Annotated in this window: 54 protein-coding genes, 1 tRNA gene and 1 pseudogene (2 of these 56 cut by a window edge); 32 read left to right on the top strand and 24 right to left on the bottom strand. The window is 64.7% G+C overall.

Translation table 11 applies throughout. The features are described from left to right. The 4 genes from secA to AC1ZQA_RS13860 all read left to right on the top strand — a co-directional run. Nucleotides 1-2,319, top strand: partial view of a preprotein translocase subunit SecA gene (secA, locus tag AC1ZQA_RS13875; protein ID WP_482677438.1) — the 3' portion only. Its footprint begins 471 nt before the window's first position; the window shows 2,319 of its 2,790 coding nt (coding positions 472-2,790); its start codon lies beyond the left edge, outside the window; it ends in the stop codon at nt 2,317-2,319. A 70-nt stretch (nt 2,320-2,389) separates the two neighbouring features. Beyond that, complete coding sequence (argJ, locus tag AC1ZQA_RS13870; protein ID WP_482677437.1) at nt 2,390-3,625, top strand: bifunctional glutamate N-acetyltransferase/amino-acid acetyltransferase ArgJ; 1,236 nt, start codon at nt 2,390-2,392, stop codon at nt 3,623-3,625. 85 nt (nt 3,626-3,710) lie between these two features. Next, nucleotides 3,711-4,580, top strand: coding sequence for an ATP-binding protein (locus AC1ZQA_RS13865; RefSeq protein ID WP_482679336.1), 870 nt, complete (start codon nt 3,711-3,713; stop codon nt 4,578-4,580). Beyond that, nucleotides 4,577-4,987, top strand: a complete 411-nt coding sequence (locus tag AC1ZQA_RS13860; protein WP_482677436.1) for an NUDIX domain-containing protein — start codon at nt 4,577-4,579, stop codon at nt 4,985-4,987. The genes AC1ZQA_RS13865 and AC1ZQA_RS13860 overlap by 4 nt, the downstream gene beginning before the upstream one ends. 23 nt (nt 4,988-5,010) lie before the next feature. On the opposite strand, the gene AC1ZQA_RS13855 is transcribed toward AC1ZQA_RS13860, so the two are convergent. The 7 genes from AC1ZQA_RS13855 to AC1ZQA_RS13825 all read right to left on the bottom strand — a co-directional run bounded on the left by AC1ZQA_RS13855 (nt 5,011) and on the right by AC1ZQA_RS13825 (nt 11,485). Further along, on the bottom strand, nt 5,011-5,250 hold the full coding sequence (locus AC1ZQA_RS13855) for a DNA gyrase inhibitor YacG (protein WP_482677435.1): 240 nt from the start codon (nt 5,248-5,250) through the stop codon (nt 5,011-5,013). A 10-nt stretch (nt 5,251-5,260) separates the two neighbouring features. Then, nucleotides 5,261-6,013, bottom strand: coding sequence for a cell division protein ZapD (gene zapD, locus AC1ZQA_RS13850; protein WP_482677434.1), 753 nt, complete (start codon nt 6,011-6,013; stop codon nt 5,261-5,263). A 120-nt stretch (nt 6,014-6,133) separates the two neighbouring features. After that, nucleotides 6,134-6,754, bottom strand: a complete 621-nt coding sequence (gene coaE / locus AC1ZQA_RS13845; RefSeq protein ID WP_482677433.1) for a dephospho-CoA kinase — start codon at nt 6,752-6,754, stop codon at nt 6,134-6,136. After that, nucleotides 6,751-7,620: a prepilin peptidase gene (locus AC1ZQA_RS13840; protein ID WP_482677432.1), complete on the bottom strand. Its 870-nt coding sequence runs from the start codon at nt 7,618-7,620 to the stop codon at nt 6,751-6,753. The genes coaE and AC1ZQA_RS13840 overlap by 4 nt, the downstream gene beginning before the upstream one ends. Further along, nucleotides 7,620-8,840 carry a type II secretion system F family protein gene (locus tag AC1ZQA_RS13835; RefSeq protein WP_482677431.1) on the bottom strand — a complete coding sequence of 407 codons (1,221 nt, stop codon included), beginning with the start codon at nt 8,838-8,840 and terminating at the stop codon, nt 7,620-7,622. Before AC1ZQA_RS13835 ends, AC1ZQA_RS13840 begins: the two co-directional genes overlap by 1 nt. A gap of 14 nt (nt 8,841-8,854) precedes the next feature. Next, nucleotides 8,855-10,594 carry a type IV-A pilus assembly ATPase PilB gene (pilB, locus tag AC1ZQA_RS13830; protein ID WP_482677430.1) on the bottom strand — a complete coding sequence of 580 codons (1,740 nt, stop codon included), beginning with the start codon at nt 10,592-10,594 and terminating at the stop codon, nt 8,855-8,857. Between the two features lie 540 nt (nt 10,595-11,134). After that, nucleotides 11,135-11,485 carry a hypothetical protein gene (locus AC1ZQA_RS13825; protein WP_482677429.1) on the bottom strand — a complete coding sequence of 117 codons (351 nt, stop codon included), beginning with the start codon at nt 11,483-11,485 and terminating at the stop codon, nt 11,135-11,137. 159 nt (nt 11,486-11,644) lie between these two features. Between AC1ZQA_RS13825 and AC1ZQA_RS13820 the strand changes: the two genes are divergently transcribed. Beyond that, entirely contained in the window at nt 11,645-12,538 is an 894-nt protein-coding gene (locus AC1ZQA_RS13820; RefSeq protein ID WP_482677428.1) for an NAD(P)-dependent oxidoreductase, read from the top strand. Between the two features lie 697 nt (nt 12,539-13,235). Here AC1ZQA_RS13820 and AC1ZQA_RS13815 read toward each other — a convergent pair. Further along, a tRNA-Pro gene (locus tag AC1ZQA_RS13815) sits at nt 13,236-13,312 on the bottom strand. A 68-nt stretch (nt 13,313-13,380) separates the two neighbouring features. Then, nucleotides 13,381-14,391, bottom strand: coding sequence for a polyprenyl synthetase family protein (locus AC1ZQA_RS13810; RefSeq protein ID WP_482677427.1), 1,011 nt, complete (start codon nt 14,389-14,391; stop codon nt 13,381-13,383). Between AC1ZQA_RS13810 and AC1ZQA_RS13805 the strand changes: the two genes are divergently transcribed. From AC1ZQA_RS13805 to proB, 5 genes are all read left to right on the top strand, one after another. After that, nucleotides 14,390-14,653 carry a hypothetical protein gene (locus AC1ZQA_RS13805; RefSeq protein ID WP_482677426.1) on the top strand — a complete coding sequence of 88 codons (264 nt, stop codon included), beginning with the start codon at nt 14,390-14,392 and terminating at the stop codon, nt 14,651-14,653. The genes AC1ZQA_RS13810 and AC1ZQA_RS13805 overlap by 2 nt on opposite strands. 9 nt (nt 14,654-14,662) lie before the next feature. After that, entirely contained in the window at nt 14,663-14,974 is a 312-nt protein-coding gene (rplU, locus tag AC1ZQA_RS13800) for a 50S ribosomal protein L21 (RefSeq protein ID WP_482677425.1), read from the top strand. 12 nt (nt 14,975-14,986) lie between these two features. Continuing rightward, nucleotides 14,987-15,244, top strand: coding sequence for a 50S ribosomal protein L27 (rpmA, locus tag AC1ZQA_RS13795; RefSeq protein ID WP_482677424.1), 258 nt, complete (start codon nt 14,987-14,989; stop codon nt 15,242-15,244). Between the two features lie 140 nt (nt 15,245-15,384). After that, a complete protein-coding gene (gene cgtA, locus AC1ZQA_RS13790) occupies nt 15,385-16,449 on the top strand; it encodes an Obg family GTPase CgtA (RefSeq protein WP_482677423.1) in 1,065 nt (354 codons plus the stop codon). Then, nucleotides 16,436-17,578, top strand: a complete 1,143-nt coding sequence (gene proB, locus AC1ZQA_RS13785) for a glutamate 5-kinase (RefSeq protein WP_482677422.1) — start codon at nt 16,436-16,438, stop codon at nt 17,576-17,578. The genes cgtA and proB overlap by 14 nt, the downstream gene beginning before the upstream one ends. 27 nt (nt 17,579-17,605) lie before the next feature. Here the strand turns inward: proB and AC1ZQA_RS13780 are convergent, their stop codons facing one another. Further along, entirely contained in the window at nt 17,606-18,076 is a 471-nt protein-coding gene (locus AC1ZQA_RS13780) for a CNP1-like family protein (protein WP_482677421.1), read from the bottom strand. A 71-nt stretch (nt 18,077-18,147) separates the two neighbouring features. Next, complete coding sequence (locus AC1ZQA_RS13775; RefSeq protein ID WP_482677420.1) at nt 18,148-18,738, bottom strand: RNA pyrophosphohydrolase; 591 nt, start codon at nt 18,736-18,738, stop codon at nt 18,148-18,150. 172 nt (nt 18,739-18,910) lie between these two features. Between AC1ZQA_RS13775 and AC1ZQA_RS13770 the strand changes: the two genes are divergently transcribed. Further along, nucleotides 18,911-20,641 carry a proline--tRNA ligase gene (locus AC1ZQA_RS13770; RefSeq protein ID WP_482677419.1) on the top strand — a complete coding sequence of 577 codons (1,731 nt, stop codon included), beginning with the start codon at nt 18,911-18,913 and terminating at the stop codon, nt 20,639-20,641. Between the two features lie 19 nt (nt 20,642-20,660). Next, on the top strand, nt 20,661-21,308 hold the full coding sequence (locus AC1ZQA_RS13765) for a lytic transglycosylase domain-containing protein (protein WP_482677418.1): 648 nt from the start codon (nt 20,661-20,663) through the stop codon (nt 21,306-21,308). Nucleotides 21,309-21,337: 29 nt separating this feature from the next. Here AC1ZQA_RS13765 and ffh read toward each other — a convergent pair whose 3' ends face one another. Then, a complete protein-coding gene (gene ffh, locus AC1ZQA_RS13760; protein WP_482677417.1) occupies nt 21,338-22,687 on the bottom strand; it encodes a signal recognition particle protein in 1,350 nt (449 codons plus the stop codon). Between the two features lie 118 nt (nt 22,688-22,805). Between ffh and AC1ZQA_RS13755 the strand changes: the two genes are divergently transcribed. From AC1ZQA_RS13755 to dcd, 10 genes and pseudogenes are all read left to right on the top strand, one after another. Next, entirely contained in the window at nt 22,806-23,645 is an 840-nt protein-coding gene (locus AC1ZQA_RS13755; protein WP_482677416.1) for a cytochrome C assembly family protein, read from the top strand. After that, the gene (locus tag AC1ZQA_RS13750) at nt 23,642-23,869 is read left to right on the top strand and encodes a PP0621 family protein (RefSeq protein WP_482677415.1); all 228 of its coding nucleotides are present in this window, start codon (nt 23,642-23,644) and stop codon (nt 23,867-23,869) included. Before AC1ZQA_RS13755 ends, AC1ZQA_RS13750 begins: the two co-directional genes overlap by 4 nt. A gap of 43 nt (nt 23,870-23,912) precedes the next feature. Further along, entirely contained in the window at nt 23,913-25,580 is a 1,668-nt protein-coding gene (locus AC1ZQA_RS13745) for a sensor histidine kinase (protein ID WP_482677414.1), read from the top strand. After that, entirely contained in the window at nt 25,577-27,103 is a 1,527-nt protein-coding gene (locus AC1ZQA_RS13740; protein WP_482677413.1) for a sigma-54-dependent transcriptional regulator, read from the top strand. The genes AC1ZQA_RS13745 and AC1ZQA_RS13740 overlap by 4 nt, the downstream gene beginning before the upstream one ends. After that, nucleotides 27,100-27,693, top strand: coding sequence for a 1,6-anhydro-N-acetylmuramyl-L-alanine amidase AmpD (gene ampD, locus AC1ZQA_RS13735; protein WP_482677412.1), 594 nt, complete (start codon nt 27,100-27,102; stop codon nt 27,691-27,693). The genes AC1ZQA_RS13740 and ampD overlap by 4 nt, the downstream gene beginning before the upstream one ends. Nucleotides 27,694-27,995: 302 nt before the next feature. Further along, a complete protein-coding gene (locus tag AC1ZQA_RS13730) occupies nt 27,996-30,947 on the top strand; it encodes a ribonucleoside-diphosphate reductase subunit alpha (RefSeq protein ID WP_482677411.1) in 2,952 nt (983 codons plus the stop codon). A 154-nt stretch (nt 30,948-31,101) separates the two neighbouring features. Beyond that, nucleotides 31,102-32,304 (top strand): ribonucleotide-diphosphate reductase subunit beta, encoded by a 1,203-nt coding sequence (locus AC1ZQA_RS13725; protein ID WP_482679335.1) that lies wholly within the window; start codon nt 31,102-31,104, stop codon nt 32,302-32,304. A gap of 443 nt (nt 32,305-32,747) precedes the next feature. Next, nucleotides 32,748-33,215 (top strand): annotated as a pseudogene (locus AC1ZQA_RS13720) (histone); the annotation flags it as partial. A gap of 112 nt (nt 33,216-33,327) precedes the next feature. Then, nucleotides 33,328-33,651 (top strand): DUF167 domain-containing protein, encoded by a 324-nt coding sequence (locus AC1ZQA_RS13715; protein WP_482677410.1) that lies wholly within the window; start codon nt 33,328-33,330, stop codon nt 33,649-33,651. A 19-nt stretch (nt 33,652-33,670) separates the two neighbouring features. After that, nucleotides 33,671-34,237 (top strand): dCTP deaminase, encoded by a 567-nt coding sequence (gene dcd / locus AC1ZQA_RS13710; RefSeq protein ID WP_482677409.1) that lies wholly within the window; start codon nt 33,671-33,673, stop codon nt 34,235-34,237. Between the two features lie 40 nt (nt 34,238-34,277). Here the strand turns inward: dcd and argH are convergent, their stop codons facing one another. Further along, nucleotides 34,278-35,678, bottom strand: a complete 1,401-nt coding sequence (argH, locus tag AC1ZQA_RS13705; protein ID WP_482677408.1) for an argininosuccinate lyase — start codon at nt 35,676-35,678, stop codon at nt 34,278-34,280. Nucleotides 35,679-35,803: 125 nt separating this feature from the next. Between argH and AC1ZQA_RS13700 the strand changes: the two genes are divergently transcribed. Both AC1ZQA_RS13700 and AC1ZQA_RS13695 read left to right on the top strand, forming a co-directional pair. After that, the gene (locus AC1ZQA_RS13700; protein WP_482677407.1) at nt 35,804-36,802 is read left to right on the top strand and encodes a sensor histidine kinase; all 999 of its coding nucleotides are present in this window, start codon (nt 35,804-35,806) and stop codon (nt 36,800-36,802) included. Further along, nucleotides 36,799-37,605, top strand: a complete 807-nt coding sequence (locus tag AC1ZQA_RS13695; protein ID WP_482677406.1) for a LytR/AlgR family response regulator transcription factor — start codon at nt 36,799-36,801, stop codon at nt 37,603-37,605. The genes AC1ZQA_RS13700 and AC1ZQA_RS13695 overlap by 4 nt, the downstream gene beginning before the upstream one ends. Here AC1ZQA_RS13695 and AC1ZQA_RS13690 read toward each other — a convergent pair. After that, entirely contained in the window at nt 37,591-38,412 is an 822-nt protein-coding gene (locus AC1ZQA_RS13690; RefSeq protein ID WP_482677405.1) for an undecaprenyl-diphosphate phosphatase, read from the bottom strand. The two genes, AC1ZQA_RS13695 and AC1ZQA_RS13690, sit on opposite strands and share 15 nt — an antisense overlap. 173 nt (nt 38,413-38,585) lie before the next feature. Between AC1ZQA_RS13690 and AC1ZQA_RS13685 the strand changes: the two genes are divergently transcribed. The 3 genes from AC1ZQA_RS13685 to AC1ZQA_RS13675 all read left to right on the top strand — a co-directional run bounded on the left by AC1ZQA_RS13685 (nt 38,586) and on the right by AC1ZQA_RS13675 (nt 40,030). After that, entirely contained in the window at nt 38,586-39,182 is a 597-nt protein-coding gene (locus tag AC1ZQA_RS13685; RefSeq protein WP_482677404.1) for a hypothetical protein, read from the top strand. A gap of 137 nt (nt 39,183-39,319) precedes the next feature. Next, nucleotides 39,320-39,655 (top strand): c-type cytochrome, encoded by a 336-nt coding sequence (locus AC1ZQA_RS13680; RefSeq protein ID WP_482677403.1) that lies wholly within the window; start codon nt 39,320-39,322, stop codon nt 39,653-39,655. 18 nt (nt 39,656-39,673) lie between these two features. Further along, complete coding sequence (locus AC1ZQA_RS13675) at nt 39,674-40,030, top strand: c-type cytochrome (protein WP_482677402.1); 357 nt, start codon at nt 39,674-39,676, stop codon at nt 40,028-40,030. A 74-nt stretch (nt 40,031-40,104) separates the two neighbouring features. On the opposite strand, the gene AC1ZQA_RS13670 is transcribed toward AC1ZQA_RS13675, so the two are convergent. The 4 genes from AC1ZQA_RS13670 to tsaB form a co-directional block, all read right to left on the bottom strand. Further along, entirely contained in the window at nt 40,105-40,404 is a 300-nt protein-coding gene (locus AC1ZQA_RS13670; protein ID WP_482677401.1) for a hypothetical protein, read from the bottom strand. Nucleotides 40,405-40,848: 444 nt separating this feature from the next. Next, nucleotides 40,849-41,715, bottom strand: coding sequence for a uracil-DNA glycosylase (locus tag AC1ZQA_RS13665; RefSeq protein ID WP_482677400.1), 867 nt, complete (start codon nt 41,713-41,715; stop codon nt 40,849-40,851). A gap of 4 nt (nt 41,716-41,719) precedes the next feature. Continuing rightward, entirely contained in the window at nt 41,720-42,274 is a 555-nt protein-coding gene (gene rimI, locus AC1ZQA_RS13660; RefSeq protein WP_482677399.1) for a ribosomal protein S18-alanine N-acetyltransferase, read from the bottom strand. Then, nucleotides 42,271-43,089 carry a tRNA (adenosine(37)-N6)-threonylcarbamoyltransferase complex dimerization subunit type 1 TsaB gene (tsaB, locus tag AC1ZQA_RS13655; RefSeq protein ID WP_482677398.1) on the bottom strand — a complete coding sequence of 273 codons (819 nt, stop codon included), beginning with the start codon at nt 43,087-43,089 and terminating at the stop codon, nt 42,271-42,273. Before tsaB ends, rimI begins: the two co-directional genes overlap by 4 nt. Before the next feature lie 54 nt (nt 43,090-43,143). Between tsaB and proC the strand changes: the two genes are divergently transcribed. Continuing rightward, nucleotides 43,144-44,001, top strand: a complete 858-nt coding sequence (proC, locus tag AC1ZQA_RS13650) for a pyrroline-5-carboxylate reductase (RefSeq protein ID WP_482677397.1) — start codon at nt 43,144-43,146, stop codon at nt 43,999-44,001. 3 nt (nt 44,002-44,004) lie between these two features. Here the strand turns inward: proC and AC1ZQA_RS13645 are convergent, their stop codons facing one another. The 3 genes from AC1ZQA_RS13645 to argB are packed head-to-tail and all read right to left on the bottom strand — an operon-like array spanning nt 44,005 to nt 46,298. Then, nucleotides 44,005-44,703: a pyrimidine 5'-nucleotidase gene (locus tag AC1ZQA_RS13645; RefSeq protein ID WP_482677396.1), complete on the bottom strand. Its 699-nt coding sequence runs from the start codon at nt 44,701-44,703 to the stop codon at nt 44,005-44,007. Beyond that, on the bottom strand, nt 44,693-45,376 hold the full coding sequence (locus AC1ZQA_RS13640; protein ID WP_482677395.1) for a Dph6-related ATP pyrophosphatase: 684 nt from the start codon (nt 45,374-45,376) through the stop codon (nt 44,693-44,695). The genes AC1ZQA_RS13645 and AC1ZQA_RS13640 overlap by 11 nt, the downstream gene beginning before the upstream one ends. Nucleotides 45,377-45,383: 7 nt before the next feature. Then, nucleotides 45,384-46,298, bottom strand: a complete 915-nt coding sequence (argB, locus tag AC1ZQA_RS13635; RefSeq protein WP_482677394.1) for an acetylglutamate kinase — start codon at nt 46,296-46,298, stop codon at nt 45,384-45,386. Nucleotides 46,299-46,539: 241 nt separating this feature from the next. Between argB and AC1ZQA_RS13630 the strand changes: the two genes are divergently transcribed. After that, the gene (locus AC1ZQA_RS13630) at nt 46,540-47,187 is read left to right on the top strand and encodes a DUF1345 domain-containing protein (RefSeq protein WP_482677393.1); all 648 of its coding nucleotides are present in this window, start codon (nt 46,540-46,542) and stop codon (nt 47,185-47,187) included. Between the two features lie 26 nt (nt 47,188-47,213). Beyond that, the gene (gene purT, locus AC1ZQA_RS13625) at nt 47,214-48,416 is read left to right on the top strand and encodes a formate-dependent phosphoribosylglycinamide formyltransferase (protein WP_482677392.1); all 1,203 of its coding nucleotides are present in this window, start codon (nt 47,214-47,216) and stop codon (nt 48,414-48,416) included. Between the two features lie 47 nt (nt 48,417-48,463). Here purT and AC1ZQA_RS13620 read toward each other — a convergent pair whose 3' ends face one another. From AC1ZQA_RS13620 to AC1ZQA_RS13610, 3 genes are all read right to left on the bottom strand, one after another. Continuing rightward, a complete protein-coding gene (locus tag AC1ZQA_RS13620; RefSeq protein ID WP_482677391.1) occupies nt 48,464-49,717 on the bottom strand; it encodes an EAL domain-containing protein in 1,254 nt (417 codons plus the stop codon). After that, the gene (locus tag AC1ZQA_RS13615) at nt 49,718-50,854 is read right to left on the bottom strand and encodes a diguanylate cyclase domain-containing protein (RefSeq protein WP_482677390.1); all 1,137 of its coding nucleotides are present in this window, start codon (nt 50,852-50,854) and stop codon (nt 49,718-49,720) included. 143 nt (nt 50,855-50,997) lie between these two features. Continuing rightward, a complete protein-coding gene (locus AC1ZQA_RS13610; protein ID WP_482677389.1) occupies nt 50,998-53,466 on the bottom strand; it encodes a putative bifunctional diguanylate cyclase/phosphodiesterase in 2,469 nt (822 codons plus the stop codon). Between the two features lie 385 nt (nt 53,467-53,851). On the opposite strand from AC1ZQA_RS13610, the gene AC1ZQA_RS13605 reads away from it, so the two are divergent. Both AC1ZQA_RS13605 and AC1ZQA_RS13600 read left to right on the top strand, forming a co-directional pair. Next, nucleotides 53,852-55,312, top strand: a complete 1,461-nt coding sequence (locus AC1ZQA_RS13605; protein ID WP_482677388.1) for an MDR family MFS transporter — start codon at nt 53,852-53,854, stop codon at nt 55,310-55,312. 67 nt (nt 55,313-55,379) lie between these two features. Continuing rightward, nucleotides 55,380-55,844 carry the 5' portion of a YaeQ family protein gene (locus tag AC1ZQA_RS13600; RefSeq protein ID WP_482677387.1) on the top strand. The gene runs 78 nt beyond the window's last position, so 465 of the gene's 543 nt are visible here — the first part of the coding sequence; it begins with the start codon at nt 55,380-55,382; its stop codon lies off the right edge, out of view.

Here is a 55,844-nt window from a genome sequence, read left to right as displayed (position 1 = left end):
CTGCCCAACATGACCAAGCCGGAAAAGCAGGCCGCCTACGCCGCCGACGTGACCTATGGCACCAACAACGAATACGGTTTCGACTACCTGCGCGACAACATGGTGTACGAGCCGGCCGAGCGGGTGCAGCGCGGCCTGAACTACGCGCTGATCGACGAGGTCGATTCCATCCTCATCGACGAGGCGCGCACGCCGCTCATCATCTCTGGCCAGGCTGACGACAACACCGAGTTGTACCGGAAGATCAACGTCATCGTGCCCCGGCTGGAGCGGCAGATCGGCGAGGAAGATCCCATCACCGGCAAGGGCGTGGAAAAGCCGGGCGACTTCACGGTGGATGAAAAGGCGCACCAGGTCTTCCTCACCGAATCGGGGCACGAGAAGGCCGAGGCCATCCTGGCTGAAATGGGGCTCATTCCTCCGGGCACCACGCTGTACGACCCGAGCAACATTCTGCTGATGCACCATGTGTACGCCGCGCTGCGCGCGCACCATCTCTACCACCGCGATCAGCATTACGTGGTGCAGAACGGCGAGGTCATCATCGTCGACGAGTTCACCGGCCGCATCATGGCGGGCCGCCGCTGGTCCGACGGTCTGCATCAGGCTGTGGAAGCCAAGGAAGGCGTGGACATTCAGAGCGAGAACCAGACGCTGGCCTCGATCACCTTCCAGAACTACTTCCGCATGTACGCCAAGCTCGGCGGCATGACCGGCACCGCCGACACCGAAGCTTTCGAGTTCCAGGAAATCTACAAGCTCGAAACCGTGGTCATTCCGACCAACAAGCCCATCCGCCGCAAGGACGCGCAGGACAAGGTCTACAAGACTGCGCATGAGCGCGACCTCGCCGTGGTGGAGGATATTCGCGACTGTCACGCGCGCGGCCAGCCGGTGCTGGTGGGCACCACCTCGATCGAGAGCAGCGAAAAGCTCTCGCTGTTGCTGCAGCAGAAAAAGCTGGCGCATCAGGTGCTCAACGCCAAGCAGCACGCGCGCGAAGCCGAGATCGTGGCCCAGGCTGGGCGACCGGGCATGATCACCATCGCCACCAATATGGCGGGCCGCGGCACCGACATCGTGCTCGGCGGCAATGTCGAAAAGCAGTGCGAACTCATCGAGGCCGATCCCAATCTGTCGGACGAGGAAAAGGCGGCCCGGGTGCACACCATCAAGAGCGAGTGGCAATCGCTGCACGACAAGGTGATTGCGGCTGGCGGCCTGCACATCATCGGCACCGAGCGGCATGAAAGCCGCCGCGTGGACAACCAGTTGCGCGGTCGGTCCGGGCGACAGGGTGACCCCGGCTCCACCCGCTTCTACCTGTCGCTCGACGACTCGCTGATGCGCATTTTTGCCGGCGACCGGGTCAAGGCCATCATGGAACGGCTGAAAATGCCCGAGGGCGAAGCCATCGAAGCCGGCATGGTCACGCGCTCCATCGAGAGCGCGCAGCGCAAGGTCGAGGCGCGCAACTTCGACATCCGCAAGCAACTGCTCGAATACGACGACGTCGCCAACGAGCAGCGCAAGATCATCTATCAGCAGCGCAATGAACTGCTCGATTCCACCGAGGTGAGCGAGCAGATCACCGCGCTGCGCCAGGGCGCCTTCTCCGATCTGGTGCGCGCCTATGTGCCCGAGCAGAGCATGGAAGAGCAGTGGGACATCCCCGGGCTGGAGAAGGTGCTGCGCGACGAATGGCAGATCGACCTGCCGCTGAAGAGCTGGCTGGAGTCGGACGAGAACATGACCGACGAGGACGTGCTCGAACGCGTGCTCGAAGCGGCAGATACGGCCTACACCACCAAGGTCGAGCAGGTCGGCAAGGAGAACTTCGCGCAGTTCGAGCGCGTGGTGCTGCTGCAGACCCTCGATCAGCAATGGCGCGAGCACCTGTCGGCGCTGGACCATCTGCGTCAGGGCATCCATCTGCGCGGCTATGCGCAGAAGCAGCCCAAGCAGGAATACAAGCGCGAGGCGTTCGAACTGTTCGGCATGATGCTTGACTCCGTGAAAACCGAAGTCACCCGCGTCCTGATGACGGTGCAGGTGCAAAGCCCGGAACAGGCCGAGCAGGCCGCCGAGAGCATGGAGCAGCAGGCGCAGCGCATCCATGTCAATTTCCAGCATGCCGATGCGGCGTCGGGCATTTCCGTGCTCGACAGTTCCGAGGCCGCACTGGCGGCAATGGCGGTGACCGGTGGTGCAGCGACCGCCGCGCACGAAGCGGATCAGTACCCCAAAGTGGGCCGCAACGATCCCTGCCCCTGCGGCAGTGGCAAGAAATACAAGCATTGCCACGGCAAGCTGAGCTGAAGCGACCTGCCCGGACGCAGGGCAGGCCTGCCCAAAAGCGTGATGTCCATCCTTTTCTGGAGAGTTCAACATGGCCGTGAATCTGTCAGCTCCTGATCCAGCCGCCTTGCGCGCCGTGGAGGGCGTGCGCCTCGGGGTGACCGAAGCCCAGATCCGCAAGCCCGGGCGCAAGGATCTCACCGTGATCCAGATCGCGCCCGGCGCCAGCGTTGCAGGCGTGTTCACGCAAAACCGTTTTTGCGCTGCGCCCGTGCAGGTCTGCCGCCAGCACCTGCAGGCCACCGGCGGGCTGGATGTGCGCGCCCTGGTCATCAACACCGGCTGCGCCAACGCCGGCACCGGCGCGCAGGGTCTGGCCGATGCGCAGCAGACCTGTGTGGAACTCGCCGCGCTGCTGGGCGTGCAGCCGCAGCAGGTGCTGCCGTTCTCCACCGGCGTCATTCTCGAGCCGCTGCCGATGGAGCGACTGCTCGCTGGCCTGCCCGCTGCCATTTCCGCCGCGCGCAGTGACGGCTGGGCCGACGCCGCGCAGGCCATCATGACCACCGACACCCTGCCCAAGGCCGCCAGCCTTCAGGTGGTGATCGACGGCGTGACCGTCACGCTCAGCGGCATCAGCAAGGGCGCAGGCATGATCCGGCCGAACATGGCGACCATGCTCGGCTTCATCGCCACCGATTGCGCAGTTCGCCCCGACGTGCTGCAGCAGCTCACCCGCGCCGCGGCGGACGATTCGTTCAACAGCATCACCATCGACGGCGACACCTCGACCAACGATTCGCTGATCGTCATGGCCACCGGCAAGGCGGCGCTGCCGCCGATCACCAGCGCATCGAGCCCACAGGCGCTGGCGCTGCAGGCCGCGTTCACCCGGCTTGCGCAGCAACTCGCGCAGGCCATCGTGCGCGACGGCGAGGGCGCGACCAAGTTCATCAGCGTCCAGGTGGAAGGCGCGCGCAGCCGCGACGAGGCGCGGCTGGTGGCGTATGCCGTGGCGCATTCACCGCTGGTCAAGACCGCGTTCTTCGCCAGCGACCCCAATCTCGGCCGCATCCTGGCCGCGGTCGGCTACGCCGGGGTGAGCGATCTGGATGTGAATGGCGTCGATCTGTATCTCGACGCGGTGCATGTGGCCACCCGCGGAGGGCGTCACCCCGCCTACCGTGAGGAGGAGGGCCAGCGGGTGATGCAGCAGGCGGAAATCACCGTGCGCATCCTGCTGGGGCGCGGAGCCGCAGCGGCCACGGTGTGGACCTGCGATCTGTCGCACGACTATGTGTCCATCAACGCCGATTACCGCTCCTGACATGCCGACAAGCCGCAAGCGCCCCCAGGCGACAACAGTTTCCGCGCACTCCCCGCAGCCCCAGGCTGTGCCGCCTGCCGCCGACCTGCCGCAGCAACTCGCGGCCCTGTTCACCCGCGCACACAGCCTGCTCGATCGGCTGGAAACCATCCTGCCCGCGCCCGCAGCCGAACCGGACTGGGCTGCCTCGGTTGCCTTTCGCTGGGTTGGCAAGGGTGGGCGCAAGCAGCTCGTGCCGGTGCACAAGCTCTCGCCCATCTCGTATGACGATCTGGTCGGCATTGACGAACAGCGCCGCAGGGTCGAGCGCAACACCCGCCAGTTCGTGCAGGGCAAGCCGGCCAACAATGTGCTCATCACCGGCTCGCGCGGCACCGGAAAGTCCTCGCTGGTCAAGGCCAGCCTGAACAAGTTCGCGCGCCAGGGCCTGCGCCTGGTCGAGGTGGACAAGGCCGACCTGATCGACCTGCCCGAACTCACCGAGCTGCTCGCAAAGCGCCCGGAGCGCTTCATCGTGTTCAGCGACGATCTGTCGTTCGAGGAAGGCGAGCCCGGCTACAAGGCGCTCAAGTCCGTGCTCGATGGGTCGGTGAGCGCCACTGCCGACAACGTGCTGATCTACGCCACGTCCAACCGTCGGCATCTCATGCCCGAGTATCTGCAGGAAAACCTGAGCTACAAGCATCTGGAAAACGGCGAGATCCATCCGGGCGAGGTGGTGGAGGAGAAGATTTCCCTGTCCGAACGGTTCGGATTGTGGGTGAGTTTCTATCCCTACAGCCAGGACGAATACCTGCGCATCGCTGCGCACTGGCTTGCCGCCTTCGGCGTGACGGACAGGCAGATGGACAAGGCGCTGCAGGAATCGCTGGTGTGGGCGCTGGAGCGGGGTTCGCGCTCTGGCCGGGTGGCCTGGCAATTCGCACGCGACTTTGCAGGCCGCGGCGGCAAATGAGCGCTTCGCGTGTGCCGATCGCCGTGGCGGTCGGGCTGATGATCCGCCCGGATGGCGCCTTTCTGATGGCATCGCGGCCTCAAGGCAAGCCCTATGCAGGGTACTGGGAGTTTCCGGGCGGCAAGCTCGAAGCGGGTGAGTCGCTGCAGGACGCGCTGGCCCGTGAATTCACTGAGGAACTGGGGGTGACCGTGCTTGAAGCCCAGTATTGGCGCAGCCTGCGCATGGACTATCCGCATGCGCTGGTCGATCTCCAGTTCTGCCGCATCACCGCCTGGCAGGGCGAACCGCAAGGGCGCGAGGGTCAACAGATTTCTTGGCAGACCCTGCCGGTCACGGTGTCTCCGGTGCTGCCCGGTGCCCTGCCGGTGCTGGAGTGGCTGAGCCAGGAGCGCAGCGCAGGCTGATGCCCCTGCCGCAGCTGTCGATGTCAGTGCGGCTTGCTGGCTAGCCCGCCAGAGAGATCCAGGGCCTGGGCGTCATCGAAGTCGGTGGGCTCTGGCTTTGCCTCCACGCGGTAGCTCTCGCTGGCCCAGGCGCCGAAATCGATGGATTTGCAGCGCTCGCTGCAAAACGGGCGCCACGGATTGCTGGGGCTGTAAACGGTCAAGGCGCCGCATTGTGGGCAGCGCACCTGGCGGCTCGAGGCCGGAGTTTGCTTGGAGTCCATGGGGGATCGGCTACGCACACAGAGTCATTTCAAACGGCACGTCGTCTGCCGAGGGCGTCATGCGCCATTCGGCATCGGGTTGCATGAAGCGCACGGACACCATCAGGCGGTGCCCGGTGATTTCAGGTACCAGGCCCAGGGCACCGTCGATGCGCAGCCGCAGCAGTTGATAGGTCTTGCCCGTGAGCTGCTGCTGGTAGGCGCCGTTCACTGCCTGGAGCTTGCGCGTGCTGCCAGCATCCCGCAGCAGGCGCAGCAGCAACTCCACGCTGCTGGCCAGGGGCGCGAACACGCTCATCCAGCGCAGCAGATCGGTCTGGCGCTGCTGCTGCGGCAAATGCTGCCAGGCGTAATACGCGGGCAGGTCGAACTCGCAGGTGCCGCCCGGGATGTTGGCGCGGCTGCGGATGGCCATGAGCCATTCGTTTTCCTGCAGGCTTTGTCCGATGCGGCCCTGCTGCTGGCTCAGTGCGGCAAATGCCCGCTCGGTCTCCTCGAGCACCGCGTCCAATGCCGATTCAGCGACCGCTGGATTGCCGCGGAAGGCGATGAAGCCCTGTCTCTGCCGCTCGAGTTCCTTGAGGGTCTCCGACTTCAGGTCCTGGCGTGTGGCCACATCCATGAGTTCGAACAGTGTGATGAGTGCGAAATGATGGTGCTCTGCCTGCGCGCTCTGCTGCAGCACATCGACACGCCGGAACAGGTGCTCCAGTCTGAGCAGGGTGCGCACGCGTTCGTGCAGGGGATATTCGTACAGAATCACAGGTCGATCCGGTTTGTGCTGCCTGGCGCATGACCATGCGAACGGTGGGTGTTGGCCCGCGCGTGGAAAAGAAAGGCAGCAGGGCGCCTGTGCCCATTGTCACGCAAGCTGCCATCGAACTCAATTTTTGAAAGCCAGCGCCCGATATTTTGCATGCAGCGCATGGACTTGATCGGCCAGCATGTGCAGGCTGCCGCTGTTGTCGATCACGTCGTCGGCGGCTTCCAGGCGCTGCGCGCGCGTGGCTTGCGCAGCCAGGATGGCGGCGATGGTCTCGGGTGCCAGTCCGGAGCGCGATCTCACACGCGCGATCTGCAGCGATTCGGGGCAGTCCACCACGCAGAGCCGATGAATCAGCGGCCGCCAGCGCGCGAGATGTTCGACGAGCAGGGGCACGACGAAGACGAGGTAGTCGCCCGTCGCGTGCGAGGCAGCGCGCTGCATCGCTTCACCGATGCGGGGATGCAGGATGGATTCGAGCCGTGCTCGGGTTTGCGGGTCGTGGAACACCCGCTCACGCATGGCTGCACGGTCCAGGGCGCCACGTGCGTCGCAGATCCCGGCGCCGAATGCCTCGATCAGGGCGGGCATTGCCGCTCCGCCGGGGGCGGTGAGTTGATGCGCGACAGCGTCTGCATCGACGATGGCCGCGCCCTGCGCCGCCAGAGAATCGGCGACTGCCGACTTGCCCGAGCCGATGCCGCCGGTCAGCCCGATGCGCAGGCGTCCAGCTTGGCTCATGCCCCCGAGGCGGGAAGAATGTAGGACAACAAGGTGCTGGGTCCGATGAACAGCAGCACGATGCCCGCTGCGGCGAGAAACGGCCCGAAGGGAATGGGCCGCCCACGCTCGGTCAGCTTGAGGAGTTGCAGGGTGATGCCGATCACCGCGCCGCAGATGCTGGACAGCAGGATGATGGGCAACAGCGCCGCGACGCCGAACCAGGCCCCGAGCGCCGCCAGCAGCTTGAAGTCGCCAAAGCCCATGCCTTCCTTGCCGGTCAGCAGCTTGAATACTTGATAGACGGACCACAGTGCCAGGTAGCCAACGACTGCGCCCCAGACCGCGCTGGAGAGTTGATCCGGGTGCAGCAAGGCATGCCAGATCAGGCCGAGCCACAGCAACGGCAGGGTGATGCTGTCCGGCAGCAGGGTGGTGTCGAAATCGATCAAGGCCAGGGTGATGAGCGACCACAGCAGGGCAATAAATGCCAGGCTGTCCCAGCTCGCTCCCCAGCGCCAGACCACTGCCGCACTCAGCAGCGCGGTGATCAGTTCCACCAGCGGATAGCGCAGGGAAATTGCCGTGCCGCAGGCCGAGCAACGCCCGCGCAGCAAGGCATAGCTCAACACCGGAATGTTCTCCCACCAGGTGATCTGGTGGCCGCAGGACGGGCAGCGCGAACGGGGCACGACGAGATCGAAACGCTCGGGATGCGTGCTTTCAGCATCTGGATGGAGTGTTGCGTGGGCATCCGCCTGCCATTGCCGCTCCATCATGACCGGCAGGCGGTAGATGACCACGTTCAGAAAACTACCCACCGCCAGGCCGAACAGCCCGGCGGCGAGTACCCAGAAGCTCAGGGGCAGCGTACTGACGTCGGGCATCAGCCGACAACCTTGCCAAGATTGAAAATGGGCAGATACATCGCCACCACCAGGCCGCCGATGATCACGCCCAGGAACACGATGATGATCGGCTCAAGAAGGGCGGAGAGGTTCTTCACCAGTTCATCCACTTCAGCCTCGTAAATGTCTGCGGCCTTGCTCAGCATGGAATCCAGCGAGCCGGATTCCTCGCCGATCGAAGTCAATTGGATGACCAACGGCGGAAACACGCCCTGTGTCTGCATCGACGTGGTCAGGCTGGTGCCGGTGGAGACGTCCTGCTGGATCTTTTCGGTGGCCCGCAGATAGACGATATTGCCGGCCGCACCACCCACGGCGTCCAGCGCTTCGACCAGCGGCACGCCGGCACCGAACATGGTGGCCAGGGTACGGGTCCAGCGCGCCAGCGCGCCCAGGCGCACCAGCTTGCCGAACACCGGCACGCGCAGCAGCAACCGATCCATGGTCTCCTGCATCTTGATGGATTTCTTCCAGGACTGCAGGAAGAAATAGCCGCCCAGAAAGATGGTGCCGAACAGGATGTACCAGTAGTGGACGAAAAAGTTGGACATCGCCACCACCATGAGGGTGGGCGCAGGAAGGCTGGCACCAAACTGCGAGAACACCTCGGTGAACACGGGCACGACAAACAGCATGATGATGGACACGACCACGAAGGCCACCACCATCACCGCAATCGGATAGGTCAGCGCGCTCTTGATCTTGCTGCGGATGGCCAGTGACTTTTCCTGATAGGTGGCCAGCCGGTCCAGAACCAGCTCGAGCATACCGGCGGTTTCACCGGCCTCGACCAGATTGCAATACAGCGCGTCGAAGTATTTGGGATGCTTGCGAAACGCATTCGACAGGCTGGTGCCGGTTTCCACGTCGCCGCGGATGTCCATGATCAGCCTGGCCATGTTCGGATTGGGATGACCGCGCCCCACGATGTCGAAGGATTGCAGCAGCGGCACCCCGGCCTTGATCATGGTGGACATCTGGCGGGTGAAGGTGGAAATGTCCTTGGCCTTGATGGCCTTGCCGCTGCTCAGCCGCCGCTTCTTGACCTTGGTGACCAGAATGCCCTGGCGCCGCAGCGAGGCCGAGACGATGGCCTCGCTGCCTGCGCGCAGTTCGCCGCGTTGGAGCTTGCCCTGCCGATCTTTCCCTTCCCACTGGAACAGCGCTTCCTTCGCTGTTCGTGCCGCTGCTGTAGCCATGGTGCTTCCCCCGTTTACTCGTTGGTCACGGCGATGATTTCTTCCAGGGATGTGACCCCCTGTTTCACCTTGATCAACCCGGACTCGCGCAGCGAGCGCACGCCTTCCTTGCGCGCCTGCTCGGCGATGTCCATGGCTGTGCCGTGGTTAAGAATGATGCGCTGAATTTCTTCCGTGATCGGCATGACCTGATAGATGCCGACGCGGCCCTTGTAGCCCGAGCCGCCGCAGGCATTGCACTTTCCCGCCTTGTACGGCTTCCAGCTGCCGTCCAGGTCTTCTTCGCGAAATCCGGCCTCCAGCAGGGTTTCTGCCGGCAGATCGACCGGCGTCTTGCACTGCGTGCAGAGCTTGCGCGCCAGGCGCTGCGCGGTGATGAGAATCACGCTGGAGGCGATGTTGAACGCGGGCACGCCCATGTTCATCAGGCGGGTCAGCGTGGTGGGCGCGTCATTGGTGTGCACTGTGGAGAGCACGAGGTGGCCGGTTTGCGCGGCCTTGATCGAAATGTCTGCGGTTTCGAGATCGCGGATCTCACCCACCATGATGATGTCAGGGTCCTGGCGCAAGAAGGCGCGCAGCGCGTTGGCGAAGGTGAGGCCGGCCTTTTCGTTGACATTGACCTGATTGACACCGGGCAGGTTGATTTCCGCCGGGTCTTCGGCCGTGGAGATGTTGACCCCGGGCTGGTTGAGCAGGTTCAGACAGGTATAGAGCGACACGGTCTTGCCGCTGCCCGTCGGCCCGGTCACCAGAATCATGCCGTAGGGCCGGTGGATCGCGCGCAGCAGCTTTTCGCGCTCCTCGGGCTCGTAGCCCAGGGCGTCGATCCCCAGCTTGGCGGCCGAGGAATCGAGAATCCGCATGACGATTTTTTCGCCATACAAAGTCGGCAGGGTGCTCACCCGGAAGTCGATCGACTTTTCCGGGCTGATGCGCAGTTTCATGCGCCCGTCCTGCGGCACGCGGCGTTCGGCGATGTCCAGCTTGGAAATGACCTTGATGCGCGAGGCGAGTTTTTCCTTGATCGAAGCCGGCGGCTGGGCGATTTCACGCAGTTCCCCATCGACGCGAAAGCGGATGCGGTAAAAATGCTCGAACGGCTCGAAATGCAGATCGGAAGCGCGCATATTGATCGCGTCGATCAGCATTTTTTGCAAAAACCGAACGACAGGTGCGTCATCAACCTCGTTCGCCAGATCCTTGGTCTCGGCCTGCTCGGAGCCGTCGCTCAGGTCGCCAAGGTCGAAGTCCTCGCCGACCAGTGCAGAAATCTGCGTGTTCGCCGATTGCCCGGCCTGCTCGATGATGCGCGTGAGCTTGTCGTATTCAACGACAACTAGCTCGATCTGCGCCTGCGACTGGAACTTGATCTTGTCTTCCGCCTCGTGGTCGGCAGGATCGGCGGTGGCGACGACCAGACGATTGCCCCGCTTGAGCAAGGGCAGAACTTTGTACGTCTGGATGATTTTCGAGTCGATCGCGCCAGTGGCCAGACGCGTTGGATCGAACGCGTCCAGATCGAGCAAGGGAAGCGAAAACGTCTTGCTGACCCAGTGCGCCAGATCGGGCGCATTCATCGACCCACTGCCGATCAGTGTGGCAATGAAACTGCTGCGGGTTTCCTGTGCGCGCTGGTGAATCTGCTCCACCAGAGTGCGCGGCAGCAACTCGGCCTGTACCAAGGCATGCGCCAGGCCGGGAAGAGCCTTGGACGGGGTGGAAGCGGAAGCGGCAATCGAAGTGGCGGACATGATGCTGCACAGGGTGGGCTGTCAATGATGCGTGCGACAGGCGCTCTTTGTAAATCCTTGGCCTTGTTCGTCGCACCGATTTGGCGTGAAAAATCCACAGTTTAGAGAGCCATGCGATCGCTTCCCGTGACGTGGTGCAATTCCACAGCCCGGACAGGCCGGGCGACACGGTACTCGGCGCGCCAGCGCAGACAGCAGTGCATCACAGGTGCTGCGCCTCGCGGGCGTCGATTCTTGACCCCACCTCGTCCGAGTGACGGCAAGTGCGCACACTCCAGAAAAACGCCCCGCAGGGGGAAAAAAGGAATCGCTGGAGGCACTGGCTGAGGCGGCCGTTCTTCTGCAGCGCTATCCCGTGGAGCTGCAACCCCGCGCTGGCGTCTTGCAGCGGGGATGCTGGTGTGCCGCGGGCCCGAGTCTGCGCAGACAGCCCTGGAACAACTGCGACTGGCACACACTGCCAGTGATGTGTCATGCGGACCTGGCGTTGCTCTCCTCTGTGTTGTGCGAGGCGACGCCGCCCTGCCGTCTGCGGTGAGACTATGCGGTCTTGCCGGGGCGGCGGGCGACCGACGCCAGCAACTGCCTGGCCTGAACCTCCGCCGCTGCGGCTTGTTCGAGCGGCGCGCGGCAGAGTCCGGCCAGGTCGTAGCGGACGTTCTCGTACACCTCGGCAGCCTCCGGATAGCGACGCAACACCGCGTCCAGCCAGGGACTTGCGGGCAGGCGCCGCAACTCGGCAGCGAGCTTGCTGGCGACAACCCGGCATTGCTCTGCACTGGCCTGCAGCGGCTGACGGTCGAGCTTGTGCAGCAGCTGCGCCAGGATGACCACCTCGGGCACGACGGCGCGTTCGGCCGTCTGCTGGGCGGAGGTCTGGGATGGTTGCATGGGAACTCCTATTGATTGGGTCTTGTCGATAGCACAGATATGTTGTCGGTTTGACCCGAATCAAGATTTTCCGCACTGCAGCACGAAACAGCGGTGCAACGCAAAATGCGGCGTTGACCCGAAGCCATCGGGTCTCCATCACACCCCGGAGAGGTTTCCATGAACACCAACGAGTCCCTTGCCTTTATCGGACTGGGCAGCATGGGTGCGCCGATGGCGCGCAATCTGCTCGGCGTCTTTCCAACGCTTGTGGTCTACAACCGCAACCCGGAACGGGCGTCCCAACTGGTGCAAGCCGGGGCGACCCTGGCGGCTTCTCCGGCGCAGGCCGTGCAGCCGGGCGGTGTGGTGGTCACCATGGTGGCCAATGACGCGGCGCTGAAAGAGGTCACCCTGGGTGCGCAGGGTTTTGCGCCGACCCTGGGTGCCGGTGGATTGCACATCTCCATGAGCACGGTCTCTCCCGAGACCTCCCGTCTGCTTGCGCAGGAGCACGCGCGTCATGGCAGCTTGTTCGTCAGCGCCCCGGTATTCGGACGCCCGGAGGCGGCCGCGGCGAAAAAGCTGTGGATAGTGCAGTCCGGCGATGCAGGCGCCAAGGCACGGGCCGAGCCGGTGTTGCGCGCCCTGGGCCAGGGCATTCATGATTTTGGCGAGGAACCTGGTGCGGCCAATGTGGTCAAGCTCAGCGGCAACTTTGTCATTCTCTCGGCGGTGGAGGCGATGGGCGAAGCCCTGGCGCTGGCGGAAAAAAACGGTGTCGACCGCGAGGCGCTGGCGGCGTTTTGGGGGGAGACCATTTTTGGCTGCCCGATTTATCAGAATTACTCCAAGCTGTTGGCGCAGCGGCAGTATGAACCGGCGGGGTTCAAGCTGGAGCTGGGGCTCAAGGATGTGCGGCTGGTGCGCGAGGTCGCCGAGCAAGCCACCCTGCCGATGCCACTGGTCGACCTGCTGCATGAACGCCTGCTCACCAGCCTGGCCAAGGGCCGTGGCGGTATCGACTGGACCGGCATCGAACTGGTCACTGCGGAGGCGGGCGGCTTGCGCTGAGGCAACACTGAATCAACCTTTGTGATGATGCGCGCCGGGCTGCGGGATGGGATGCAAGGCGCACACCACAGCCATAGCCGTCGCTATGGCGAGGATGTGCAACGCAGCAGACCGCCCGCCGCCCGGATGCGCAGCGCGCAAGAGACTTGTTCAGTGTTGCCCAAATGGGGTCATCCCCGCGCTGAAACGCGTAGGGGCTGAGCGCGCACGGGAACAAGCCGATTCGTCACGCGCATCCGGATGCAAAGCCCCGCCAGGAGGCGGGCACCAGCCATGGGCGGGCAATCTCAATCAGGGTGTGACGGACGGCAGATGTGCAAATGTCCGCTTTCGGTCGATTCTCGGAAAACACGCGGTGGCCATGGGCAGTCTGGTGTGCGTCGGATGGTCGTTGATGGAATCCCGTGTAGGCAGGGTCTTGACTTAAATTCCCTCGCCACAGCATTGCGCTTTAAACCGTGGAAAAGACGGCCAAAACGCCTGAATGCAGTGACTCACGCGCAAACAGGAGAAGCTTGAGACGCGCTGAATTGGAGCGAAATTGGAGCAACGTGTCGCTTTTCTGCTCAAAAGACGACATTTTCCGTTTTGCGTCCGCAGCGCGATACTCTGGCGCCTCGACCGAGGGACTTTTCTAAGTCCTTGAATGACATAACAAAAACGGCCACTTGTGGTGGCCGTGTTGTTTTGAAATTCTTGGTCGGGGTGAGAGGATTCGAACCTCCGGCCTCTACGTCCCGAACGTAGCGCTCTACCAGGCTAAGCTACACCCCGATCTCCTCTGGGTTGGTCTCCGGTCTAGACCCGCGCGCTGCGCTTGTTGCAAGCAGCCGTCAGGCTTTTCAAACCGTGCGTCCCAAAGAGTAAGCGCATAAGTCTAGCAGAGCCTGCTGAGCCGGGCCAGGTTTGAGTTGTCCGAGTGCGTTCTCGGCGATGCGGATTTCGCTTTGTGCGGCCTCCCGCACGGTTTCCATGGCGCCGCAGTGATGAACGACGGCCATGACATCATTCAGTGCGGAAGCGTCGCCCTGACGAATGGCGTCTTCGATCAGTGACCGCTGCGCTGAAGAGCCGCGTTGCATGGCAATGATCAGGGGCAGTGTGGGTTTGCCTTCACGCAAATCGTCGCCGATGTTCTTGCCGAGTTCTTCAGCATGACCGCTGTAATCGAGCAGATCGTCGATGAGCTGAAAGGCGGTTCCGAAGCTGCGGCCCGCCAGCGCCATCTGCTCTTGGGTGGTCGGGTCTGCTTCAGCGAGAACGGCGCCGATGCGCGCTGCGGCTTCAAACAGCTTGGCAGTCTTGAAGCGGATGACCTGCATGTAGCGCTGCTCGTCGACTTCGGGGTCGTGCATGTTGAGCAACTGCAGCACCTCGCCCTCGGCGATCACGTTGGTGGCGTCGGCAAGAATGTCCAGAATGCGCATGCTGCCCACGGACACCATCATCTGAAAAGCGCGGGTGTAAAGAAAGTCGCCAACCAGCACACTGGCAGAATTGCCGAACAAGGCGTTCGAGGTTTCGCGTCCGCGCCGCATGGAGGATTCATCCACCACATCGTCGTGCAGCAGCGTGGCGGTGTGGATGAGTTCGACCACGGCGGCCATCACATGCTGCTGCAATCCGCGGTAGCCGAGCGCCTGTGCCACAAGCAACAGCAAGGCAGGGCGCAGGCGCTTGCCGCCCCCGGTCACGATGTAACCGCCGATGGTGTTGATCAGCGCCACTTCCGAGGCCAGATGGGTCTGGATCGTTCGATCCACGGCCTCCATGTCCTGCGTGATGGGGGCGAAGACGGACTGGATCGACGGTGCTGCCGCCATGGTTGGCGCTTGCGCGGATGGAGAAGGCATGGAAGGCGGTCGGATGCTGAATGAAGGCAGGCAGATTGACGATTTTTTACTTGGTGGCGTCTGCGCATTCTATGAACCTGTCCTTGCGGACATGCGGCGACACCTCCCGGATTTGCGGATGGGCAACGCTGTTTTGACGTCGCAGGGAAAAATGGCGGTGGGTGCTACAATGAAAGGCTTTTTCCGGGCCATCTCAAAAAATTGGGTGTGGCCTGGCAATCCGTGCGGCTGCGCCTCCTGGGAGCTGCCGCGATTTCAATGAGGTGAACTTATGTATGCGGTCATAAAAACCGGCGGCAAGCAGTACCGTGTTGCCGCTGGCGAAAAAATCAAGGTAGAACAGATGCCGGCAGACGTAGGTCAGGACATTGTGCTGGAAGAGGTGCTCGCCGTGGTGAACGGTGACGATGCCAAATTCGGCACCCCCCTGGTCGACGGTGCGAAGGTGACGGCCAAGGTGCTGTCGCACGGGCGGCACGACAAGGTGCGCATTTTCAAGATGCGTCGCCGCAAGCACTATCAGAAACATCAGGGGCATCGGCAGAACTACACCGAGCTTCAGATCGAAGCGATCTCGGCCTAAGGAGTAACAGACATGGCACAGAAAAAGGGCGGCGGCTCGACCCGCAACGGCCGCGACTCGGAAGCCAAGCGACTTGGCGTGAAAGTGTATGGTGGCCAGGGCGTTTCGGCTGGCGGCATCATCGTGCGCCAGCGCGGCACCAAATTTCACGCAGGCCACAATGTTGGCATTGGCAAGGATCACACCTTGTTCGCGCTGGTCGATGGACGTGTGGAGTTTGCGGTCAAAAGCGCATTCAACCGCCAGACGGTTTCGGTCGTATCCAACTAAGCGCGAATTCCGGCACGCGGTTTGCCGGAACAGGGTGAGCAACCCAACAACGCCCCGGCGTGGAGAGGCATGGCACACATTCTGTGGTCCTGCATCGCCTGCCGGGGTTTTCTGTTTTTTCAGCGAAACGAGACACTGTCGTGAAATTTGTCGATGAAGTCGTGATCGAGGCGCATGCCGGAAACGGCGGCAACGGCTGTGTGTCGTTTCGCCGCGAGAAATTCATTCCATTCGGCGGGCCGAATGGAGGTGATGGTGGCCGGGGCGGGCATGTGATCGCCCGCGCGGATGTCAACCTCAACACCCTGGTCGATTTTCGCTTTTCCAAGCTGCACCGCGGACGCAACGGTGAGCATGGGCGCGGCTCCGATCAATATGGGGCGGGTGGGGCCGACAAAGTGTTGCGCATGCCGGTGGGCACGCTGATCTACGACGCGGATACGAATGAACTGCTCGCGGATCTGGTGCAGGATGGGCAGGAGATCATCATTGCGCATGGCGGGCAGGGGGGGCTTGGCAATCTGCATTTCAAGTCCAGCGTCAACCGCGCACCGCGCGAGTCGACCAAGGGGCAGGAGGGCGAAGTCCGCAGGCTCCGTCTCGAACTCAAGGTGCTGGCCGACGTGGGGCTGCTGGGCATGCCCAACGCGGGCAAGAGCACGCTGATTTCCGCCGTGTCGAACGCGCGGCCAAAAATTGCGGACTATCCTTTCACCACCCTGTATCCCAATCTCGGCGTGGTGCGTCTGGGGCCCGGGCGCAGTTTTGTGATCGCAGACATTCCTGGGCTGATCGAGGGCGCGGCAGAAGGACTGGGGCTGGGGCACCAGTTCCTGCGGCATCTGCAGCGCACCAAATTGCTGCTGCACATTGTCGACATGGCGCCGGTCGAAGAGGGCGCCGATCCGGTCAAGGACGTGCGCGCCATCGTGGCAGAACTGAAAAAGTACGATGCAGAACTGGCGTCCAAGCCGCGCTGGCTGGTGCTCAACAAGCTGGATCTGCTGTCTGAAAGCGAGCGTGATGCCGCAGTGAAATCGCTGGTGCGGCGCCTGCGCTACAAAGGACCGGTTTTTCCGATTTCGGCACTGGCGCGCGAGGGGCTCGACCCCTTGCTGCATGCCATAGCCGAGCATATTGGCCAGAGCAAGCCGGTCGAGACTGTCGAACCCGATCCACGTTTCCGTGACGATGTCAGCAACTGAAATCCAGAATTCGCCCTCCGTCGTGCAGGCGGCACGGCGCATCATCATCAAGGCCGGCTCCAGTCTGGTGACCAACGAAGGCCGTGGCGTCGATCTCGATGCCGTGTCGCGCTGGGCGGGGCAGATCGCCGGGCTGCGTGCCGTAGGCAAGGACGTCATTCTGGTGTCGAGCGGCGCCATCGCAGAAGGCATGCGCCGGCTGGGCTGGTCGCAGCGTCCGCGCGAAATGCATCAGTTGCAGGCCGCTGCTGCCGTGGGGCAGATGGGGCTGGCGCAGGCCTATGAAACGGCGTTTCGCGAGCGTGGCATGGTGGCAGCGCAAGTCTTGCTCACCCATGCCGATCTGGCGGATCGCCAGCGCTATCTCAATGCCCGCACCACCCTGCTGACCTTGCTGGAACAGGGCGTGGTGCCGGTCATCAACGAAAACGACACGGTGGTGACCGACGAGATCAAGTTCGGTGACAACGATACCCTTGGCGCGTTGGTGACCAATCTGGTGGAAGGCGATGTGCTCATCATCCTGACCGACCAGTCCGGCCTCTACAGCGCAGACCCGCGCAAGCATGCCGATGCCCGGCTCATCGCGCAGGCGGACGCAGAGGACGCCTCGCTGCAAGCCATGGCAGGTGGCGCCGGCTCCGGCATTGGCACAGGCGGCATGGCCACCAAAGTGACCGCAGCTCGCCGCGCCGCGCGCAGTGGGGCCCATACCGTGATCGCCAGCGGGCGCGAACCAGAGATCTTGTTGCGCCTTGCCCGTGGAGAGATCGTGGGCACCCAGCTTCTGGCGGGCCGCGCCAAGCTCGCGGCGCGCAAGCAATGGATGGCCGATCATCTTCAATTGCGCGGCTGGGTGACGGTGGATGACGGCGCGGCGCAGCGGCTGCGGACTCAAGGTGCAAGTCTGTTGCCGGTCGGCGTGGTGGATGTGCAGGGCGATTTCGAGCGGGGCGATGTCATCGCCGTGCGCGATGGTGCCGGTGTGGAAGTGGCGCGCGGCCTGAGCAACTATGCCGCCTCGCAGGCGCGCCGCATCATGCGTCACGCCTCAGCGGAAATCGAAACCATCCTGGGATTCAGTGAAGAACCCGAGCTGGTGCACCGCGACAATATGGTGTTTCCGTAAGCCCAGGGCTGGATCGACCCTGCGGGGTCAGTACGGCAGGGCGCGCAGACCCTGTTTGATGCGCTGGGCCATGTCTGCCGGCGTGCCGTTCACGACACGGTCCTTGCAAAAATCATCGGCGTACAGCGTGGAGTGGATGCGTGTGGCGCCCGACTCGGGAATCGGCTGCCAGTCGCTTCCGCGCGCAGCGGTCCATTGCTTGCTGGAGTCGTTCCAGATCGCGTAGATTTTCCACTGTCTGAGGGCGCAGTTGATGCCCTCGTAGGTTCCGTTGCTCGGCCCGCCCGCAGTTTTGGCGACGAGGGTGTAACGCACTGTCTGCCCGGGCTGCACCGAAATCGAGGCTGCATCGACAAAAAATTGCAAAGCGCCGCCCGCAGTGATGTGGACATGCAGCAGGTCTGCGGGCGCGCCTGGAAAAACCACCGGAGATTCGGCCGTGTTGCTCGCCTTGGCACCGAACCAGCCGGTGTCATCAGACGCCTCCGCGCAGGCCATCGGAATGGCGCTCAAACCTGCCAGCAGGCAGACTAGTGTTGCGGTGCGCCTGCGTGCTGAGAAGGAAAAAATCATGCGGGATCCGGGTGGTCGAGAAGGGACAGCGGCTCGCCGCAATCCACCGCCGTCGCTTCGTCAGGCGGCTGGCGGTGGCGCAGATTGGCGCGCAGGTAGCGGGTGCGCGGTTCGGCGCGGGGAATGAAGTGCGAAAGCTCGGTAAGGGCCAGCTGATACACCTCGCGCTTGAACTCGATCACACTGTCGAGTGGTACCCAGTATTCATTCCAGCGCCAGGCGTCGAACTCCGGGTGCGTGGTCGCGCGCAGGCAGACATCACAGTCGCGCCCGGTCAGGCGCAGCAGATACCAGATCTGCTTCTGGCCCTTGTAGATGCCACGGCTATCGCGCCGCACAAAATGGTTGGGAACGTCGTAGCGCAGCCAATGCCGCGTGCGGGCAATGATGCGGACATGGCAGGGGTTGAGGCCGACTTCCTCGTGCAGTTCGCGGTACATGGCCTGCTCGGGCGTTTCGCCCGGATTGATGCCGCCCTGGGGAAATTGCCAGGAATGCGCCCGCACGCGCTTGCCCCAGAACACCTGGTTTCTGGCGTTGAGCAGGATGATGCCCACGTTGGGACGGTAGCCTTCACGATCCAACATCGCCTGGTCCTCGATCTTTTAGAATTCTGGCTTTGATTATAGGCAGCGCCGTCAAGTCATCGTGAGGCCGGAGGGCTTCTTTTAAGCCCCCTGCTGTGTTTGCTAGTCCGTCTGATGCAAGTGGTTGACGGTTCCGTTCTTTCTCCATTTTGTCGGCTTCGTGCCGCTCTGCATGAAAATTTCCCGTTTTTTCATTTCCACCCAGAAGGATGATCCGGCGGACGCCGATATTCGCAGCCAGGCGCTGATGCTGCGCGCGGGCATGATCAAAAAGCACGCGGCAGGGCTTTACAGCTATATGCCGCTGGGCCTGCGCAGCATCCGCAAGGTCGAGGCCATCGTCCGCGAGGAAATGAACCGGGCGGGCGCCATCGAGTTGCTGATGCCCGTGGTGCAGCCTGCCGAGCTGTGGCAGGAAACCGGGCGGCTGGACAAGTTCGGCCCCGAACTGTTGCGCATCAAGGACCGCCATGACCGCGACTTCGTGATCCAGCCGACCTCTGAAGAAGTGGTGACCGATCTGGTGCGCAGCGAGGTACGCAGCTGGCGCCAGTTGCCGCTCAACTTCTATCACATCCAGACCAAGTTCCGCGATGAGCGCCGGCCGCGTTTTGGCGTGATGCGCGCGCGTGAATTCACCATGAAGGACGCGTATTCCTTCGATCGCGATTTCGAGGCGGCGCAGGCCAGTTACCGCGCCATGTTCGAAGCCTACAAGCGGATTTTTCAGCGTTTTGGCTTCGAGTTCCGTGCGGTTGCGGCCGACTCCGGTGCCATCGGTGGCTCGCTGAGTCACGAGTTCCATGTCATTGCCGATACCGGCGAAGATGCCATTGCCTATTGCGAGGGCTCGGACTATGCCGCGAACATCGAAAAGGCCGAGGCGCTGCCCTTGATCGCCAGGCGCGCAGAGCCGACGCAGCCGCTGCGCAAGACGCCGACGCCGGGCGCGGCCAAATGCGAGGACGTCGCCGCGCTGTTGGGCATTCCCTTGCAGCAGACCATCAAATCGGTCGTGCTCGCGGTGGATGCCGACGAGCCGGGACAGCCGGCAACCATCGTGCTGCTGCTGGTGCGTGGCGATCATGCGGTCAATGACATCAAGGTCAGCAAGCTTCCCGGGCTTTCCAGCACCCGCATGGCGACCGAGGCGGAAATCATCGCCACCTTCGGCACCCCGCCGGGCTATCTCGGCCCCATCGGCACGCTGCATCCGGTGCGGGTGATCGCCGATCGCACCGTGGCGAACATGCACGACTTTGTCGTGGGCGCCAACGCGGTGGACTATCACTACACCGGGGTCAACTGGGGCCGCGATCTGCCCGAGGCGGAAGTCGCCGACATCCGCAATGTGCTGGCGGGTGATCCCAGTCCGGATGGCAAGGGAACGCTGTCGATCTGTCGCGGCATCGAGGTGGGGCATGTGTTCTACCTCGGCACCAAATACTCTGCGGCGATGGGCGCGACCTTCCTCGACGACAAGGGCAAGTCGCAAACCCTGGAAATGGGCTGCTATGGCATCGGCATCACGCGCATTCTGGGCGCATGCATCGAGCAGAACCACGACGCCCGGGGCATGATCTGGCCCGACGCCATCGCCCCGTTCACTGTGGTGATCTGCCCCATCGGCTACGACCGCAGCGAAGACGTGCGCAACGCCGCAGACGCGTTGTACGCCGAGCTCATCGCCGCTGGGGTGGACGCCGCGCTGGACGACCGGGGCGAGCGACCGGGCGTGATGCTGGGCGACTGGGAACTGATCGGCGTGCCGCACCGCCTGGTGATTTCCGATCGCGGGCTCAAGGCAGGCACGGTGGAGTACCAGCACCGCCGCGACGCCGCGCCCACGGTGCTGCCGCTGGCCGAAGCATCCACGCAGTTGCAAGCCCGGCTGCAGCGCTGAACCGGCAGGGGGCGGTGGCATGCGTGGTCTGTCTCGCCGCCAGTGGCTGCTGCGCAGCCTGGGTGCGGGCGCAGCCATGGGTATGGGCTGGAGTCTGCCTGCCACGCCTGCCTGGGCCGGGGCGCAAAAGGAAGAGCAACTCAGCGATGCGGTGCGCACCGCGCTGGCCGCGCAAATTGCGGAAGCACCGCCGCCGCAGCCGCATTTCCGCGACGCCAATCATTTCGCTCAATACTGGGTCTGGCTGGCCACCGAGTCGGCGCGGCTGCAGAGCCGCATTCCCGGTTTCTCGGTGCGGCGCGACTTTCTACAGACGGTCTGGTATGAAGCGCACCGCGCCGGTCTGGAACCCGCGCTGATCCTGGGTTTGATTCAGGTGGAGAGCGGCTTCAAGAAGTACGCCATTTCATCCGCCGGGGCAATGGGCTATATGCAGGTGATGCCGTTCTGGACCCAGCAGATCGGCAATGGCGACATCACCAGCCTGTTCCACATGCAGGTCAACCTGCGCTATGGCTGCGTCATCCTGCGGCACTATCTCAACATCGAGAACGGCAGCCTGTTCTACGCCCTGGGTCGCTACAACGGCTCACGCGGCCGTGCTGCCTATCCCGACGCGGTGCTCGCTGCGCGCCAGCGCTGGCTGGTGGCGGGCGGCTCGGGCTGATCGAAGCGCGGCGTGGCGTCAATATGGCATCAGCGCGGCATCATGCCGCCCATGCGCTGCATCATCTTGAACATCTTGCCGCCCTTCATCTTTTTCATCATGTCGCGCATCTGCTCGTATTGCTTGAGCAGGCGGTTGACCTCCTGAACCTGCACCCCGGCGCCTGCGGCGATGCGGCGCTTGCGCGTGGCCTTGATGACATCGGGCTTGTGGCGCTCCTGCGGTGTCATGCTGTGGATGATGCCCTGCATGCGGCGCATGTCGCGCTCGGCGCGGTTCATGTCGGCCTGCCCCGCCTTGGCCTGCATGTCGGCCGGCAGCTTGTCGAGCATGCCTTGCAGGCCGCCCATCTTGTTCATCTGCTGCAATTGCATCAGAAAGTCGTTGAGGTCGAATTGCGCGCCGGACTTCACCTTGGCGGCGAGCTTCTGCGCAGCGTCGACATCGACCTGCCGCTGGGCCTGCTCGACCAGCGCGAGGATGTCGCCCATGCCCAGAATGCGGTCGGCCATGCGGCGCGGATCGAACGGCTCCAGGCCGTCGATCTTCTCCGACACGCCGGCGAACTTGATCGGGGCGCCGGTGACCTGCCGCACCGACAGCGCCGCGCCGCCGCGGGCGTCGCCGTCGAGCTTGGTCAGCACGATGCCGGTCAGCGGCAGGGTGTCGTGGAAGGCACGCGCGGTATTCACCGCATCCTGGCCCTGCATGGCATCGACGACGAACAGGGTCTCGATGGGTTTGAGCGCAGCGTGCAGCTCCTGGATTTCGCGCATCATCGCCTCGTCCACCGACAGCCGCCCGGCCGTGTCCACCAGCAGCACGTCAAGGTGATGGCTGCGCGCAAAGTCCACGGCGCGGCGGGCGATGTCCAGCGGCTTGTCCTGTGGCGATGACGGAAAGAACTCGGCTCCCGCCTGCGCCGTGACGGTTTGAAGCTGCGCGATTGCCGCGGGGCGATACACGTCGCACGAAACGGTCAGCACCTTCTTCTTCTGCCGCTCGGTCAGCAGCCGCGCCAGCTTGGCAGTGGTGGTGGTCTTGCCCGCGCCCTGCAGACCCGCCATGAGCACGATGGCGGGCGGCTGGGTGGCGAGGTTGAGCGGCACGGCGTCCCCGCCCATCAGATCGGCGAGCTCGCGCTGCACCACGCCCACCAGGGCCTGCCCCGGGGTGAGCGAGCCAACCACGTCCTGACCGAGCGCCTTGTCCTTCACCCGCGCGGTGAATGCGCGTACCACGGGCAGGGCCACGTCGGCTTCCAGCAGCGCAAGTCGCACCTCGCGCAACATGTCCTGGATGTTCGACTCGGTGATGCGCGCTTCGCCCTTGAGGGTCTTGACCACACGGGACAGGCGCTGGGTGAGATTGTTGAGCATGGGGTGAAGAGGTCTGGTGTGCGAGCTGGCTGGACGGCGCGGAGCACCGTCTGCGGACAGCCCGGCTTTGCTGCTGGAGGCACATCTTGACAGCAAAGGGCTCGGTTAAACTCGAAACATGTCGATTTTAGTGAATAGCCTCGCCTTCGCGCTGTACATGCTGGCCGCCCTGTTGTCGCGGCCCAGCCCCGTCATGGCACTCGGCCATGCGGAAGGCGCGGTGACCGGCGCGATGCGGCGCTCGGAGCGCTGGTCCACCTGGGTGATGGCGCTGGCCTGGATTGCGCAGACCGTGACCTTTGCCCTGGTTCTGCACGGCGAGCTGCAGCCGCATTTCGGTTTCGCCCAGGCCCTGTCGGTGACTTTCTGGCTGGTGGCTGCGGTCTACTGGGTGGAGAGTCTGTATTACCCGCTGCAAACGCTGCGCAGCTGGATCTGCGTGCTGGCGGCTGTCTCCATTTTGCTCACCTGGGTGTTTCCCGGGGGCTTCACCCCGCCGTATGGAGCGGGGCCGACCTTCGCGCTGCACTGGGCCATGGGCATCGCGGCCTACGGCCTGTTTGGCGCGGCAACCCTGCATGGCATTTTGCTGTGGACGGCAGAGCGCTCGCTCCATCGCCGCAAGGGATCGGTGGCCGGTGTGTCGCGCAGCCTGCCTTTGCTCACGCTGGAAAAACTCACCTACCGGCTGGCGGGTGTGGGCTTCGTGCTGCTGACGGCCTCGCTCATTTTCGCCGCGACATTCAGCGAAGAACTGTTCGGCAGGCCGTTCGAGTTCAATCACCAGGCCGTCTTCGGCATCGCCGCCTGGGTGCTGTTCGGCATTCTGATGATTGGCCGGGTGTTTCTGGGCTGGCGGGGCACGCGGGCGCTGGTCTGGCTGTTTTCCGGCACGGTGCTGCTGATGCTCACCTACATTGGCTCGCGCTTTGTGCTGCAGGTGATCTTGCACCGATGAAATATCTGGTTCTGTTTGTCGTGGTGATTGTCGGGCTGATGTTGATCAAAAAATCGCAGCAATCCAGGAACGTGCCGCCGCCCAATCCACCACGCAAGACCCCCCGGGTGCCCGAGCCCATGTTGCCCTGTGCACATTGTGGCGTGCATTCGCCTGCAAGTCGCTGCGTCATGCGGGATGGCAAGCCGTATTGCAGTGAAGAGCATGCCCGCCTGGGGTCGTAGGTCGGCTGCGGCGCCAGCCGCTGAAAGTGCGTTTGCGCGCTCGATGTTCGCGCCCTCCACCTCGCCTGCAGGACTGGCGTTCGTTCCCTCGTCGCGTCTGGGCCGCGAACGTCTGCGCACCTTTCGTGTGCTGGCCGGGGCGCGGCTGCTCATGGCCCTGATGTTGCTGGGCTGGCTGGTGTTGCTGCCCATGCTGCAGGCGGCCCCGGCACGCCAGCCGTCGTCGGTCACTCTGGGTTACTGGATGGCTGCAGCCTACGCGGTGCAGACGGGATTGAGCCTGTGGTGGAGTTTCCGCCACAGCGGCGGCCTGGCCTGGCAGGTTCTGGTCGCCATTGCCGTCGACCTGCTGGTCTTCACCGTGCTGCAGTTCACCGCGGGTTATCCGTCGCGCGAGTTTTCCCTGATCTATGCCCTGCCTGTGTTGGCGGCCGGCATTTATGGCACGTTGTCCCTGACGCTGTTTGTCGCTGCGCTGGTGACCCTCATCCTGCTCGGGAGCGCGGTGTCTGGCCTGTTTGCCGGTGTGGCCGAGGCCGAGCAGCATCTGCTCAATGCGGCATTTGTCGGCGCCGCCTACTTTGCGGTGGCAGTGCTGACCTGGCAGTTGTCGCAGCGGCTGGCGCGGCAGGAGGCGCGCGCCAGCGCCAGCGAGTCGATGGCCAGGCGCCAGATGGCGCTGAATCAGCGGGTGATCGAGGCGCAGCATGACGGAGTGATGGTGGTGGACCGGCACATGGTGCTGGAGGCGCTCAATCCCGCGGCGCAGCAACTGCTGGATCTGCCCTGGAGCGATGCCGTGACCGCGCGCTGGCTGGGCGGCCGCAAGGCGCTGGGTGATCTGCCGGTCGCTGCCGTGGTGCGCCAGGAAATCGAGCGCATGGCCATCGATGGCGAGGAGGCGCTGGAGGTCCAGGTGCGCACGCCTGCGGGGCGCAGGTTGCTGCTGCGCCTGTCCACCCTGGAGAATCTGCCGGGTGGCGTGGGTTACCTCATCGTGCTGCAGGACCTGCGCGAGATCGACGCCCGCATCCAGCAGGAAAAGCTGGCGGCCATGGGGCGGCTGGTGGCCAGCGTGGCGCACGAGATCCGCAACCCGCTGGGCGCCATCGGCCAGGCCAACCAGCTGGCCAAAGAGTTTGCAACGGATGCCGCGCAGCTCGAACGTCTGCATCACCTCATCGGCCAGAATGTCGAGCGCATCAACCGCACGGTGGAAGACGTGCTGGAGCTTGGCCGCACCGCACCGCGCGAGATCGGTCTGATGTTGTGCGCGCCGTTGCTGCATGAATTGCATGCCGAGTTCGATGCGCCTGATGCGGGCCGCATCGGCCTGTTCATCCAGGACGACACGGCGCAGATCCATTTCGACGCCCTGCATCTGCGCCGGGTGCTGGTCAACCTGCTGAGCAACGCGCGGCGCTATGCCAGCAATCAGCCGCGCGCCATTGAAATCCGCCAGCTTGGCGCGCAACGGGTGCGCGAAATTCAGGTGGCGAACGATGGTCCGCTGATCGATGCGGAACTGCGCGCACAACTGTTCGAGCCCTTTCGCACCACCAGCACTCGGGGCGTGGGGCTGGGCTTGTATATTTCCCACGAACTCTGTCTGCGCAATGGCGCGCGCCTGCTGTACCGCGTCGAGCGGGAGGGGACGCCGCAGGCGCGTGGTTCCTTCGTCATCCAGACCGCACCGGGCCCCGAGACATGAATCCAGCAGATGTGCACATTCTCATCGTGGACGATGAGCCGGATCTGCGCGAGCTCTACACCCTGAGCATGGTGCGCGAGGGCTGGCAGATCGACGTGGCGGAGACCGTGGCGCAGGCGCGCGATCACCTGTCGCGGCAGCACTACGCCCTGATGCTCACCGACATGCGCCTGCCCGATGGCGAGGGCCTTGATCTGCTGCGCTGGCTGGAAAGCCAGCCTGGCCGCCACGAGAAGTCCATTGTCATCACCGCATACGGCAGCGCGGGCAACGCGGTGGCCGCGCTCAAGGCCGGGGCGTTCGACTATCTGAGCAAGCCGGTGGATCTGGCTGCGCTGCGCCGCACGGTGCATGCGGCCATCGCCACTGCCGCAGTGGAAGCGCAGGCGCCGGTCAGCAGCGCCTTGCAGCGCATGGTGGGCGAGTCCACCGTGATGCGCGCGCTCAAGCAGACACTGCAGCGCGTGGCGCGCAGCATGGCGCCAGTGCTGATTCAGGGGGAGTCGGGCACAGGCAAGGAACTCGCCGCGCGGGCGGTGCACGAGTGCAGCGCCCGCGCGGCCGGGCCTTTCGTTCCGGTGAACTGCAGTGCCATTCCCGAACAGTTGCTCGAAGCCGAGTTCTTCGGCTACCGCAAGGGCGCATTCACCGGGGCGATGGCCGATCACGCCGGCTTCTTCGCCGCAGCGCAGGGCGGCACGCTGTTTCTTGATGAAATCGGCGAATTGCCGCTGGCGATGCAGGCCAAGTTGCTGCGCGCGGTGCAGGAGCGTCGCGTGCGCCCGGTGGGCGAGACGGCGGAAATCGCCGTCGATGTGCGGCTGGTCAGCGCCACCCATCGCAATCTGGAGCAGATGGTGGCTCAGGGGCAGTTCCGCCAGGATCTGTTCTATCGGCTCAATGTCATCGCCGTGGCCTTGCCGCCCCTGCGCGAGCGCCTGGACGATCTGCCGCTGCTGGTCGAGGCCTTGCTGGGTGACATCCGCCGCGACAACGCCCGGCCCGGCCTGCGCCTGAGCCCGCCGGCGCTGCAGCACCTGCGGCAGCATCGCTTCTCGGGCAATGTGCGTGAACTCGACAATCTGCTGCACCGTGCGGCGGCGCTGTCGATGCAGGACCTGCTCGGCCCCGATGACATTCCCCTGCCCGATCATGCAGCGCAGGTGGCCGTGGCCTCACCGGTGGCCATGGTGCCGGACGGGTCATTGCCAGCGCGGGCCATGGCGTCTCAGCAACCTGCCCAGCCTGTCGCGCACGCCGTGCAGACGCAGGAGACTCCGCCCCTTGATCCGCATCAGCCGCCCATGGTGTCATTTGCGGCGCAGACGCCGCTGCCGCCCGATCTTGGCACCTATCTCGATCAGGTCGAGCGCAGCATTCTGTGCGAAGCGCTGCGCCGCACCCGCTTCAACCGCACCGCCGCCGCGCAGCTGCTCGGTCTGAACCTGCGCCAGATCCGCTACCGCATGGAGCGGCTGAACATCCATGATCCGGCGGATGCGCCGGACGACTTCGCTGGATGAACGCCAGCCCACACACAGCCGCCAGCCAGCTGGACATGGGCTGGATGCCGCATGCCCGGCATGTGCCGTCGCCCCATGCGGATGCCCGGCCAGAAGGCATGCCCATTGATCTGCTGGTGATCCATTGCATTGCCCTGCCGCCCCGGCAGTATGGTGGCGATGCGATCGAGCGACTGTTCTGCAACCGCCTTGATCCGGCAGAGCACCCCACGTTCGCTGCGCTGGCTGGCCTGAAAGTCTCGGCGCACTTCGTGGTGCAGCGCAACGGGGTTCTCACCCAGTATGTGCCCTGTGCGCAACGGGCATGGCATGCCGGGGCGTCGCAGTTTTTCGGGCGCACGCGCTGCAACGACTTCAGCATCGGCATCGAACTCGAAGGCAGCGACGACACGCCGTTCGAGCCCGCGCAATACGACACGCTCATCGCCCTGGGGTCCGAGTTGCTGTTGCGCTATCCCTTGCGCGCCATTGCGGGCCACAGCGATATCGCGCCAGGACGCAAGACCGATCCCGGTGTTGGTTTCGACTGGAAACAGCTCAAGAATGGTCTCGCCCTGCCTGCGAGCGCCTTTCCCTTCCACCGTTTCTGACGCGCTGCGCGGTCGTGGCTTGTGCATGACCCTGTGCATAAGCTGTGGGTGGACTGTCGATTTGTTCGACACTACGAATAGTGGTTGAAATTCGATCCGACCCTAGATATAGTGTCTTGACGGCTCGAGAACACATGCCCGGCGTCCTTTGCATGCGCGCACACATGCGCGTCGGACGCCCCGATCCAGCACGTCTTTCCCGCTCCGCCCAATCATTTCGCGCAGTCCCTGAACCCCGTCGCATCGTGCCGCAGCGCATACCGGGTTTGCGGCACAGCGCCATTCGTCCCAAGGAGTTCCTGATGTCCCTGACCCCCCACGCCGCTCCCGAAACTGCTTCTGCGATCCCGCATTCCTCGCACCGCGATGTGGACACGCAGCAGCAGACCGCACTGGGTGATTTTTCCGATTACAAGATCATTCGTCGCAACGGCGCTGTCGTGGGCTTCGAGCCGGGCAAGATCGCCGTGGCGATGACCAAGGCCTTCCTGGCAGTGCAGGGCGGGCAGGGCGCGGTTTCCACCAGCATGCGCGACACCGTCAACGCGCTGACCGAGAGCGTGGTGCGCGCGCTGCTGCGCAGCCGTCCCAGCGGCGGCACCTTCCACATCGAGGACATTCAGGATCAGGTCGAGCTGTCGCTGATGCGTACCGGCCAGCACGAAGTGGCACGGGCCTACGTGCTGTATCGCGAGCGCCGTGCGCAGGAGCGCGCCAGGCAGAAGGCCACCGTGGCCGCGCAGACTGACGCGCCCGTGCTGCATGTGCTCGATGGCAACGTGCGCAAGCCACTCGATCAGGCCGCGCTGGTCGGGCTGATCGAATCGGCCTGCGCCCATCTGAGTGCCGATGTGAAGGCGGAGCCCATCGTCACGGAAACCCTGCGCAATCTGTACGACGGTGTACCGATGCTCGAGGTCTACAAGGCGGCCATTCTGGCTGCGCGCACCCTGATCGAGCGCGACCCGGATTACTCCAAGGTCACTGCACGACTGCTGCTGCACACCATGCGGCGCGAAACCCTGGGCGAAGACGTGGCGCAGGAGCAGATGGCACAACGCTACGCCGAGTACTTCCCGCAGTGCATCAAGGAAGGCGTGTCACTCGAACTGCTCGACGAGCGGCTGGCGCAGTTCGACCTGCAGCGTCTGGGTGCAGCGCTCAAGGCCGAACGTGATCTGCAGTTCGACTACCTCGGCCTGCAAACCCTGTACGACCGCTACTTCCTCGCCAACCGTGCCGATACCCGGGTGAACAAGGATGGCCGACGCATCGAATTGCCGCAGGCGTTCTTCATGCGCGTCGCCATGGGGTTGTCGCTCAACGAAGTCGATCGCGAGGCCAGCGCCATCGCGTTCTACGAACTGCTGTCCAGCTTCGACTTCATGTCGAGCACGCCCACGCTGTTCAACTCCGGCACCCGGCGTTCGCAACTCTCGAGCTGCTACCTCACCACGGTGGCTGACGATCTGGACGGCATCTACGAAGCGATCAAGGAAAACGCGCTGCTGTCCAAGTTTGCCGGCGGTCTGGGCAACGACTGGACGCGGGTGCGCGCCCTGGGCAGTCACATCAAGGGCACCAACGGCAAGAGTCAGGGTGTCGTGCCCTTCCTCAAGGTGGTCAATGACACCGCGGTTGCGGTGAACCAGGGCGGCAAGCGCAAGGGCGCAGTCTGTGCCTATCTCGAAACCTGGCACCTCGACATCGAGGAATTCCTGGAGCTGCGCAAGAACACCGGCGACGACCGCCGCCGCACCCACGACATGAATACCGCCAACTGGGTGCCCGATCTGTTCATGAAGCGGGTGATGGAAGGCGGCGACTGGACGCTGTTCAGCCCGGCCGACGTTCCTGACCTGCACGACAAGTTCGGCAAGGACTTCGAACAGGCCTACACCCGCTACGAGCAGAAGGCCGCATTGGGTGAACTCAAGCTGTTCAAGACCATTCCCGCGGTCCAACTGTGGCGCAAGATGCTGTCGATGCTGTTCGAGACCGGCCACCCCTGGATCACCTTCAAGGACGCCTGCAATGTGCGCAGCCCGCAGCAGCATGTGGGTGTGGTGCATTCGAGCAACCTCTGCACCGAGATCACCCTCAACACAAACGAAAGCGAGATCGCGGTGTGCAACCTGGGCTCGGTCAACCTCGTCGCGCATCTGAAGGATGGCCCCAACGGCACCAAGATCATCGACCAGGCCAAGCTCAAGCGCACCGTGCAGATTGCCATGCGCATGCTCGACAACGTCATCGACATCAACTACTACGCCGTGGCCAAGGCACGCAATGCCAACATGAAGCACCGCCCGGTGGGTCTGGGCATCATGGGCTTTCAGGACTGCCTGTATCAACTGCGCATTCCCTATGGCTCGCAAGAGGCCGTGGAGTTTGCCGACCGTTCCATGGAGGCGGTCTGCTATGCGGCCTACTGGGCGTCGAGCGAACTGGCGCGCGAGCGTGGCCGCTACAGCAGCTATGGCGGTTCGTTGTGGGACCAGGGCATCCTGCCGCTGGACAGTCTGCGCCTGCTGGCCGAGCAGCGCGGCGGCTACGTCGAGGCCGACACCTCCAGCACGCTCGACTGGGACGCGCTGCGCGCCCACATCGCACAGCATGGCATGCGCAACTCCAACTGCGTGGCCATTGCACCCACGGCCACCATCTCCAACATCGTCGGTGTCGATGCCTGCATCGAGCCCACCTTCCAGAACCTGTACGTCAAGTCCAATCTGTCGGGCGAGTTCACTGTCATCAACCAATACCTGGTGCGCGACCTGAAGGCGCGCGGCCTGTGGGACGCGGTGATGGTCGCCGATCTCAAGTATTTCGATGGCAGCACCCAGCGCATCGACCGCATTCCCGCCGACCTCAAGGCGCTGTATGCCACCGCCTTCGAGACCGATACCAAGTGGATCATCGAAGCGGCAGCGCGGCGCCAGAAGTGGATCGACCAGGCGCAGTCGCTCAACATCTACATGGCCAACGCATCGGGCAAGTTGCTCGACGACACCTACAAGCTGGCCTGGGTGCGCGGCCTCAAGACCACCTACTACCTGCGCACCATCGGGGCCACGCATGCCGAGAAATCCACGGTCAAGGCAGGTCAGCTCAACGCGGTGCCACAGTCCTCAGGCCAGTCGGCTGCGGCCACGACGGCACCTTCCACCCCAGCGTCGGCACAGGCCGTGGTGCAGTCCGGTGACATCCGTTTCTGCGCCATCGACAACCCGGAGTGCGAGGCCTGTCAGTAAGCCCTGCATGCAGGGTCGGCGCATCGCAAGTGCTCAAGTCACAAGCCACCTGCGATGCGCCTGCACAACACGCAGCAAGCAAACCGCGCAGTACCACTTCATCTGTGTTGAGCCTTTGTGCTGAACACTTGATAATCTAAAGAAGGTCATGAACATGCTTACTTGGGACGAACCACAAACGAACTCTGCAAGCCCTGCGCAAGCCGCGCAGGCGGAGCGTGCACTTCAATCCATGGGTGGTGCAGCGACGTCGCATCAACCGGTGTCCACACCGGCACCAGCGCTGGCCGTGGCCGCAGACCTCTACAGCCAGCGCGCGGCCTCCACTGCGCGGGTCCGCGCCGAAGACAAGCGCATCATCAACTGCAGTGTCGACGTCAATCAGCTTGTCCCCTTCAAATACAAATGGGCCTGGGACAAGTACCTGGCTTCCTGCGCCAATCACTGGATGCCGCAGGAAGTGAACATGTCGCGCGACATCGCCATGTGGAAAGACCCGAACGGCCTGACCGATGACGAGCGACTGATCATCAAGCGCAACCTCGGCTTCTTCACCACGGCCGATTCGCTCGCGGCCAACAACATCGTGCTGGGCACCTATCGCCACATCACCAACCCCGAGTGCCGCCAATACCTGCTGCGCCAGGCCTTCGAAGAAGCCATCCATACCCACGCCTATCAGTACATCGTCGAATCCATCGGCCTGGACGAAAGCGAGATCTTCAATTCCTATCACGAGATCGCTTCCATCCGCGAGAAGGACGAGTTCCTCATCCCCTTCATCGACACCCTGACCAACCCCGCATTCCGCACCTCGGCGTTCGGTGGCAGCGAGCGCAATGATCAGGAACTGCTGCGTTCCATCATCGTGTTCGCCTGCCTGATGGAAGGCCTGTTCTTCTATGTCGGCTTCACCCAGATCCTCTCGATGGGGCGGCAGAACAAGATGACCGGCGCGGCCGAGCAGTACCAGTACATCCTGCGCGACGAGTCGATGCACGCCAACTTCGGCATCGATCTGGTCAACCAGATCAAGCTGGAAAATCCGCACCTCTGGACACCCGAGTTCAAGCGCGAACTCACCGGGTTGTTCCATCAGGCGATCGATCTGGAATACCGCTACGCCGAAGACACCATGCCGCGCGGCGTGCTCGGCTTGAATGCTTCGATGTTCAAGGGCTATCTGCGCTTCATCGCCAACCGCCGTGCGGTGCAGATCGGCCTCGATGCCCTTTTTCCCAACGAGGAAAATCCCTTCCCCTGGATGAGCGAGATGATCGACCTGAAGAAGGAACGCAACTTCTTCGAAACCCGTGTGATCGAGTATCAGTCGGGTGGCGCGCTGTCCTGGGAATGATGCACGAATAACCTGCGAGCACGCACAACAGAGTGATTGTTGACCGAGCCCATTCCGCCCAACGACATCCGGCCCAGCAGAGCCGGAGGGTGGAACCTCCCCCTCTGTTTTTCAGCGGCGCGCAGCGCGGGGCATCCGTGGTGATGCCAAAAATCCTGATCAATTGTTTTCGGCGCGCCAGCAGGCGCTGCACGCTCTGGGTGTCCAGAGGTGCGGGCTGCGCGCGCCGGTCCCCATTCCTTCCCGCTATGGCCTGGACGCCGAGGGAAGTGAATCCCCTGCACGGATCAGCGCTGAGCCGATCGCAGGTGGTGCCGGCTGAACGCCGTGCCGATGTCCCGTACAGGAAACCGCCGGGAGGCGGGGCCGTGAGGCGCTCGGACGCGATTTGGCGACCGGCTCAATTTCACAAGACTTGATCAAGGAGAATCACCATGGCAACTGCGAAAAAAGCTGCACCGGCGAAGAAGGCCGCAGCACCTGCAAAGAAAGCGGCCCCGGCGAAGAAGGCTGCGCCTGCGAAGAAAGCGGCTCCGGCGAAGAAGGCCGCGCCCGCGAAGAAAGCGGCTCCGGCGAAGAAGGCCGCGCCCGCGAAGAAAGCAGCTCCCGCGAAGAAAGCTGCGGCACCCGCGAAGAAGGCAGCTCCGGCGAAGAAGGCTGCGCCTGCGAAGAAAGCAGCGCCTGCGAAGAAAGCGGCTCCGGCGAAGAAGGCCGCGCCTGCGAAAAAAGCGGCTCCGGCGAAGAAGGCTGCGCCTGCGAAGAAAGCGGCGCCGGCGAAGAAGGCTGCGGCACCCGCGAAGAAGGCAGCGCCGGCGAAGAAGGCTGCTCCGGCTCCTGCCAAGAAGACAGCGCCTGCGCAAACCAAGCTGAACCCGCAAGCAGCCTGGCCGTTCCCGACCAGCAAGCCCTGAGCGTTCAGCGCATCTGGTTGCCCCTCAAGGGGCGGCAAGAAGGCCTGGGACCGCCCAGCGCTTTCTTTCCAGCCCGGGCAGGCCGCCCGGGTTTTTCATTTCTGCGATCTGCATGTCCTCATCGTCTCGCCATCCCGCCTGGCTTCATCCCGACGGCGCAGCAAGTCTGCTCGATGTGCATGTCGTGCCCAATGCGCGACGCACGGAACTCGACGGGGAACACGGCGACATGCTGCGGGTGCGGCTGGGCGCGCCCGCGGTGGACGGCAAGGCCAACGCTGCACTGACCGACTTTCTGGCGACGTGTTGCGCGCTGCCGCGTCGCGCTGTGCACATCAAGAGTGGACTGACCACGCGGCGCAAGCGTGTGCGCATCGATGCGCCTGTCGATGCGGTATGGTTGCGGCTTTCCGTCTTCTTGCAGCAGCCCGGCTGAACCAGACTGCCCCGACATCATGAGCATCAAATCCGATCAGTGGATCCGCCGCATGGCGCAAAACACCGCGATGATCGAGCCCTTCGAGCCCAGCCAGGTGCGCGAGGCTGGTGGCCATCGCATCATCAGCTACGGCACCTCGAGCTACGGCTACGACATCCGCTGCGCCAACGAATTCAAGATCTTCACCAACATCAACAGCACCATCGTCGACCCGAAGAACTTCGACGAAAAATCGTTCGTCGATTTTCGCGGAGATGTGTGCATCATTCCGCCCAACAGCTTCGCGCTGGCACGCACCATGGAGTACTTCCGCATCCCGCGCAATGTGCTGACCATCTGCCTGGGCAAGAGCACCTATGCGCGCTGCGGCATCATCGTCAACGTCACCCCGTTCGAGCCGGAATGGGAAGGCTACGTGACCCTGGAGTTCTCCAACACCACGCCGCTGCCCGCCAAGATCTATGCGGGCGAGGGCTGCGCGCAGGTGCTGTTCTTCGAGAGTGACGAGGTCTGCGAGGTCAGCTACAAGGATCGCGGCGGCAAGTACCAGGGCCAGCACGGCGTCACCCTGCCGCGCGCCTGAGCACGGCCATGCCGCGGGCCGTGGCCGCCCGCTGCCTGCCTCATGCCGCGCCGAGTTCAGCTTGCCAGCGCGCCACCTGTGAACGCACCTGATTGGGTGCGGTGCCGCCCAGATGGTCTCGCGCGGCCAGTGAGCCCTGCAGTTTGAGGGCCTCTGGCGCGTCCTCTGCGATCAGCGGCGAGAAACTGCGCAGGTCGTCCAGGCTGATGTCCTCCAAGCCCATGCCGCGTTCGACCGCAAAACGCACGGCATGCGCCACTGCTTCATGCGCGTCGCGGAACGGCAGGCCCTTCTTCACCAGATAGTCGGCCAGATCGGTGGCGGTGGAATAGCCCTGCAGCGCGGTGCGCTCCATCGCGGCCGCCTTGACGCGGATGCCCCCCACCATGTCGGAGAAGATGCGCAGGGTGTCGACGAGCGTGTCTGCGGTGTCGAACAGCGGCTCCTTGTCTTCCTGGTTGTCCTTGTTGTAGGCCAGGGGCTGCCCCTTCATCAGCATCAGCAGGCTCATCAGATGGCCGGTCACGCGCCCGGTCTTGCCGCGCGCGAGTTCGGGCACGTCCGGGTTCTTTTTCTGCGGCATGATGCTCGAGCCGGTGCAGAAGCGGTCGGCCAGGTCGATGAAGCCGAACGCCGGGCTCATCCACAGCACCAGCTCCTCGCTGAAGCGGCTGATGTGCACCATGATCAGCGCGGCGCAGGCGCTGTATTCAATCGCGAAGTCACGGTCGCTCACCGCGTCGAGCGAGTTCTGGCACACGCCGTCGAACCCCAGCAACTCGGCCACGCGCGGACGGTTGATCGGGAAAGTGGTGCCGGCCAGCGCCGCGGCCCCCAAGGGCAGACGATTGACACGGGCACGGCAGTCGCGCAGACGTTCGGCATCGCGGCCGAACATTTCCACATAGGCCAGCAGATGGTGGCCGAAGCTCACCGGCTGTGCCACCTGCAGATGGGTGAAGCCCGGCATGATGGTGTCGGCATGCTGCGCAGCAAGCTGCACCAGCGCGCGCTGCAGGGCGCGCAGCTGATGGAGGGTTTGGTCGATGCTGTCGCGCAGCCACAGGCGAATGTCGGTGGCCACCTGATCGTTGCGGCTGCGACCCGTGTGCAGACGCTTGCCCGCATCGCCCACGAGCTGCGTCAGGCGCGCTTCGATGTTCAGGTGCACGTCCTCGAGTTCGAGCTTCCATTCGAATGCGCCGGATTCGATTTCGGTGCGGATCTGCGCCATGCCACGCTCGATCGACGCCAGATCGTCCGCGCTCAGAATGCCCTGCTCGGTGAGCATGGTGGCATGCGCGAGCGACCCGGCAATGTCGAACAGCGCCAGGCGCTTGTCGAAGCCCACCGAGGCGGTGTAGCGCTGCACCAGATCGCTGACTGGCTCAGAGAAGCGCGCGGACCAGGCTTGCTGCTTGTGTTCGAATTGATCGTGCATGGGGAGGCTTGGGGAAAAGGCGTCGCGGCGCCAGTGTCGGAATCGATCAATTTTAGAGAAGCCTTGCAGGATGGGCCTGCAACACCAGGGACATGGCGGAACCGGTCACACAAAACGATACGGCAGTGCGCCTCGATATCTGTGGGGCCGGCAGCCTGGTGCGCGCCCTGCTGGCGCTCAACGCCCTGCTGGCCCTGGTTGTGCTGATGCGACTGCCGGCGGGCGATGGCCATGTCCCGATGCTCCTGTTGCTCTCGTGGGTGGAGCCCGCGGCCCTGCTGTGGCTGGCGCTGATGTGCATGACGCAGCGCTTCTGGCGCCTGCGCGCCGCTGCCGCAGTTCTGGGGGTCTCGGCCGCGCTGGGCGGCGCGTCCGCGCTGGGGCTGAATCTGATGGTCCAGCCGTTGTTTGCCGTGCTGGCGCCCGGAGCGGCGCAGCAGCCCTGGCAGGCGGCGCTCGCCGGGGCTGCGCTGGCACTGGTGTTCGTGCATTACCTGCAACTGCGCGCCCGCGCCTTTACCCCGATCGACATGCAGGCGCGGCTGAGCGAACTGCAGTCGCGGATCCGTCCGCATTTTCTGTTCAACACCCTGAATGCGGCCAGCGCGCTGGTGCGCGAGCAACCCGAGCGGGCCGAGGCGGTGCTGGACGATCTGGCCGAGCTGTTCCGCGCCAGCGTGGGCAAGCCCGGCACCCTGGTCAGTCTGGAGCAGGAGATCGACCTGGCGCGGCGCTATCTCGACATCGAATCGGTGCGGTTCGGGGCGCGCATGCAGGTGCAATGGACGGTGGATGACTCTCTGCTGCAGATCCGCATTCCCACGCTCACCCTGCAGCCGCTGGTGGAGAACGCGGTGCGGCATGGCGTGGAGCGCAGCAGCCGCCCGGTGCGGATCGACATCGATGTCGGCCGGCGGCTGGGACAGATCGAGGTGACGGTGCGCAACGATCTGCCCGCGATGAACGACGCGCCCGCGCCACGCCGCAACGGCACCGGCACCGCGCTGCGCAACATCCGCCAGCGCCTGCACCTGCTGTACGACATTGCCGCCGAGGTCGATCAGGGCGAGGTGGTGGAGGAGGGTGCGCCCCGCTGGCGCGCGCGGTTACGCTTGCCCCTATGAACGTGCTGCTGATTGACGATGAGCCTCTGGCGCGCAGCCGCCTGCGCCGCCTGCTGGCCGAACTGCCCGAGACCGCGCAGGCCACAGTGGACGACGCTGCCGACGCCGCAGAGGCCTGGGCCCTGCTGCGCGCGCAGCGGTTCGACGTGCTGCTGCTCGACATCCAGATGCCGGGCCAGAACGGCATGGAACTGGCGCGTCGGCTGGCTGGCGATCCGGGCATGCATCACCCCGCCATCGTGTTCGTCACCGCACACGAGGAACACGCCCTCGATGCCTTTGGGGTGGCGGCGGTGGACTATCTCACCAAGCCGGTGCGGCGCGAACGGCTGGCGCAGGCCATGGGCAAGGCCCTGTTGTGGCTGCGCGCCCAGGGTGCGGCGCAGCCATCGGTGCCCGCTGTCGACACGGTCTATCTGACCGTGCAGGACCGCGGGGCGCTCAAGCGCGTGCCCTTGACCGACATTCTTTATTGCCGCGCCGAGTCCAAGTATACCGCGGTGCAGACCGCACAGCAGCAGTACCTGGTGGACATCTCCCTGGCCGATCTGGAGCAGCGCCATCCCGGGCATTTCGTGCGCATTCATCGCAGCGCATTGGTTGCCGCCCCTGCGATTCGCAGCCTGGAGCGTCCGGCCCATCCCGCGGACGGCCCTCTGGAGCAGGAAAACGCAGGCGCCGACGCCGATGCCGGTGCGTGGACCCTGCACCTGCATGGCGTGGCGGACACTCTCCCGGTCAGCCGCAGGCGGGTCGGCGCGGTGCAGACCCTGCTGCGGAGCGCGCGGTCAACCCACAAATAAGGCGATGGCGCCGAGCAGCAGGCAATAGATGCCGAACGGGCGCAGCGCCTTCATCTCGTGATCGGTGAACCAGCGCATCAGGAACCAGGTGGACAGCCAGGCGAACACACCCGCCAGCACACCGGCGATGGCGATGGTGCCCAGCAGGTCGTGTGGCACCCCGGCGTGCAGCAGCTTGGGCACTTCCAGCACCCCGGCTGCGGCGATGATGGGGGTGGCGAGCAAAAAGGAAAACTTCGCCGAATCGGCATAGTTCAGCCCCAACCCCAGACCGGCCACCAGGGTGGCGCCGGAGCGCGAAAAACCCGGGATCAGCGCCAGTGCCTGCGCCAGCCCGACCAGAAAGGCACGCGACCAACCCAGCCTGGGCAGCTCAACCAGCCCGCGCCGGTGCTTGAGATAGTCGCCGCCGAGCAGCAGCAGACCGTTGAGCATGAGCGCAACGGCCGCGAAGGTGAACCCACCGAACAGCGCCTTGATCTTGTGTGAAAGCAGCAAGCCCAACAGACCAGCCGGAATGGTGCCCACGACAATCAGCCACAACAGCCGGGCGTCTGGGTTGGACGCCTTGCCGCTTGCGCGCAGCCAGCCTGTGATGAGCCGCGCCCAGTCGCGCCAGAAGTAGATCAGCAGCGCCGTGGCCGTGCCCAGGTGCAGTACCACGATGAAGGGCAGAAACCAGTCCGCCGTGCGGTCGATCGGCCAATGAAAGAGTGCGGGAATGAGGATGCTGTGACCCAGACTGGAGATGGGGAACAGTTCGGTCACGCCCTGGAGCGCGGCAATGGCCAACAGGTAGAGATGCATGGGCGGTTTTGGTGGTGAATCCGTGCGCGGGATGGCTTCAGTGACGCAGATTCTTGCAGAGCGATGCTGACATTCTGATGAGAATGCAGGGTTGTTGCATTTTTTTACCGCTGCTCTGTCACGGTAGAGTCATGCACGCTCTTTACAGTGTTCCCCCTGATTGAGGGGGACGTATGTCTGAATTGAGTCTGGAGGACGTGCTGTCCAAGACGGCGCTGGGTCGGCGCGAACAGCAGCAGCGCAGCCAGGCGCTGGGCGCGAAGCAGCGGCATGTCCTGATCCTGTGCGATGGTCGTCGCTCCCTCGGCGAGCTGTGTGCCCTGATGGGCGATGCCGTGTTGCCATTGGCGCAGGACCTGCTTGCCTCGGGGCATGTCGAAAGGGTCGGCGTGGCGCGTGCCGCCCCGCCGTTGGCTCCTTCCGCAGTCCCGGCTGCGCAGCTGGCACAGGCAGTGGCGCCGACGCCCCGGCGTTCCATTGCGTTGTCGCGCATGTACATGTTCGACATGATCGAGCGGACGCTCGGTCACCACAGCGGCCCCGCGCGGGCGCACCTGCGCGCGGCCGATCAGTCGGATGCCCTGCTGCTGGCCCTGCAGGAATGCCTGCTGCTCATCGAAGAAGTTGCCGGACAGGCGCAGGCCGACAAGGTCCGGGCGCAGCTCTGCACCATGCTGCCGGAAGATTGGGTCGAACATGTCGAGCGTCCGCTGGTGCAGCGTCCCGAAGCAGCGCTCGCGACAGGGCGGCCTTCGGAAGTTACAACCTGATTCAAAAACATGGAGTCTGCGTTTTGTCAATTCAGGAACGCGTTAAGCCTTGACTGCGACAAAATGACGCGAATGTGCGTAGGGCCTCCCTATAATGGGGCGCTTGTTCGTTGGCTCTTCAGACTCTCGTGCCTGCAATGAAAAAAGTCCTCTTTCTCGCTTCCCTGATGCTGGCGGCCTCCGCCCACGCGCAGGACGTGGTTGGTAACGCTGCCGAGGGTGCCAAGCTCGTGGCCACCTGCCAAGGCTGTCACAACATGGGGGGCGGCTATCGCTCCTCCTTCCCTGAAATCTATGCCGTGCCGATGATCAATGGGCAGAGCGCGCAGTACATCGTGGATTCACTGAAGGAATACAAGAACGGCAATCGCCGTTTCCCCACCATGCGTGCAGTCGCGGCGTCGCTGACCGACCAGCAGATGGCGGACATCGCCGCCTATTACGCCGTGGCCAAAGGGCAGCCCATCAAATAACAAGCGGGGAGAACCAGAATGAAAAAATACGTATTGCTGGCTGCGGCCAGCCTGCTGATGGCACAGGTTGCCAGCGCGGCGGACATCAAGAAGGGTGAAGAGCTGGTGAACAAGGGCGGCTGCATCGCCTGCCACGGCGCGGGTCTGGACAAGCCCATCGCCCCCAACTATCCCAAGCTGGCCGGCCAGTATCAGAGCTATCTGTTCCACGCCCTGCAGCAGTACCAGGCCAAGCACCAGACCCCGCTGTACGGCCGCAACAACGCCATCATGAGCGGCATGGTGGCCCAGTACAACAAGCAGGATCTGGAAGACATCGCGGCCTACATCGCCAGCCTCAAGGGCGATCTGTACATCCGCGACGAAATGCGCTGAGCCGCCTGGCGGCGGTGTGCACAGCAAAAAGCCCGGTGTTCAACCGGGCTTTTTGCATGGGCAAACCAATCGGCTCAGGCGGCCAGTTCGGCAATGATGCGATAGAGCAGACGCACAGTCAGAATCACATACACCGCGCCGAAGAGAAAAATCAGCGAGACGATCATGCGGATCGAATCTGCAGGCAGGGTGCTGAAGAATGGCGACACCAGATAGCCCACGGTAAACAGCCCGATCAGCAAGGTGAGCATCTTCCAGGCCTTGCCGACCTGGCCACCGGGAATCTTGCTGCGCAACAGCAGCACGTCCACCAGGCCATAGATCATGATGGCAATGCCGATGGCATTGATGAAAAACGCGGTATCGATTTGCATGTCTCTCTCCAGTTTGTAGGCCATGTCTGTGCCGTACCCCCGATGTTGTGCCGGCGTGCATCGTTCGTTCACGATGTTTACATTGTTCGGGTGGCGAGGAGGTATCGTGCTCGGGGTCAACCCCCATATCGCCAAAACGCAGTGCAAAAAGTGTGAAATATGTCACATGATTCCACAATGATGCGAGGGCACCGCAAACGCACAAGGAATCGCCGGGCCGCCCCAAGATTCCTTGACCCCCTCGGGGGGCCTGATGCGCACGCGTCAGGTCTGGGGGCGCTCTCAAGGAATCGCCGGGCCGTCCCAAGATTCCTTGACCCCCTCGGGGGGCCTGACGCGCACGCGTCGGGTCTGGGGGCGCTCTCAAGGAATCGCCGGGCCGTCCCAAGATTCCTTGACCCCCTCGGGGGGCCTGACGCGCACGCGTCAGGTCTGGGGGCGCTCTCAACCCGGCGCTGACCTGCTCACCGTGTCGCGTGCGAAACACAAATCCCGCCAGACGCGCGCCTTGTCTGCCGGGTTGCGCAGCAGGTAGGCGGGGTGATAGCTCACGATCACCGGAATGCCAGAGACATGATGCACCTGACCCCGCAACTGGCTGATGGGCGCATTACTGCCGAGCAGACATTGCGCGGCAAAGCGTCCGAGCGCGAGAATGAGGCTGGGCTGAAGCAGGGCGATCTGGCGCTGCAGCAAGGGGGCACATTGGGCCACTTCTTCTGGCTCCGGGTTGCGGTTGCCGGGCGGGCGGCACTTGAGCACGTTGGCGATATAGACAGCGCGTTGCGGATCGTCGGCGCCGCGATCCAGGCCAATGGCGTGCAGCATGGCGTCGAGCAACTGTCCGGCAGCGCCGACAAAAGGCTCGCCCTGGCGGTCTTCCTCCGCGCCCGGGGCTTCGCCCACGATCATCCAGCGGGCGTGGGTGGAGCCGCTGCCGAACACGGCCTGATGCCGACTGCCGCCCAGCTTGCAGGCACGACAGGTCTGGGTGGCTGCGTGCAGCTCCTCCCAGCCCATGCGGGCAATCGCGCTGGCCCGCTCCGTGCTGGATGCCGAGAGGGTTGCAGGCGACGGCTGGCCGGCGATGCGTGGCTTGGCCACCGCAGTGGCCCGCGCAGCCGAGGCGTCAGACACGGGTGCCACCACGGCAGGGGGAACGGCGGGCGCGGCGCTTCGCGGCGTTGCCTGTTGCTCCAGCACGCTGCGTCGCACGAACAGCGGCCCCAGGCCAAGCGCCTGCGTCCACCGCACGGTTTGCCGGGTGATGTGCGGCCCCGGCGTGGCGGCTTGGTCGGGAAGGTCGGGCATGGATTCAGCCGATAGGCGCCGTGCGCAGGCCGCGGCGCTGCAGCAGGTCGCCGACCTGCGCGGACATCACCAGGGCATCTTCGCGGCAGGGGCGTCCGTTCGCGTCCTGCGCCGGGTAATAGTCGCGCCGTCGGGTGATGGGATAGAAGCCGTAGCGCTCGTAGATGCGCACTGCCTGCGTGTTGCTGGGACGCACCTCCAGCCACAACAGGTGGGCGCCGTCGGCCCGGCTGAGCAGGGTGACCGCGTCGAGCATCAGCAGGCTCAGTCCCTGGCCTTGCACTTCCGGTGCAACGGAAATGTTGAGCAGGTGCATTTCTTCCACGCCGGGCATGGCGACAAAGTAGCCGCGCACGGTGTTGGACTGGTCGGTCAGGACCTGGGCGTGATACTGCACGGTGAGCGAATCGGCAAAGTTGCCGCGGCTCCAGGGAAAGGTGTAGACCGTGTTCTCGATCTGCACCACGGCGTCGAGGTCGGCCGGGGTCATCTGCCGCAGGGCATAGGCAATCTGCCCGGCTGCGGCGGGGTCGTCGTGGGGGCGCAGGCGGGCGTTCATGCGCGGGCGAGTTCGCGTTCGGCCGTTGTGAGGGCCACCTTGTCGCGGACATAGATTGGCTGCGCCTGCGCGGCCGCCACCGTGCGCCCGGCGGCATGCTGCTGCCGTGACAGCCGCGCGACCGCTGCCGCGGAGGGCGTGCAGTCGGTCGCGTGCAGCACGGCGCGGTGCAGCGCGTGCAGGCGCGGGTTGTTGGCAGGCAGGCGGGCGCATGCGGCGGACAGGCCTTCCGCATGCGGGCTCCAGGCATTGCCGCAGGCCAGCAGCGGCGGCGCGTTTGCACCGGGACGCACGGGCAGGGCGGCCAGAACTTCGGCCCAGGCCAGCAAGGCATGCTCGGGGGAGTGGACTGCCGGAGGATGAAGGTGCTGCCAGCCTGCGCCGTCGGCCTGAAACAGCGCCCAGTACATCTCGCCCATGCGGGCGTCGTTTGCTGCGAGGACGATGCTGCCGGGCTCGATCTGCGCCGGGTTGCACTGCACCGTGCCGTTGGCGTGCAGGAGCGGAAAGGCGGTTTCCGCCTGTGCCATCAGGGTGTCGACGCGGGCCACCGGAATGTCCAGGGCGTAGGCCAGGCCCTGCGCTGCCGACGCGGCGGTCCGCAGACCGGTGAAAGCGCCGGGCCCGGCGCCCATGCCGATCAGGTCGAGATCGGCGAACCGCAGCCCGGCGGCCTGAAGCAGTTCGGCGCACAGCGGCAGCAGGCGTTGCGAGGCGCGCGCACCGCCGACTTCGTCGCGGGTCTGGCAGATGTCGCCCACACTGAGCGCCACGCTCAGGGCTTCGGTGCTGGTGTCGAGGGCGAGGATGCGCATGGGACATGAATTATCGGTGAATCGGTGGTGCCGTCTTGCAGGAATAATGCACGCATGAACACGACCACGTCCCATTCCAACCCGTCAGGGATTTCCCTTCCCATCGTCGCCTTCATCGGTGGCGGCAATATGAGCAGCGCCTTGATCGGCGGGCTGCTCGGCGCCGGAGCCATGGCCGCGCGGATTCTGGTCGTCGAGCCGTTTGCCGAGCAGCGCCAGCGGCTGCAGCAGCGCTTCGGGGGCGTGCGCCTGCTGGACGCACCGGGCGCGGAACTGCGTGATGCGCAGGCGGTGGTCTGGGCGGTCAAGCCGCAGCAGTTCGCACAGGCCGCAGCCGACTGCCGGCCGCATCTGGCCGATGCGCTGCAGGTCAGCATCATGGCCGGGGTGCGCTGCGCGGCGATCGCCCGCAAGACCGGCGCGCAGCGCCTGGTGCGCACCATGCCCAACACCCCGGCGCTGATCGGCCAGGGCATCACCGGACTGTATGCCAGCGCGCAGGCCAGCGCCGCCGATCGCGCCGTGGCCGATGCGCTGCTCGCGCCTGCGGGCGCGCGGGTATGGGTCGAGCGCGAGGACCTGCTCGATGCCGTGACCGCGGTGTCTGGCTCCGGCCCGGCGTATGCGTTCTATCTGGCCGAGGCCATGAGCCGCGCGGGTGAGGAGCTTGGCCTCACCGCCGCGCAGGCGCGTGAACTCGCGCTGGCCACGCTGGCGGGTGCGGCGGCCCTGGCGCAGGGCAGCAGCGAGCCGCTGGCCACACTGCGTGCCAATGTCACGAGCAAGGGCGGCACCACCGCGGCGGCGCTGGCGGTGTTCGACGCGGCGGACATGCAGGCAACCATTGGCCGCGCACTGCACGCCGCGGCGCAGCGGGCGAAGGAACTGGGCGACGCACTGGACGTCGACTGAGCCTCAGCGCAGGTCGCGCAGGCTGTGGATGCGCGCGGCGACGAAAGCCGGGCGGCCGTGCAGCCCGGTGCGCTCCATCGGCAGGTCGCGCCGCCTGCGCTGCGCGCGGCGGGCGTAGCGCACCATCCATGCGCCGTGCAGGCCGATGCGCCGCGCCGCCTGCAGGTGCCCGGGGGTGTCTTCGACCAAAACGCAACGCGCAGGGCGCAGGCGATGGCGCGCCAGCACATGCCGCAGCATGCGCGCATCCGGCTTGGGGCGCAGCCGACCGAACATCCACATGTCCTCCACCGCAATCAGCCCGTCGACCAGCGGCCAGAGCTTCAGGATCTTGAGCACGCGGCGGGCATAGTCGCGCGGCGCGTTGGTCAGCACCAGCTTGCGCCCGGGCAGGCGGGCGAGTGCCGCACGTTCGCTGGCGTCGCAGCGCAACATGCGCGGCAGATGCGGGAAGGCGTGCGTCTCGCGCAAGAACTGCGTGACGTTCACGCCGTGCTCATGCATCAGCCCGAGGAGCGTGGCGCCGTAGCGGTGCCAGAACTGCGCGCGGATGCGGTTGGCCTCGTCGCGGTCCACACCCAGATGCCGCGCGATGAACGCGGTCATCTCGGCATTCATCAGCGGGAACACCCGCCACGAAGCGTCGTGCAGGGTGTTGTCCAGGTCGAGCAGCCAGACGGTCTGGCAAGACTCACGCCGCATCGGCCGGCTCCAGGTCGGCAAAGCAGTAGCGCACCGCACCGAAGCGCGCCGGCGCGGTCCAGGCGCGCAGCCCAGCCAGCCGATGCGCCACCGGACGGGAAAAGCCCGGCCCGTCGAACACGAAGGTGTGGAACTCGCCGTTTTCACCGCAGGCATCGACGCCCGCCGGCAGGCTGGCGATGAAATCGGCGTCGAATTCGCGGCCGCAGAACGCATCGTCCAGATGGCGGCTGTCCACGCACACCACCCGGGCGCGCCAGCCCTGCGCAAGAAAGGCATCGGCCAGCGCGCGCCGGGGTTCGCCCCACAGTGGCAGATGCGCCCGCAGACCGGCCTGCGCGCAGACCTGTTCTTCCCAATCGCGGTGCGGCTGCAGGTCGATGTCGCCAAACACCGCCGCCTGCGCGCCGCGCGCGGCCAGTGCCTGCAACTGCGCGACGAACACGGCCTGATAGTCGTCCCAGCTTGCCGCTGCGGTCAGCAGTTCCAGCCCGAGCGCATCCGCCTGCGCCTGCAGCAGCGCCAGCGGCACGCCGTGGCTGCGCAGGCGCGCTCCGGTCTCCTCCAGCATGGCCAGCAGCCAGCGCACCTCGAGCCCCTGCGCGCGGGCGCGGTGCACGGCGAGCATCGCGTCCTTGCCGCCGCTGAACGAGGCCAGTGCGAGGGGGTTCAATGCGGGCTCAATGCGAGCGGATCATGGTGCCGAAGGCCTGCTCGGTCAGCACTTCGAGCAGGATGGCATGCGGAATGCGGCCATCGACGATGTGCACCGAGTTGACCCCGGACTTGGCCGCGTCCAGCGCCGAGGCGATCTTGGGCAGCATGCCGCCGGAAATGGTGCCGTCGGCGAACATCGCGTCGATTTCGTGCGCGGTCAGATCGGTGAGCAGCTCGCCCTTCTTGTTCAGCACGCCCGGGGTATTGGTCAGCAGCAGCAGTTTCTCGGCGCGCAGTACCTCGGCCAGCTTGCCAGCGACCACATCGGCGTTGATGTTGAACGCGGCGTTGTCCTCGCCAAAGCCGATCGGCGAGATGACCGGGATGAACTGATCGTCCTGCAGCGCCTTGACCACCGATGGGTCGATCGCGGCCACTTCGCCCACCTGGCCGACGTCGATCTCGGCCTCGGGGTTGTCGCGGTCGCGCATGCGCAGCTTGCGCGCGCGAATCAGTCCGCCGTCGCGCCCGGTCAGGCCCACGGCCTTGCCGCCGGCGTGGTTGATCAGGCCGACGATGTCCTGCTGCACCTGCCCGGCCAGCACCCACTCGACCACTTCCATGGTCTCGTCGTCGGTCACCCGCATGCCCTGCACGAAGGTGCCCTTCTTGCCCACGCGGCTGAGCGCCTCGTCGATCTGCGGTCCGCCGCCGTGCACCACCACCGGGTTCATGCCCACCAGCTTGAGCAGCACCACGTCTTCGGCAAAGTCCTGCTGCAGCGCCGGATCGGTCATGGCGTTGCCGCCGTATTTGATGACCAGAGTCTTGCCATGGAATTTGCGGATATAGGGCAGGGCCTGGGCGAGGATTTCGGCCTGCTCGCGCGGGGCGATGTGCGACAGGTCGGGCGGGGCGAGAGAGGTGTCGGCGCTCATGGGTGTCGGAGAGGGAGGGGCGGGAAGGCGCAGGATGTGCTGCGGTGCGCAATTCTAGGAGTCTGTCGGGCTTGGGGCGCGGAGGGCAAAAAAGGGCTGTGCGGCGCGCTGCGGCAACGGATTTGCTGCCCGCGATTCCCAAGTCAGACAGACTCCTGGGAGTCATCCGCGTCCCCAGCCCGACAGGCTCCTGCAAGCCTGCCGACTGTCTGCGGGTTCCGCCCTCTACACTTCCATCCCCATGGCCAATCCGCTCCTCGCCCTCTATAGCACCCTGCGCCAACGTCCACGGCTGAGCGCCTCGCTGGCGCTCGGTCTCGGGCTGTGGTGGGTGCTGGGCGGGCAGATGCCGCAAGTGCTTGCCCTTCTGTGGGCTTTCGACGCCGGGGCGCTGTTGTTTCTGGTGACCACCGCGTGGATGATGGCGCATGCCACGACCGCAACGCTCAAGCGCCGCACCGAGCTGGAAACCGAGGGTCGCTGGACGGTGCTGCTGTTCAGCCTGCTGCTGTCGAGCGCGGTGTTCGCTGCGCTGTCGGTGGAATTGACTGCGGTGCGCGGCCATCCCGGCACGCTGGCGCTGGCCGGCAGCAGCATCGTGCTGTCGTGGTTGTTCTTCTCGGTGATCTTCGCGCTGCAATATGCCCACAGCGACTACGCGTCGCGCGCGGTGGGAGACCCTGCGCTGCTGTTCCCCAACAACCAGGTGCCCGACTACTGGGACTATCTGTATTTTTCCGTGGTGCTGAGCATGACCTTTCAGACCTCGGACGTGAACATTGCCGGGCGGCATGTGCGCCGCCTGGTGCTGCTGCACAGTGTGGCGGCGTTCTTTTTCAATGTGGTGATCCTGGCGCTGACGGTCAATGCCCTGGCCGGCGCCTTCTGAGCCTTTTCATTCGGGAGATTCGAGACATGACGACCATCGGCACCCCGCTGTCCCCTTCGGCCACTCGCGTGATGCTGCTCGGCGCCGGCGAACTGGGCAAGGAAGTGCTCATCGCGCTGCAGCGCCTGGGGGTGGAGACCATTGCGGTGGACCGCTACGACCACGCGCCGGGACAGCAGGTGGCGCACCATGCCCGCACCATCCAGATGAGCGATCCGGAGGCGCTGCGCGCCCTCATCCTGCAGGAAAAGCCGCATCTGGTGGTGCCCGAGATCGAGGCCATTGCCACGCCGGTGCTCGAGGAGCTGGAGGCTGCGGGTGTGGTCACGGTCATTCCCACCGCCCGTGCGGCGCGGCTGACCATGAATCGTGAAGGCATCCGCCGCCTGGCCGCCGAGGAACTGGGTCTGGCCACGTCGCCCTATGCCTTTGCCGACTCTCTCGAGGCGCTGCAGGCCGCGATCGACGGGGGCATCGGCTATCCCTGCGTGGTCAAGCCGGTGATGAGTTCGTCGGGCAAGGGGCAGAGCAAGCTCGACGGCCCGGCCGACGTGCGCTCGGCCTGGGAAGCGGCGATGTCCGGCGGGCGCGTGGCGCAGAGCCGCGTGATCGTCGAAGGCTTCATCGACTTCGATTACGAAATCACCCAGCTCACGGTGCGCAGCGTGGGAGCTGACGGTGCCGTGCGCACGGATTTCTGCGATCCCATCGGCCATGTGCAGGTGGCCGGAGACTATGTGGAGAGCTGGCAGCCGCACCCCATGCAACCGGTCGCGCTGCAGCGCAGTCGCGACATCGCGCGCCGCATCACCGAGGCGCTGGGCGGGCGCGGCATCTTCGGCGTGGAACTGTTCGTCAAGGGCGAGCAGGTGTGGTTCAGCGAGGTCAGCCCGCGCCCGCATGACACCGGGCTGGTCACGCTGATCACGCAGTGGCAGAGCGAGTTCGAGCTGCACGCCCGGGCCATTCTCGGCCTGCCCGTGGACACGGCGCTGAAGACCGCAGGCGCCAGCGCCGTGATCTATGGCGGCGTGCAGGCGCAGGGCGTGCGCTTTGAAGGAGTAGACGCCGCGCTGGCCATTCCGGGCACCGATCTGCGGCTCTTCGGCAAGCCCGAGAGTTTTGTGAAACGCCGCATGGGCGTGGCGCTGGCGCGGGCCGAATCGACAGACCTCGCGCGCGCCAAAGCCAAGCGCGCGGCGCAGCAGGTGCGGGTGGTCGAAGGCTGACCTGAGGCAACACGGAACAAGCCCCCGGCGCGCAGCATCACAAGGACTTATTCAGTATTGCCCTCATGCGGCAGGGTGGGCTGCCGCGAGGTGGCAAACCCGGCTGCTCGCGAGTCTTCTGGCTGCGGGTGGATCGGCGCCGCGCCTGCGGCAGCGGGAATGCCCACCAGCACCAGATTCCAGAACTGGTGCCGCACGATGCGACTGTGATTTTTCAGTTGCGCGGCCTGCACGGGCTCGATCGGCCTCTTGGTGGAGAGCTGCTCGCGCAGCCGGGTATGGAATACATGCAGTTCGCGGATCAGGCGCAGGAAAGCGGGCCGGTCGGCATAGCTTGCCTGGTGGGCCTGACACCACTGACCCAGTTCGCTGCGCAGTGCCGCGTTGGGTTGCAGCAAGTCCTGGCGTTCGCTTTCGCTGAGCAGATCTTGCTGGGCGCGCATGGCCACCGCGTTGTGCCACACCAGCGCCTGAATGGCCTCTGCCGAGATGGACGGCTGCTTGCCCAGTGAGGCGGTCCACGGAATCTGCTGCTGCCACTGCGCCATCCAGGGTTCGAAGTCGGCGGCCGACAGCGGGGGCGAAATGGCATAGCCCTGAAACCGCGTGCAGCCCATCGAGACCAGGGCCAGCGCATGCTGCGCCGAGCTCACGCCTTCGGCCACGACCGGCAGTCCCATCAGTTCGGCGATGCGCAGCAGGCCATAGGTGATGCTCAGACCCGCGCCGCTGCTGAACAGATCGTGGGTGAAGCTGCGGTCGATCTTGACCGAGGAAATCTCAAGCTGCTGCAAATGGATCAGGCTGGCGCTGCCGGTGCCGAAGTCGTCGAGAATGACCTGCACGCCCATCTGGCGGCATTGCGCCACCATGAAGCGCGCCATGGATCCATCGAGTTCGGAGCCATGTTCGGTGAGCTCCAGCGCGAGGAGTTCGGGCGGACACTGCGGATGCTGCTCCAGCACGCTGCGCAGATCGGAGAGAAACTGCGGGTCGAGAAAATGCCGCGGGCTGATGTTCACGCTCACCTGCAGGCGTTTGCCCGCACCGAACCAGGCGTCGATCTGCCGCATGGCTGCGGCGAGCACGAAGCGGCCGACCGCCACACTGAGGGTATCGTCGTCGAGCACCGACTCGAAGGCGGCGGCGCGGTGCAGGCCCGCGGCGTCGCGCAGCCGCAGCAAGGCCTCGACCGCGTTGATCTGCACCCGGGTTGCCGGGATGGAAGCCGAAGGCGGTTCGAGCGACAGGATGGGTTGATACTGCAACTCCAGCCGGTTGTCGTTCAGCGCGGACTGCACTCATTGCAGTTTGCGGTGGCGCTCCTGCATGGCATCTTCCATCTGCTGGTCGAAGATGCGGTATTGCTGGCGGCCGTTTTTCTTGGCCGCGTACATGGCCATATCGGCGCGTCGCACCAGGGTTTCGGCGTCCACCGGTGCGTCCACCCGCTGCACTACCAGGCCCAGCGACAAGCCGATCTGCAGATTGTTGCCCTGGATGAGAAAGGGCTGTTCGATGCAGCCGACGAGCCGCTTGGCGATGAAGCTCAAGTGCTGCTCGGTGCTGTAGCCCGGCAGCAGCACCACGAATTCGTCGCCGCCAAAACGGGCCAGCAGATCGCCCTCGCGCAGCACCGAGCGCAGGCGCTGGCCCACGGCGATCAGAAGCTGGTCGCCCACCACATGGCCGAGTCGGTCGTTGACCGCCTTGAAGCGGTCGAGATCCATCAGGCCAATGGTCAGCGGCCGCCCGGGGTGGCGCTGCATCAGGTCATTGAGGTATTCGAGAAAGATGCGGCGATTGGCCAGACCCGTCAGATCGTCGCGCAGGGCAAAGCGGCGCAGGGCCTTGTAGGCATTGCCCAGGCGCAGGTTGTCCTTGATGAGCGCACGGTTGAAGCCTTCGATCACGACAACCAGCACCGCGCCGAACGCCAGCACGGCCAGCAGCGCGATCCAGGCCAGGCTGCGCTCTTGCCAGTTGCGCATCGGCAGCTGCATCGTTCCCTGACTCAGCAGAACGGCAGCCCAGGTGAGCGCGGCCAGAAACACGGTACTCAGGGCAGCCTGCAGCCGCCGCGCATGCAGCGCCGCCACCGGCATCAGGGCGATCAAGGGGAGGATGAACAGGCCGCCCAGGCTGGGCAGCAGGGCGAAGAACAGCAGCTGCAACCCCGCGTTGAGCAACAGATAGAGCGATGCGGGAAAGCGGATGCGGGCGTCCTGGGAAGGGGCGTAAAGCATCCAGTTCAGCACGGCCAGATTGACCGTGGCACCCAGCAGGGCGTAGGCCAGCGCAGCCACCCACGGCAGCAGACCCAGGGTGGCATACGCCAGCAGCAGCAGCGCATAGAGCGCATAGCCTGCGATGGTGACCGTCGGCAGGGAGGCCTGCGCCGAAGACGAATCGTCCTGAACCGGGAGCTGCGGTGTCATGTTCGACTGGAGGGACGCAGAGCCGGCACGGATGCGGGGTGAGAAACGCAATGCATGAGAACGGGCGGAGTGTGTGGTGTTTGTCGTGAAGTGTCCGTGCAGTGTTGCCGCATGGCAAGTCGTTCATCCCGGTGGCAGCACGTTCAGCGCACGAGCGAGAGCCCTGAGTCGCCTGGCAGGAAGCTGCCCGGCTCGGCTGGAGCGGGGTCGAACGCGCCGTCGGTGATGCGCGGGAATGCGTCGGTCGCGCTCGGGTCGGCAGAGGTGCCGACGCCCAGCAGGATCAGGTTCCAGAATTGGTGCCGAATGATGCGGCTCTGTTCGCCCAGGGCGTTGTTCGCCATCTGTTCTGTGTCCGCTTGCGTGGCGACCAGATTTTCCCGCAAGCGGGTATGAAACACATGGTGTTCGCGCATCAGGCGCAGAAAGCCGGGGCGGTTGCTGTAGCGTGCGGCGTTGTCATGGCACCAGAGGCCGAGGGCGCAGTGCTGTTGGGCATCGGTCTTGATGAGTTGGGCACGCTCTTCTGCGTTGATGGTGCCGCGCTCGGCGTGCAGGGCGGTGTTGTTGTGCTGGACCAGGGCATGAATCGCGTCGGGCGAAATTTCCGCCTGCCTGGGCAGCACGGCGGCCCAGGGGAGGTATTCGCGCCACCGGGCCAGCCAGGCCCCCATGGCGTCGGCAGTCATCGGCCGGGCGATGGCATAGCCCTGAAAGCGGCGGCAGGACATGGCGGCCAGCGCCAGGGCATGTTGTGGCGTGCTCACCCCTTCGGCCACGACGTTCAGCCCCATGAGCGCCGCGGTACGCAGCAGGCCGTAGGTGATGCTCAGCCCGGCGCCGCTGGTGAACAGATCACGGGTGAAGCTGCGGTCGATTTTCACCGAAGACACCTCGAGCTTTTGCAGATGGGTGAGGCTGGCGCTGCCGGTGCCGAAGTCGTCGAGCGCCACACGCACGCCCAGGCTGCGGCAGCGGTTGACAACGAAACCGGCCATCCTGCCGTCGAGCTCCGAGCCGTGCTCGGTCACTTCGAGCACCAGCAACTCGGGCGGGCATTGCGGGTGACGCTCCAGTGCCGTGCGCAATTCAGAAAGAAATTGCGGATCGAGGAAATGCCGCGGGCTGATGTTGATGCTGACCTGGATGTTGTGGCCTTCCACATGCCAGCGCTGTGCCTGCTCGAGCGCGGCAGACAGCACGAATCGGCCCACCGGAACACCGATCTGCTCATCATCGAGCACCGCCTCGAACTCGCCCGCGTTGTGCACGCCATCGGCGTCGCGCAGGCGCAGCAGGGCTTCCGCCCCGTAGATGCCCACACCGCTGGCGCCGGCCTTGGGATCGAACGAGAGGATGGGCTGATAGTGCAGCTCCAGCCGGTTGTCGCGCAGTGCGTCGAGCACCCAGTGCAGCTGGCGGTCCCTTTCCTGCAGCGCGTCTTCCATGTGCTGGTCGAAGATGCGCAATTGCTGGCGTCCGCCTTCCTTGGCGGCATACATCGCCAGATCGGCGCGCCGCATCAAGGTGAGCGCATCCACGGGTTGTGCCTGTTGCTGGATGACGATGCCCAGTGACAGGCCAAGCTGCATGGCGTGCCCCTGCACCACGAACTCCTGTTCCATGCTCTTGACCAGGCGGTCGGCCACCTGGCGCAACTGATCGAGCGAGGTGTAATGGGTGAACATCACCACGAATTCATCCCCGCCCAGGCGCGCCAGCACATCGCTCTGGCGCAGTGCGCCATGCAGGCGCTGGCCGACAGCGATCAGCAACTGGTCGCCGACCGCGTGTCCCAGACGGTCGTTGACGACCTTGAAGCGGTCCAGGTCGATCATGCCCACGGCCAGGGCGCGGTCAGGGTGTTTGCTCAGGACGGCATTGAGCTGTTGCATGAAGGCGCGGCGATTGGCCAGGCCAGTGAGGTCGTCGCGGTAAGCGATGGTGCGCACGGTCTTGAATTCGTGCTGGATCTGTTCGGTGTGTTGCAGCAGCTTGCGGCTGTAGCGCTCCTTGAACAACTGCATGACGAAACTGAATGCCAGCGCCTCGGTGAAGGCGAGCCAGAGCAGCATCTGCTGCGCCCAGCCTTCGGCGGGGATGCTCCACTGTCCCTTGCTGAGCAGCAAGGCGATCAAGGTCATCGTGGCAATCAGCCCATACAGCAGCACGATCTGACGGCGGCGAAAGCGCAGCACTTCCATCGGCACGATGCCGATCAGGATCAGCAGGGCGATGAACGCGATCTGCGGCTGCCACACCGCGAACCCCAGTTGCACAGCCACGTTGAGCAGCAGAAAGACGAAGGTCGGATAGCGCTTTGCGCGCACGGCCTCGACCGGCAGGCCTCGAATCCAGACATACAGCCCGCCATTGACCAGCGCACCCACCACAAAATAGGCCCCCGCCACGGTCACAGGCAGCAGGCCCAGCAGCCCATAGCCCAGGATCGTGAGCGCGCCGATGGCGTAACCCGAGAGGTTCAGGACGAGCAGCGCCTTTTGCGGGCGGCGGGTTTTGCAGGCCGGGTGGGACTGATCCATCGAGGAGTCGCGATGCGTCTGCGGCGCCCTGTAGGGCGCGGCGTGGATGGGTTTGTCAGATGTCGTCAAGACAGAGATTTGCGATGTTCGTCTGAAATCGTGCGCCGCCTGGTGCCACAGACCGCACACCATTCCTGCTCATTTTGATGGGAATGAGTGTAGGGAATGGCACAAAAACGCACTGTAAATTCAAGACACATCGCGGCTCGAACTGCGAGTTTTTTCACACAAAGTGGACTGACGTGCGCACGCGCTGCAGTGCAGATCGCGGCTTGCCGGGCACAACTGCAGGGGCAGCTTGATTTTTCGCGTCGCCGCCTTGGCGCAACAGCAGCCGCCAGCAAGCGGCGTCTTGTTGGACAATCGTCACTTGCCCAGGCGGACTGATGACCAACTCGCTCACTCACCGCGGCCGCGCCGATCAGGGCGGACGTCCATTGATTCCGGATTCCGCTTGTCCGCGGTTGTGCACTCCCAGCCTGTGACGACAGCGAACTGCCCCGAGCCCAACAATGCGCCGCCCCAGGCGCGGCCGCTGCTGGCGATGATCGTGGCCATCGCCTTCCTGATGGAGCAGCTCGACGCCACCATCGTGACCACCGCGATTCCGGACATGGCGCGGGCGCTGCAGGTCGGTGTGGTGCAGATGAGTCTGGCAGTGAGTGCCTATGTGCTCACGCTGGCGGTGTTCATCCCGCTGAGCGGCTGGTGCGCCGACCGCTTCGGCGCGCGCCGTGTGTTCATTGCGGCTCTCGGCCTGTTCACTCTGGGCTCGGCGCTGTGCGGTCTTGCCGACAGCTTTGCCATGCTGGTTGCCATGCGTGTGGTGCAGGGGCTGGGCGGGGCGATGATGACGCCGGTCGGTCGTCTGATCCTGCTGCGCAGCTTTCCGCGCGCGCAGCTGGTCAAGGCCATGACCTATGCCACGCTGCCCGCCATCGTCGGGCCAGTCATCGGTCCACTGCTGGGCGGCTACCTGACAACCGCGCTGTCCTGGCGCTGGATTTTTTTCGTCAACCTGCCCTTCGGTCTGCTCGGCATGGCGCTGGCGGCCCGATATCTGCGTGCGCACAATGCACAGCAAACGCCCCCGTTCGATCTGGGCGGATTCCTTCTGTTTGGCCTGGCTGTCGGCTTGCTGCAAGCCGTGCTCGAAGGAACCGCGCACCTGCCCGGCGGCGCCCTCGCCGCGATGGCGCTGAGCGCGGCAGTGCTGTTGCTGGCGTTCTCGCGCCACAGCCGCACGCGCGCCCATCCCGCAGTCGATCTGAGCCTGCTGCGCGAGCGGGCGTTCGCCATCGCCACGCTTGCAGGTGGACTGTGCCGGGTGGCGATGAATGGCCCGGTCTATCTGCTGCCGGTCATGCTGCAACTGGGGCTGGGCATGAGCCCGGTGCAGTCTGGCGCGCTGACCTTCCTTTCCGCCCTGGCTGCGCCGCTGGTGCGGGTGACCGTGGGCGGTGCGCTGCGACGACTGGGTTTTCGCCACCTGCTGCTCGGCAGCGCGGTGGCCTGCGCGGCCAGCCTGGCCAGCTTTGCCCTGATCGGCCGCCACACCGGGGCGGCGTGGATCGGCGTGATCATCGTGCTGTACGGTCTGGTGCGCGGCACCCAGTTCATGACCTCCAACACCCTGGCCTACGCCGACATCGCGCCCGAGCGCCTCAGCCGTGCAACCAGCCTGGGCGGCCTGCTGCAACAGCTGACGGTGAGCTTCGGCGTGTCGCTCGGTGCCGCCTGGCTGGGGCTGCTCGCGCCGCATCACGCACCGCCCTCGCTGGAGAGCTTTCACGCCACGTTTCTGCTGCTCGCGGTGTTGCCGCTGCTCGCCTTGCCGGGTTTTGCCCGCCTGAAGCCGCATGACGGCGCGGCGGTGAGCGGGCACGTTGCAGCGCGCCGACGCGACACACCGTGATGGCAGGAGCCGCTGTGATCGGCTCATTCAAAGCACAATGTGCGTTTGCCTGCGAGCGAGTCCGATCATGGCGTTGAAAGCAACCATCTACAAAGCCGATGTGCAGGTGGCCGACATGGACCGGCACTACTACGCCGATCATGCGCTGACCATTGCCCGTCATCCCTCCGAAACCGATGAGCGCATGATGGTGCGGGTGCTGATGCTCGCACTGCACGCGCAGGACGGCATCGCGCTGACCAAGGGCCTGTTCGACGTGGACGAGCCCGAGATCTGGGTGAAGGATCTGACCGGCCAGATCACGCTCTGGATCGACATCGGACAGCCCGACGAAAGCCGCCTGCGCAAGGCCTGCGGGCGCGCTGAGCAGGTGGTTGTCGTGTGCCACTCCAGCAGTTGCCCGGTGTGGTGGAAGCAGATCGAGGGCAAGATCGGGCGGCTGCAGAACCTGCAGGTGTTCCAGCTTCCCGCGCAGACCAGTCAGGCGCTGGCTGCGCTTACCGCACGCACGATGAAACTGCTGTGTCTGGTG

It is taken from the genome of Thiomonas sp. DCM-2, assembly GCF_056820905.1.
This window is presented reverse-complemented; position numbering and strand designations above follow the sequence as displayed.

Bases quoted from the DNA above. Each gene is read 5' to 3' on its own strand.
- argJ (WP_482677437.1), top strand. From the start codon at position 2,390: ATGGCCGTGAATCTGTCAGCTCCTGATCCAGCCGCCTTGCGCGCCGTG.
- AC1ZQA_RS13860 (WP_482677436.1), top strand. From the start codon at position 4,577: ATGAGCGCTTCGCGTGTGCCGATCGCCGTGGCGGTCGGGCTGATGATC.
- AC1ZQA_RS13855 (WP_482677435.1), bottom strand. From the start codon at position 5,250: ATGGACTCCAAGCAAACTCCGGCCTCGAGCCGCCAGGTGCGCTGCCCA.
- coaE (WP_482677433.1), bottom strand. From the start codon at position 6,754: ATGAGCCAAGCTGGACGCCTGCGCATCGGGCTGACCGGCGGCATCGGC.
- AC1ZQA_RS13840 (WP_482677432.1), bottom strand. From the start codon at position 7,620: ATGCCCGACGTCAGTACGCTGCCCCTGAGCTTCTGGGTACTCGCCGCC.
- AC1ZQA_RS13835 (WP_482677431.1), bottom strand. From the start codon at position 8,840: ATGGCTACAGCAGCGGCACGAACAGCGAAGGAAGCGCTGTTCCAGTGG.
- pilB (WP_482677430.1), bottom strand. From the start codon at position 10,594: ATGTCCGCCACTTCGATTGCCGCTTCCGCTTCCACCCCGTCCAAGGCT.
- AC1ZQA_RS13825 (WP_482677429.1), bottom strand. From the start codon at position 11,485: ATGCAACCATCCCAGACCTCCGCCCAGCAGACGGCCGAACGCGCCGTC.
- AC1ZQA_RS13820 (WP_482677428.1), top strand. From the start codon at position 11,645: ATGAACACCAACGAGTCCCTTGCCTTTATCGGACTGGGCAGCATGGGT.
- AC1ZQA_RS13805 (WP_482677426.1), top strand. From the start codon at position 14,390: ATGGAAGGCGGTCGGATGCTGAATGAAGGCAGGCAGATTGACGATTTT.
- AC1ZQA_RS13810 (WP_482677427.1), bottom strand. From the start codon at position 14,391: ATGCCTTCTCCATCCGCGCAAGCGCCAACCATGGCGGCAGCACCGTCG.
- rplU (WP_482677425.1), top strand. From the start codon at position 14,663: ATGTATGCGGTCATAAAAACCGGCGGCAAGCAGTACCGTGTTGCCGCT.
- rpmA (WP_482677424.1), top strand. From the start codon at position 14,987: ATGGCACAGAAAAAGGGCGGCGGCTCGACCCGCAACGGCCGCGACTCG.
- proB (WP_482677422.1), top strand. From the start codon at position 16,436: ATGTCAGCAACTGAAATCCAGAATTCGCCCTCCGTCGTGCAGGCGGCA.
- AC1ZQA_RS13780 (WP_482677421.1), bottom strand. From the start codon at position 18,076: ATGGCCTGCGCGGAGGCGTCTGATGACACCGGCTGGTTCGGTGCCAAG.
- AC1ZQA_RS13775 (WP_482677420.1), bottom strand. From the start codon at position 18,738: ATGTTGGATCGTGAAGGCTACCGTCCCAACGTGGGCATCATCCTGCTC.
- AC1ZQA_RS13770 (WP_482677419.1), top strand. From the start codon at position 18,911: ATGAAAATTTCCCGTTTTTTCATTTCCACCCAGAAGGATGATCCGGCG.
- AC1ZQA_RS13765 (WP_482677418.1), top strand. From the start codon at position 20,661: ATGCGTGGTCTGTCTCGCCGCCAGTGGCTGCTGCGCAGCCTGGGTGCG.
- ffh (WP_482677417.1), bottom strand. From the start codon at position 22,687: ATGCTCAACAATCTCACCCAGCGCCTGTCCCGTGTGGTCAAGACCCTC.
- AC1ZQA_RS13755 (WP_482677416.1), top strand. From the start codon at position 22,806: ATGTCGATTTTAGTGAATAGCCTCGCCTTCGCGCTGTACATGCTGGCC.
- AC1ZQA_RS13750 (WP_482677415.1), top strand. From the start codon at position 23,642: ATGAAATATCTGGTTCTGTTTGTCGTGGTGATTGTCGGGCTGATGTTG.
- AC1ZQA_RS13745 (WP_482677414.1), top strand. From the start codon at position 23,913: ATGTTCGCGCCCTCCACCTCGCCTGCAGGACTGGCGTTCGTTCCCTCG.
- AC1ZQA_RS13740 (WP_482677413.1), top strand. From the start codon at position 25,577: ATGAATCCAGCAGATGTGCACATTCTCATCGTGGACGATGAGCCGGAT.
- ampD (WP_482677412.1), top strand. From the start codon at position 27,100: ATGAACGCCAGCCCACACACAGCCGCCAGCCAGCTGGACATGGGCTGG.
- AC1ZQA_RS13730 (WP_482677411.1), top strand. From the start codon at position 27,996: ATGTCCCTGACCCCCCACGCCGCTCCCGAAACTGCTTCTGCGATCCCG.
- AC1ZQA_RS13725 (WP_482679335.1), top strand. From the start codon at position 31,102: ATGCTTACTTGGGACGAACCACAAACGAACTCTGCAAGCCCTGCGCAA.
- AC1ZQA_RS13715 (WP_482677410.1), top strand. From the start codon at position 33,328: ATGTCCTCATCGTCTCGCCATCCCGCCTGGCTTCATCCCGACGGCGCA.
- dcd (WP_482677409.1), top strand. From the start codon at position 33,671: ATGAGCATCAAATCCGATCAGTGGATCCGCCGCATGGCGCAAAACACC.
- argH (WP_482677408.1), bottom strand. From the start codon at position 35,678: ATGCACGATCAATTCGAACACAAGCAGCAAGCCTGGTCCGCGCGCTTC.
- AC1ZQA_RS13695 (WP_482677406.1), top strand. From the start codon at position 36,799: ATGAACGTGCTGCTGATTGACGATGAGCCTCTGGCGCGCAGCCGCCTG.
- AC1ZQA_RS13690 (WP_482677405.1), bottom strand. From the start codon at position 38,412: ATGCATCTCTACCTGTTGGCCATTGCCGCGCTCCAGGGCGTGACCGAA.
- AC1ZQA_RS13685 (WP_482677404.1), top strand. From the start codon at position 38,586: ATGTCTGAATTGAGTCTGGAGGACGTGCTGTCCAAGACGGCGCTGGGT.
- AC1ZQA_RS13680 (WP_482677403.1), top strand. From the start codon at position 39,320: ATGAAAAAAGTCCTCTTTCTCGCTTCCCTGATGCTGGCGGCCTCCGCC.
- AC1ZQA_RS13675 (WP_482677402.1), top strand. From the start codon at position 39,674: ATGAAAAAATACGTATTGCTGGCTGCGGCCAGCCTGCTGATGGCACAG.
- AC1ZQA_RS13670 (WP_482677401.1), bottom strand. From the start codon at position 40,404: ATGCAAATCGATACCGCGTTTTTCATCAATGCCATCGGCATTGCCATC.
- AC1ZQA_RS13665 (WP_482677400.1), bottom strand. From the start codon at position 41,715: ATGCCCGACCTTCCCGACCAAGCCGCCACGCCGGGGCCGCACATCACC.
- rimI (WP_482677399.1), bottom strand. From the start codon at position 42,274: ATGAACGCCCGCCTGCGCCCCCACGACGACCCCGCCGCAGCCGGGCAG.
- tsaB (WP_482677398.1), bottom strand. From the start codon at position 43,089: ATGCGCATCCTCGCCCTCGACACCAGCACCGAAGCCCTGAGCGTGGCG.
- proC (WP_482677397.1), top strand. From the start codon at position 43,144: ATGAACACGACCACGTCCCATTCCAACCCGTCAGGGATTTCCCTTCCC.
- AC1ZQA_RS13645 (WP_482677396.1), bottom strand. From the start codon at position 44,703: ATGCGGCGTGAGTCTTGCCAGACCGTCTGGCTGCTCGACCTGGACAAC.
- argB (WP_482677394.1), bottom strand. From the start codon at position 46,298: ATGAGCGCCGACACCTCTCTCGCCCCGCCCGACCTGTCGCACATCGCC.
- AC1ZQA_RS13630 (WP_482677393.1), top strand. From the start codon at position 46,540: ATGGCCAATCCGCTCCTCGCCCTCTATAGCACCCTGCGCCAACGTCCA.
- purT (WP_482677392.1), top strand. From the start codon at position 47,214: ATGACGACCATCGGCACCCCGCTGTCCCCTTCGGCCACTCGCGTGATG.
- AC1ZQA_RS13615 (WP_482677390.1), bottom strand. From the start codon at position 50,854: ATGACACCGCAGCTCCCGGTTCAGGACGATTCGTCTTCGGCGCAGGCC.